A 56,320-nucleotide genomic window follows, 5' to 3' on the forward strand; every position below is an offset into this window, starting at 1 on the left:
GGTATAAGCGCGCCACCAGGCGACACAGCAGGTCAACCGGAGGAGATGACAAACCTACCCAGAGTTGCGAAGGCAAGAGACCCTCGATGACAACACAGGTCAGACCGGCATACCGAAAACCTGGCGTGCCCACAGTTTACGAGAACGATAGGGNGATAAGGACGGTATGTGCGCATGCTCATCAAGGCCAGAAGCCAAGAGTCGCTTCGATAACAGGCCGGATATATGGTAGCAACTTGTCCCTGCCATCGAGATCTAATGCCTTGCAAATGGGGAGGAGACCATATATGGATAAGCGATAGCACATCCATCTTCACGGCTACTTCGACAAATCGATATTCCGGCCGCTTTTCAGAATCTCTGCCGTGCGCACATTGAGATAATCGTAGAAATTCTTCGGGTATTTCACATAGTGCCGCTCTCCCACGTAGCGCAACACTTCCTGAAAATGGTAGGTGAACAGCAGGCCGTCGATACGGCTGATCTCCCGGCCCTGGTCGAACAGCACGATACCGGGCCGGTAGGTCAGCCCCAGTTGCTCGGCAAACGCCTTTGGCGTGGTGTTGTTACCCGTCGGATCGATGATCGGATCAGTGGCGTTGGCATCCAGCCTGACAAAGGTAAAATTCTCCAGAACCTTCAGGATTTCCGGGTTTTTCAAGTGTCCGTCATGCAGGGCATCGCAGGCGTCGCAACTGCTGTCTTCAAACAGCACGGCCAGCGGTTTGTCCGCCACCGATTGCAGGTCGCTGGTCGATTGCAGCATCGGGTGGTCGCGGAAGCGGTATAGCGGCGTGGTCTGCTGCTGCTCGATAAATCGGCTCAGGTTGGTCTGCAGGTAGGCCTTCTGCTGCACATAGTCGAGCGCATGTTTGAAAGCGGGGACCGAGCGGTAGCCGTTCAGGCGCAGCACGGTCTGGTTCTCCTTGTTCAGGAACAGAATGGTGGGGGTGTAACGCACCTTCAGAAGCTTGGCCAGCTCCTTCTCCGAGACGCTGGTACTGGCATCGAAAGCCACTTCCCGGTCGCCCTTGATATTGATCTGGATGACATCGAAATTTTCCCGAATGAACGGGGTGTAGGGGGCGTTGGCGAAGTTCTCGTCGGCCATCTTGGCGCAGTAGGGGCAGTCGTTCAGATGCATGAACAGGATCACATGCTTGCCCGCCGCGGCGGCCTCTTCCGCGTCTTCGGCAATATCCAGAAAACTCTCTTTGAACCAGGCCGGGTGTACGGTTGGAACACCGCCGGTCAGTTTACCCGGTTCGGTGGCCGCGGCCGCCTGCAGGCTGAACTGCGCACAGCAGACGAGTCCGATGATGCCGAGTAGTCGGTTGAGCATAACGCATCCTCCCTGGGATTCTTTTCGGCCGCTATCCGGCTCGTATTATAAAATTCCTGCATAGGGGCGTTCTGTGTGTTGCCCGTGCCGCAGGATATGCCCGCCATTATTAGCCACGGCGTGACGCTTGTCTATTGTGTCGCGAAGAGCAACAGCAGGGTCACCAGGTTGGTGAGAAAAAGCAGTGCCGTCAGGGTTTTCCAGAAACCCAGTGGATGTCGCTCCAATAACGGCTTCTGCCTGAGGGTGATCAGCTCCAGGTTGGGATGGGTCATGTCTTGCAGGAATTCTGAGAGTGCCTCGTAACGTTTTTCCGGCAGTGGATGGGTGGCCTTTCTCAGTGCGCCATCGATCCAGGCGGGGACGGCCGGATTATGCTCCCGGGCGGATTGATAACCCATTTTGCGAGCCGGGAGTGCCTGCTCATGGTCGCCATAGGGCAATGTGCCGGTCAGCATCTCGTAGGCGATGACGCCGAGGGAGAAAATATCGGAGCGGTGACTGCCCGGGGTGCCGTCAAGATACTCGGGGGCCGTGTAGTTGATGGTGCCCAGAGGGATCTGGGAGTTGTTGTTGTGCTGTTCCTGTACCCCGGCAATTCGGGTCGAGCCGAAGTCGATAATCTTCAGAATGCCGTTTTTGTTGATCAGGATGTTGTCCGGTTTCAGGTCCTGGTGAATCATCTCCATACGGTGGAAAGCGCGCAGACCGCTGATGATCTGGGTGAGATATTCGCGTGTCTGCTCCAGATCCATCTGGCCCAGGTCGTCCATACGTTGTCGCAGTGTCTGTCCATCCAGGTATTCGGTGACGTGATACAGAAAACGCCGGCGACCCGGTTTATGCACCTTCAGGACATGGGGGTTGTTGATGCGTCGCCCGATCCACTCCTCGTTAAGGAATCCGTTGAGAAAGTCCGGGTCATCGCTGAAATTGACCGAAGGGGTTTTCAAGGCTACTCGTTCCCCGGTCTCGTCATTGATTGCCAGGTAGACCTCGCTGCGTTTACTGGCATGAATTTCACGCATGATCTGAAAGCCGTCAATGTTCATGCCGGGCAGCAGGTTGGGTGGAAATGGCAGCTCCGCCACCCGTTGATAGATGTCATCGATCTGCTCGTCGGGCAGTGCCATCACCTTGAGCAGCTGGCAGGTAACATTGTCGTTGCTGCCCTGTTCCAGGGCCGTCACGGTAATCGCATTGGCCGCCTGCTGCAGATTGCCCTGATGCTCCCTGAGCAGTTTCTGCAATTGCCGGTCGGTGAGAAAATCGTGCACGCCGTCGGTGGTGAAAAGCAGCAGGTCGTTTACCTGGAGCGCCAGGGAGCGATAGTCGATCTCCAGGTGGCTGTCGATGCCCATGGCACGGGACAACAGGTCCTGGTCCCTGGAGACCCAGACCCGATGATCCTTGGTCTGCTGTTTCAGTTTCTGTTCGCGATAGAGATAGATGCGGCTGTCACCCACATGGAACAGATGGGCGGTAGTGGATTTGATTACCGCCACACTGAGAGTGGTGACCATCCCCTTGGGCGAGTCGTAGCGGCTCTGCCCCTGACCACAGAGCCAGGTGTTGAGTGCACTGAGAATCTTGCTGGCCGAGGTCTTTACACTCCAGGACTCGGGGGTACTGAAGTAGTCATTGAGAAAGCCGGTGACACAGATCTGGCTCGCTTCATGACCGCCCTCGCTGCTGCTCATGCCGTCGGCGATGACCGCCGCCACGCCCTTGCTCAACAGCAGATCATCGGGCGGGATGCGCGCGTCCGCCGCATCGGCGTTTTGCGACTTGGCGCCGGTTTCGGTGCAGCAGGCGTAATCGATTTCGAGACGGCTGGTCATCTGTATTCTGTGTGCGTGAAAGGTCTGTCCGGATCACCCGCCGGGCGTTCATGCGCCCGGGCGGGCATCAGTGCCGATCAACTGACGTCGATCATCTGTACCGTACCGTCCGGCATCACCTCGGCGGTCTGACCCTCCGGCTCATCCAGGAACTGCACGGCGCCCAGCGTGACAATGGCCGCACCGGCAATCACCAGGAAAAACAGCTGCGGCGTGACAAAGGAGAAGACGGTCAGGAACAGCACTGCGCCTACATTACCATAAGCGCCCGCCATGCCGGCTACCTGTCCGGTCATGCGCCGCTTCACCAGCGGTACGATCGCGAACACCGCGCCCTCTCCCGCCTGCACGAAAAATGAGCAAGCCATGGTAGCGAGCACCGCCAGGGCAATGGGCCATTCGGGAGTGATGCTGCTGAGTACAAGGTAGCCGACCGCCAGACCGCCGATCAGAATGGTCAGTGATTTTTTGCGCCCAAACCGGTCGCTGAACAGACCGCCTGTGGGTCGCGCCAGCAGGTTCATGAAGGCATAACCGGAGGCGAGCAGTCCGGCCTGTACCAGGGAGAGGTCGAAGGTCTCCTTGAAGAACAGCGGCAGCATCGACACCACGGCCAGTTCAGAACCGAAGGTGACCAGATAGGCCACGTCCAGGATCGCCACCTGTTTGAACTTGTAGCGGTGTATCTTCGCGACCGGCCGGATAAAGATGTGGCCGTTGATACGCCATACCTGCAGGGTCTGATACCCATAGAGCAGAACCAGTCCGACGTATATGCTGTAGGTGACGGCCTCGTCCAGCATGCCCAGGTTGGTCGGGCCCAGCTTCCAGGTCAGCACCGCCAGGGCGGCGTACATGGGAATATTCATCAGCAGGTAGAAGAAGAAGTCGCCCTTGCTGGTGACCTCCATGGCGCCGGTCTTTTTCGGTTTGAAATAGGTCGATCCCTTGGGGGTGTTGCGCGCCAGCCTGTAATAGATGATCGAGTAGACCAGGGTGATGACACCGGTGGAGGCGATGGCATAACGCCAACCCTCGTCGCCGCCATACAGCAGAGCGATGGTCGGCAGTGAAAGAGCGGCGGCGGCGGAACCGAAGTTACCCCAGCCGCCATAGATGCCTTCGGCCAGTCCGACCTGTCGGGCCGGGAACCACTCGCCGATCATGCGGATACCGATAACAAACCCGGCACCGACAAAACCGAGCAGGAAACGGCTGATGGCCAATGCCTCGAACGAGTCCGCCATGGCAAAAGCAAAGCAGATAAAACTGGATATAAACAGCAGCGCGGAGTAGACGATGCGCGGTCCCAGCTTGTCCACCAGCATACCGATAATAATGCGTGCCGGGATGGTCAGGGCGACGTTCAGGATCAACAGTGCCTTCACCTCCTGCGCGGTCAGTCCCAGGGTCTGCTGGATCGACGCCAGCAATGGGGCGTGATTGAACCAAACCATAAAAGAGAGGAAAAACGCGAACCAGGTGATATGCAGCGTTCGGGTCTTTCCGCTGAATGAAAAGAGACTTAACTTGCTTTCCGACATAGTGATGCTCCAGAGATAGACAACAATGGCCTGTCTTTAGCATTGCTTGTGCCAGTTTTATAACCAACTGATTATTAAAACAAAAAACAAACATCGTTGAGGTTGGTCAAGGATTTCAGCACTCTACGGGTGCAATAAAACAGGGATTTGCCCAATTTCGGGTCAGTATTGTTCTCACCTTTTCGGCCTGCCATATTTCAGTGCACGCGGTCACCCGCAGGCACCATGTTGAATCATTTTCCAGATACACATCTCCCCCGTTGTTACCGGCAAACCGCGACCTTGCCGCCCTGGCAACAAGTTGGCATAGCGGTTGCAAAAGGACGGTATGAATTTGGATATTTGATCGACCCGATCTGTCTGAGAGGCAAAACATGAAAGAGCGATTGGTATTAATAGGCAACGGCATGGCCGGCGTGCGAACCCTGGAGGAGTTGCTGAAGCTGGAGCCGAATAAATATGACATTACGGTATTCGGTTCCGAGCCTCACCCGAACTACAACCGCATCCTGCTCTCACCGGTGCTGGCGGGTGAGAAACAGTTTGATGAAATCGTTCTGAACAGGCGGGAATGGTATCAGCAGCACGACATTGCCTTGCATAGTGGTTCGCCGGTGGTTGAGATCAACCGGGTGCAACGCAAAGTGGTCGCTGCCAACGGGGTAGAGGCCGGGTACGACCGGCTGCTGCTGGCGACCGGTTCCTCGCCGTTCATTATACCCGTCCCCGGTGCCTCCCTGGAGGGCGTGATCAGTTTTCGTGATATCCACGATGTGGAACAGATGCTGGCGGCGTCACGTCAGTACAAAAGGGCCGTGGTGATCGGCGGTGGCCTGCTGGGACTGGAAGCGGCCAACGGCCTGATCAAACAGGGTATGGACGTATCCGTTGTCCATCTCATGGATACCCTGATGGAACGCCAGCTGGATGCGGCGGCCGGTGCCATGCTGAAACGATCTCTCGAAGAGAACGGCATGCACTTTCTGATGGGTGCGCAAACCGAGGCGATTCTGGGTGACAAGCGTGTCGAAGCGGTACGCTTCGCCGACGGTTCGGTGGTGGATGCCGACCTGGTGGTAATGGCCGTGGGTATCCGTCCCAATATCGAGCTGGCCAGGCAGGCCGGTCTCTATTGCGAGCGCGGCGTGGTGGTCAACGACACTATGCAGACCTACGATCCACGCATCTATGCCCTGGGCGAGTGCGTACAGCACCGCGACACCTGCTATGGCCTGGTGGCACCACTGTTTGAGCAGGCCAAGGTGTGCGCCAACCATCTGGCCGAGCTGGGCTATGGTCGTTATGAAGGTTCGGTCACCTCCACCAAACTCAAGGTGACCGGTATCGACCTCTTCTCCGCCGGGGATTTTCACGGTGACGAACAGACTGAAGAGATCGTGTTTCAGGATCAGGCCGGTGGTACGTATAAAAAGCTGGTTATCAAGGACAATCGCATCAGCGGCGCGGTGCTCTACGGCAACACCGTGGACGGTGCCTGGTACTTCCAGTTGATGCGTGAAGGCACCGATATCTCCGACATGCGCGAGAGCCTGCTGTTCGGCGAAGCGGCCCATCTCGGCAGCTCCGGCCACGGCGGCCAGTCCAAGGCCTCGGCCATGGGCGACGAGGCCCAGGTGTGCGACTGTAACGGCGTCTGCAAGGGCGATATCGTCAAGGCGATCACCAGCGAGGGTCTGTTCACCGTGGATGAGGTGAAGGCCCATACCAAGGCCGGGGCCTCGTGCGGTTCCTGTGTCGGTCTGGTGGAACAGATCCTGGCCAACACCCTGGGCGGTGACTACTCGGCGCCGGAGGCCAAACCGCTCTGCGCCTGTACCGACTTTACCCACGACCAGGTGCGTTCCACAATTCGTGAATATGAACTGACCGACAAGCAGGGCGTATTCGACAAGATGGATTGGCGCACCCCGGACGGTTGCCATGTCTGTCGCCCGGCCATCAACTACTACCTGATCTCCGCCTGGCCGGGCAAGGCGCAGGATGATGCCCAGTCCCGTTTCGTCAACGAGCGGGTGCACGGCAATATTCAGAAGGATGGTACCTTCTCGGTGATCCCGCGCATCCTCGGCGGCAAGACCACGCCCGATGAATTGCGCGCCATCGCCGACGCGGCGGATAAATTCAATGTCGGCGAAGTCAATCTGACCGGCGGCCAGCGCATCAACATGCTGGGGGTGAAGAAGGAGGATCTGCCGGCCATGTGGGCGTTCCTCACCGAACGCGGCCTGGTCTCGGGACACGCCTACGGCAAGGCGCTACGCACGGTGAAAACCTGTGTCGGTTCCACCTGGTGCCGTTTCGGTACCCAGGACTCCACCGGGCTCGGTATTCAACTGGAAGAGATGACCTGGGCCTCCTGGATGCCGCACAAATTCAAGATGGCGGTCTCCGGTTGTCCGCGCAACTGTGCCGAGGCGACCATAAAGGATTTCGGCGTGGTCTGTGTTGATTCCGGTTACGAACTGCATATCGGCGGAAACGGCGGGGTCAAGGTGCGCGCCACCGATGTCCTTTGCCGTGTCACAACGGAAGAGGAGGTGATGGAGCACTGCGCCGCCTTTATCCAGCTCTACCGGGAAGAGGCGCGCTACCTGGAGCGCACCGCGCCCTGGATCGAACGCATTGGACTCTCCTATATCAAGAAACGCATCCTGGAAGATGTTGATGGCAGGAAGGCGTTGTATACGCGTTTCCTGGAATCCCAGGACGTAGCCCAGCACGACCCCTGGACCGTGCGCGCCAAGGGAGCGGAAGCCCACGAGTTCACCCCGATAAAACAGATAGGAGAGTGATATGTCAGCAGTCATGAGTGAAAAGTGGGTGGAGATCGGCAAGCTGGATGAAATACCCCGGCTGGGTTCCAGGGTGGTGCGCACCGCAACGGATGAGATCGCCATCTTCCGTGCCGCGGATGACAGCGTGTTCGCACTCTCCAACCGCTGCCCGCACAAACAGGGTCCGCTCTCCGAGGGTATCCTGCACGGTCACCGGGTCACTTGCCCGCTGCACAACTGGGTGATCGAGCTGGAAAACGGCGAGGCCGTCGCCCCTGACGTGGGCTGTGCCAGGAGCTACCCGGTGCGCCTGGAAGGGGAGACGATCATGCTGGCTATCTGACGGTCAGCCGTGGGCGACCCGATTGCGGCCGTCACGCTTGGCCTGGTAGAGGGCCGCGTCCGCCCGCTTGATCACGGGCTCGATCCGCCGGTCATCGGCATTGAGGGTGGTCACGCCAATACTGGCGGTGACCTCGATCGCCTCGCCCTGGTAATCCAGCGGTTCCCGCGCCAGACCGGCGCGAATGCGCTCGGCGGCGGCCAGTGCATCGTCCAGTGTGGTTTCCGGCAGCAGAATACAGAACTCCTCGCCGCCCCAGCGTGCCGGGACATCGACCTCCCGAAGTTGCGCCTTAACAAGCTGTGAGACCCGCATGAGTACAAAGTCGCCGGCGTCGTGGCCATAGCGGTCGTTGACCTTCTTGAAGTGATCCAGATCCAGCAGCAGCACCGCGCTGTCCCGCTGGTAACGGTCCTTGCGCAACAGCTCGTCCCGGAAGTGGCGCTGGAAATAGTGCCGGTTGCCGAGGCCGGTGAGGGCGTCGTGGGTGGCCTGCTCCTGCAACATTAATTCAAGCTGCTTGGTTCCACTGATATCAATCATATAACCGGACCAGATGGCCGGCTGATCACCTTGCGGGGGGTTCTTCTTCGAGGAGACTCTGATCCACTTCTCCTTGCCCGAGGCTAAAACGACCCGGGTATCCATGGAAAAAGTCACTTCCTCCCGGTTGGTCTTCAGATCAAGCTCCCTGAAGCGAGTCAGGTCGTCCGGATGGATCAGGTTCCAGAACCTGTCCATATCCGCCAGAAAATCTTCAGGGGGGATGCCCAGTAGCTCCAGCGAATAGGCGCTGCAGTAGAGGCAGTGGCTGATGCCGTCATGGTTGATAATGTAGTCGTACAGCATCGCCGGGAGACTGCGGGTGAAACGGTCGAAGCGCTCCGCCTTCTCGCGCAGCTCCCTCAACTCCTGCGTGGTGGCATCGCTCTGTGTTTCAGGGGTGTCATCCATCAGCGTTCAAGGTGTATATGGCTGGAGATCATCGGGGTTATTCACATCAATGATGCTCAACAGGAAAAGCAACAGACCGCGCCCCGGAAAACAGCGTGGACGGGATGCCGCCAACAGACCGGCTGAAGCGCCAACCGGCCACTGAATCCTAGCAGATTCGGGTGGCCCGGGATACGCGTGGAGCCGTAAAACACCTTCTGAAAAGCGGAACCCTGATACCCGTCAACCTAACAGCCGCTGGAGTACTATGTGGGGCAATACAATGACACAATGACAAAAACGCAGTATGGGTAGATTGGGGTGAAGCATGAACCCCAACATCTGGGGCACCTGCATGGAAGTCCGTTGGGGTTCCTACGTCACCCCAACCTACGGGCTCTCAAAAAAGTAACAAAACAGAATGCTTGATTGCAATGTTGACCTCAGTTTTGCATCCGCAAAAGATTGCAAATTATGGCAAATCAGATAGAAATTAATAAACTATCCAGTCGAATTCAGCGACTGGTGTCGTAAAACTGCCAGAACAAATCACGGATTGTTTCTTGAAATATTATTTCTATGAATTGGATATATGCAGTAGTAAGCGTTGTGGTTGAACTGGATAGGCGTCGGGTGTTTCACGACACGTGTCGTATTTAGAATTCACCGGCAGATCAAAATCGCGAACTAACATCTTGTAATTACTAGGAATCTAATGGATACTTTGGTTTTTTAATAGGCGGATAGGCGTCGTAGGGATAGACGTCCTGTGTTGCTGAATAATGCTGTTGGGCGTGTAAAGAGTCATGAGTCTAGACGTACTCGTAGTTGCCAAAGCCAATGCGATCCCGAGTGCTGAGCAATGGGCGGCGGCAATTTCGGATGAGGGCTTCAGTGTCGTGTTCCCCAGTGATTTCGACACCCGTGCATCAAGTGGCTTCTTGCCAAGTAACGTGGCTGGGCAAGGCTTTGAGTATTCGTTCGGTGGGTTGTTGCGTGAGGATATTGATTCCTTCGATATCGCACCGCAACATGCGGAAAACATAAGAGCATCAGATTCCTTGGTGGGTTTGCACTACAAAGATGAGCCCAGCTTTGAATTGATCAAAGCCGCATCCGCAGTACTTGCCAAACTCACTGGTGGAATCGTGATCGAAGCGGAATCTGGCGCATCAATGAACGCGAAGGAGGCGTTGGCTTGGGCCCGTGGAGAACTTGAGCCCGTCCCGCTCTGCTCCAGTCATCGTGCGATCCATAAACCGGGTATATCGGGAGTTACTTGGGTCAAAATCGCCTTGGTAATTTCGATTGCATGCGTTTGGATTTTTCGCTGGCTCAGTGAGTGAGTGCGCCCAACAAGTTGTTCCAGCGGACACCGAATACTCCGCTGCTGTTTGCGAATGCCTTCGGCATTTTGCCGCAAACAGCCACTCCGTGTTCGGCGCCGCTGAACTAGGCGTTAGAAGCAAACCAAATGAGATATGGAGCACTCGGGCCAAGGGCTTTAAAGCTTTATCTAAGGAATGGCATCATTTTTGTTGTGTCGGGACTTATATGGTGGGGCAGTTTTGAAGTTATATGTCTGGTGGGACTGAAAGAATATGCTTTCTGGTTGTCGTTTCCATTCTGGCTAGTTGCTGCACTAGCGATACTTGGTATTTACAGCATCGGTCCACTAGGTAAGGGTTTTAAAGAAGCAGTTATAGCTGATGAAAAAGAAGAAAAAGAATTACATAAAGCCAAACAACCGTGGGAGTGAGAATAGCTTCTAACAAGGCGCTGTTGTCGCTCACTGTCGTTCGCTGGGACGTCCTCGCTCACGCTCGGCCGCCCCAAAGCTAAAACGTTATGCATAAATTCCAGGAGGAGGAAGTAAATGGCAACGAATAAGAATCAGCACTTTGTTCCAAGGTGCTATCTTAAGCCATTTACTTTAGATGGAGAAAATAAAGTAATTAACCTATTTAACATTGACAGGGAAAGGCACATTCATTTTGCTCCCGTAAAACATCAATGTTCTCGAGATTATTTCTACGGTGACAACCCACAGTTAGAAAGTGCAATTCAATTTGTAGAAAGATCATATGCATCAACAATAAAAGAACTGCTCGTGGATGGGAAGAAACTGAACGCAAAACACAAGACCATATTAAGGCGTTTTTGGCTCCTTCAACACCTACGCACTGAGGCAGCATGTAAGGGCGCGGCAGAAATGAATAATGAAATGGGAAGTACTTTTCGGGCAGAAATCAAAGATTTCAAGATAAGTATAAAAGACGCAGTAGAAATGGCAATGATGACCTACGCAGATAGCATGGATATTGTTGACGACTTAAAGGTTTGTCTGTTCAAAAATAAAACAAGGACTCCATTTGTAACCTCTGACGATCCAGCAGTATTATCAAATAAATGGCATCTCAGTGACAAAAGGGCGAATTTTATGTCGTTTGGAATGCATTCTGCTGGGGCTCTATTGTTTCTACCTCTAAGTCCAAAGGTTCTGTGTCTGTGCTATGACGGAGATGTTTATTCAATTGGTCATACAAATGGCTGGGTGCCGGTAAAAAACGAAAGAGACATTAAACACTTTAACCAATTACAGTTAGCTAACTGTATGGCCAACATATATTATCAAGATAAGGATCATTCCAGCTCTATCAATAAACTATATGAAGAAACGTTCCATATTCGTCCTGAACGGAGACACCGATTTAATTATGCAGTTTTTGACTACGAAGAAAATGGTTACGAGAGATACAGAGTCGTAGAGAAAGAGGAACTACAAGAAAATGATAATGCTTTGTTTCATTACGAATCTATCCACCCTGAACCAACTAATTGGCCTCAACATATAAAAGTAAGAAGGAATGGGGCGGTTTATACCAATGATACTCGGGTAGGCTATATTCGTTATGAAAAGATCAAGGAGAGAACGTCGGGAGGCTTTCGTCGTGAAAGACCTGGGGTGTAAAATATGTCTAACAAGACGCTCGTTCGGACGCAAACTACGTTGCGCTTCGTTTTCACCGCACAGCTTTAACGTTATACCCCGAGGTGGACCAAATGAGAAAACTCGTTAGTTCAGGTTCCCACTTGGAAGAGCCGATTGGGTTTTCGAGAGCATGTAGAGTCGGAAATGTGATTTCTGTCTCCGGCACGGCACCTATAAAAAATGGTGAAACCGCTTGCATCGGGGACGTTTATGGGCAGACCAAGTATTGCTTGGAATTATCCATTCAGGCTATTCAAGAAGCTGGCGGGAACCCGACTGACATCATCAGAACCCGTATCATGCTTACTGATATATCTCGTTGGGAAGAAGCAGCAAAGGCACATGGAGAGCTATTTTCTACAATAAAACCCGCCTGCACTTTCGTTGAAGTTAGTCGCTTTATAGATCTAACGTGGCTTGTAGAGACGGAAGTTGATTGTGTCTTGGATCAGGTATAACAGGATCAAAGGGGTCACCCTGATCTTGCATTGATCCTTAATCCAGCTGCTGCTGGATGGAGCTGGCACAGTAGTATCCAGCCCTGTCGATTTCCGCCTCCCGCTCCATACAGCTTCGCCAGCCCTGTGCACGCGTTATCTCTATCGGTGTTGCATCGAAGTCGATCCAGTAGAAGTGGCGCTTGGTCGCCGATGATGTGGCGTGCCCGAACTCGCTGAACCGGTAGCGTCCGGCGATGCAGTGGCTCTCCAGGATTTTGACCTGGGCCGTGTTGAAGATCCCTTCCACCACCTTCTGCTTCACTTCGCACTGAGCCTGGCCATCAGTCTCGATAAAGGATGCGCTGACGTTACCTGCGGCATTCTGGGTAAGCAGTATCAGTAGGAAAAACATGTTCATGTCGTCATGTTACGGGATCGGTATCAGTCGGGTACAGTGCATTCTGACCCCATTGATTCCTGTTCATTGTTTCAGGCGATAGCCTGTTTTAAACATCCACCACACAATGCCGGAACAGATCCCCAAAAACAGCAGGATGACGCCCAGGCTGATGCCTACGTTGACGTCCGAGACCTCAAAAAAACTCCAACGAAACCCACTCACCAGATAAAGTACCGGGTTGAACAGGGTGATGGTCTGCCACAGGGGCGGTAACATACTGACCGAGTAGAAGGTTCCACCCAGGAACACCAGCGGCGTAATGATTAACAGGGGGACTATCTGTAATTTTTCGAAGTTGTTCGCCCACAGTCCGATAATAAAGCCCAACAGGCTGAACGAGACACAGGTCAGGATGAGAAACAGGGCCATCCAGATGGGATGATCGATGCGTAAATCAACAAAGAAACTGGCGGTAATCAGGATGATGGTGCCGATAATCAGCGACTTTGTCGCAGCGGCGCCGACATAGCCCAGCAGGATCTCGAAAAATGAGACCGGAGCTGACATGACCTCATAAACGGTACCAGTGAACTTGGGGAAAAAGATACCAAAGGAGGCGTTCGAAACGCTCTGCGTCAGAATTGACAGCATCATCAGACCAGGCACAATAAACAGTCCATAAGTTACGCCGTCAACCGACTGTATGCGTGAACCAATGGCCGATCCGAATACGATAAAATATAACGCTGTCGATAATACCGGTGATGCAATACTCTGGAACAGGGTATGCCAGGTACGCAACATCTCGTATTTATAGATGACTTTTACGGCTTGTAGATTCATGGTTGTGCCTGCACCAGGTTGACAAAAATATCCTGTAACGAGCTTTGCGTTGTATTGAGGTCTTTCATGGAAATCCCGGCTGAATGCATGGCCTGAAGCAGTGCCGTGATACCGGTGCTCTTGCCCTGGGTGTCGTAGGTGAAAATCAGTTCATGCCCATCGTCAGAAAGTTCCAGCGCATAAGAGGCCATTGATTCGGGGATTTCTTTAAGTGGCTCCTTGAGTTCGATAATCATCTGTTTGCGCCCCAGTTCCTGCATCAGGTTGGCTTTGTCATCGACCAGCAACAACTCCCCGTTATTGATGACGCCCACCCGGTCCGCGATCTGTTCAGCCTCTTCAATGTAGTGCGTGGTCAGGATGATGGTGACACCCGAATCACGCAGCCGGTTGACGATACGCCACATATCCTTGCGCAGCTCAACGTCAACCCCGGCGGTCGGTTCATCCAGAAACAGTATTTTCGGTTGATGGGACAGGGCCTTGGCGATCAACACCCGGCGCTTCATGCCACCCGAGAGCGTGCGCAGTTCGCCGTTGCGCTTATCCCACAAGGATAAATCTTTCAGCAGCTGTTCGAGATAGGCGTTATCGGCTTTTTTACCAAACAGGCCGCGACTGAAGCATAAGGTATCCCAGACCTTGTCAAAGGCTGCGAGGGTGAGTTCCTGCGGAACCAGCCCGATCCGCCTGCGGGTCTGTCGATAGTCTTTAATGATGTCAAAACCAGCTACGGAAACCGTGCCGGAAGTGGGTGACACCAAGCCGCATATCACCGAGATCAGTGTGGTTTTGCCGGCACCGTTCGGGCCCAGCAAGGCGAGTATCTCGCCCTCGCGGATATCGAGGTTGACCCGCTTGAGCGCCTGGTAGCCATTCTCATAGGTCTTGCAAAGATTGGAAATGGAAATGATTGTCGTCATGAGTGGATGATAAGCCAAAGGGGTTGGGTGGATGTTATTTTACACAGCCAAACGGCGTGGCATGTACCCCGTGCCCGCGCCGTTTGCAGCCCATAAAACCAATAGCCACCAAACTACTCCTCACTCGGCCACCCACTCACGGCCTTCACCTCAAGAAACTCCTCCAGTCCCCAGACACCGCCCTCGCGGCCATTGCCGGATTGCTTGTAGCCGCCGAAGGGTGAGCCGGCGCCCGGCGAGTGGCCGTTGATCTCCACCATGCCGGAGCGCAGTTGCCGTGCCACCCGCTTGGCCCGGGCGCTATCCTGGGTCTGGATATAGTTGGTCAGGCCGTAGACGGTATCGTTGGCGATGGTGATCGCCTCTTCCTCACTGTCGAAGGGGGTGATGGAGAGCACCGGGCCAAATATCTCTTCCCGGGCGATCTGCATATCCTGGCCGACATCGGCGAACACGGTGGGCCGGACGAAATAACCCCGATCAATGCCCTCCGGGCGACCCGGACCGCCAGCCACCAGGCGGGCGCCTTCATCGGTTCCCTGCTGGATCAACCGTTGGATCTTGTCGTACTGGGCCTGTGAGACCACCGGCCCGATATGCCGTCCCTCGTTTGCGGAGTGATCGACCGCCGTGCCCTCGGCAAGCTGGGCAGCGGTTTCGACCGCCTGTTGGTAGAGCGGCCGCTGTACCAGCATGCGGGTCGGTGCGTTGCAGGACTGGCCGCTGTTATTGAAACAATGGCGCAGCCCGCGCTTTATTGCGTTTTCGTCGGCATCCGCAAAGACCAGATTGGCGCCCTTGCCACCCAGCTCGAGGCTGACGCGCTTGACCGTGTCGGCGGCGCTCTTGGAGATCGCGATGCCTGCCCGGGTTGAACCGGTAAAGGAGATCATGTCCACGTCCGGGTGGGCGGTAAGCTGGCTGCCCACCCCGGCGCCGTCACCATTGACCAGGTTAAAGACGCCGGGCGGGAAGCCGGCCTGATCAATCATCTCGGCGAACAGCATGGCGGAGAGCGGTGAAATCTCGGAAGGCTTGAGCACCAGGGTGCAGCCGGTGGCCAGGGCCGGGATCACCTTGAGGGTGACCTGGTTCATAGGCCAGTTCCAGGGGGTGATCAGGCCACAAACGCCAACCGGTTCCAGCAGAATGCGGTCATTCGGTGCATGGGGGCCGAGTCGCCGCTCGAACTCAAATGTTTTCAGGGCACGGATAAAGTTCTTGATGTGCCAGATTCCGGCACCACACTGTGCTGTTTTTGCCAGGGATATGGGTGCGCCCATTTCGCTGGAGATGGCCTCTGCCATCTCGTTACTGCGTGCCTGGTAGATCTCCGCCAGTTTCTCCAGCAGTGCAAGACGCTGCTCCCGGTCGCTCTGGCTCCAGTCGCCAAAGGCGTTACGGGCGGCGGCAACGGCGGCATCGGTATCGGCCTGTCCGCCCAGTGCTATGGTGGCGCAGGGCTCCTCTGTGCTGGGGTTGATCACCTCCAACTCGACCGGCTTGATGGGGTCAACCCACTGCCCATTGATATAAAATGTACGCTTGTCCAACATGCCTCTTTTCCCTCGCTATTCTGGGGTTACTGCCTGTGCAGTAACTCGATACTACCATTTATAGACCGGTGACCTGTTCAACGGGTGGTAATAAATTTAGCAGTAATCAGCGGGGGACTCTGCAGGGCTGGTGACAATTGGACAAAGTTACCGGATTTCAGGAAAAGGGGAATAGAGACATAAAAGAATTACCCGGTGTTCATTCCTGCTGCCTGTAGGTGAAGTCAGATGCCTTGAGGCTACCGGTTTCTCTCGGGGAACGGGCACGGTAGGATGTGGCAATCACTCTCCGTGGAGCGGAAGGTCCGATAAAAATGTACCCACTGCCTGCGGTGGTGAAGTCCTTTGATGTTTGAGATGAAAACCATAACAATCGTATCAATACTCGTACTGTCATCGTTCTCCAGCTATGCCGATGTCTTGCAAACCCGTCGCGTGGATTCCGTAACAGGCGCGAAAACATGGGAAATTCAAGTTGACGGCGTGTTTTTCTCGCTGACCCAGCTGCTGCCTGACCAGGTCAGGGCATTTTATGTCAACCGGGGGTTTACGTTGGCGCAGATAGAACCCTATGCCTCTTCCTGTGTCTACATGACGGTGTTGCGCAATGACAATGCGCCAGGGGTTATCCACTATGTGAGCGGCAACTGGCCTGTTTCGGTGAACGGCCGGCATTATGAGTTGGTGCCGGTGAATCAATGGGTCGAGCGCCTTTCCGGTTCGGGAGTGAAAAAATCGGCAGTTATCGCCTTTCGCTGGGCACAGTTTCCACCCGAGCAGGAGTATCGGCCGGGAGGCGACTGGAACCAGGGAATGCTCTTCATGGGATTGTCTGCCGGTAGCCTGTTTGATATCACGGCGAAGTGAGATGTAGCGGGTAAAGAGTACCGGGCCAGACTTAAAGAGGTGCAATGTGCGGAATAAAAACCGATTCAATCTGTATGCAGCAGGGGCTGTGTTGTTCATGCTGTTTTCCAACCTGTCCCAGGCTGTCGGGTTACCACCGTTGACGCACAGTCTCACCCCTGGGGAAACAGTACGCGAGGCTCCCGCGTTGCGATTCCGGAATCTGGATGACGAAACTGTTGATCTAAGAGATTTGAGGGGAAAGGTCGTCGTGGTGAATTTCTGGGCAACATGGTGTCCGCCCTGCCGTCGTGAAATGGGATCACTGGAAAAACTGTACTGGGCGGTCAAGGACAAGAACGCGGAGGTGCTCGCTGTCAATATAGGCGAGGATATCGACACGGTATTCTCCTTTCTGGGCACGGTTGAACCATCCCCGAGTTTTCATATGCTATTTGATTACGATGCCGTATCGATGGATACATGGGGCGTTAAAGGCTTGCCGACAACCTACATTATTGGACCCGATGGACGCATTGCCTATAAAGCCGTAGGTGGGCGGGAGTTTGACCACCCCGAAATTTTGCGAAAAGTGATCGATTTGACAATCGATTAAGCAAAGGGATCTCACTGATTTGCGTCAAAGGTTATTTAATATGGACGACATACCGAATGTAATGAGAGGCCTCCAGCTAACGGGACATGGCGGCTTGGATAAACTGGTGCTTCGCGACGATATCCCAGTGCCTGTTCCTGGGCCTCGCGATGTATTGATAAAGATAAGCGCAGCCGGGGTTAACAATACCGATATCAATACCCGAATAGGGTGGTATTCGAAGTCAAACGGAGACAGTGAGGACGCAGGCTGGGCGGGAAATCCCATACAACTACCCCGAATCCAGGGTGCTGATGTTTGCGGCAAAGTTGTTGCCGTTGGAGAGCAAGTTGACACCAGTCTTCTGAATGAAAGAGTGTTGGTTGAGCCATGCATTCTGGAGGCAGGCGGCAAGGTCCTGGATCAACCCTGGTATTTTGGTTCCGAATGCGACGGTGGATTCGCTGAATACACGGTTGTTGCAGCCAGGCATGCCCATAAAATCAACAGCAAGCTCAGTGATATTGAACTCGCATCCTTTCCCTGCTCCTATTCCACCGCTGAAAACCTGCTTACCAGAGCCGAGGTCGGTGCAAAAGATGTCGTATTGGTAACTGGAGCATCAGGCGGTGTGGGTTCTGCTGTTGTTCAACTTGCCAAGGCGAGGAGGGCGCAGGTTATCGGGGTCACCTCACCATCCAAGGCAGACAGGATTATGGATCTTGGGGCTGATCGTACGCTTGCGAGAGATGCCAGTCTTGTTCAAGAGCTGGGAAATGGCACTGTTGATGTGGTGATTGATCTGGTGGCGGGCAAGCAGTGGCCGGATCTGTTGAATGTACTTAGGCCTTTTGGACGCTATGCCGTTTCAGGTGCTATTGCAGGCCCGTTTGTGGAGCTGGATGTCAGAACACTTTACCTGAAGGATTTGAGTTTGTTCGGCTGTACTGTTCTGGATGAGGTGGTTTTTCCAAACCTTATCAAGCGAATTGAGGCCGGTGAAGTCTCACCTGTCGTTGCAAAAACGTTTTCTCTAACCCAGATCCCGGAGGCGCAGCAACTATTCGAAACCAAGCAGCACGTCGGAAAGTTTGTGATCGATATATCCGATGACGGATAAGTGCGGTTCAACGCATCGCGCACTAAAACGACCGTGGTAGCAGGAAAATAGAAAACTGACAGGGACAAGGCAGTATGGTGTTTACCTGGATATCTTGGGACAGCCATACTGTCGCTCGCCCCCTTGCAATATATTGTTGCTCAATCAACCGATGATAGATATCCGATGACATCGCCCATGCGGTTCCATATCCGTAAATACCAGGACAGTGACCTACCAGCACTTGCCAAGATTTACCGTGGTTCAATTCGGCATTTGGGCGCAGAGTGCTATACGAAGGAGCAGGTCGAGGCATGGTCCGGTTTTTCGGAAGACATTCAGGCGTTTGACAATTGGCTTAAGGGCGCCACTACCTTTATAGCCGTTGATAGTGAAAATGCTTGTGTCGGATTTGGCGGCCTTGAAGCGCATGGGCGTATCTCTTCACTGTTCGTGTCGCCGGAATGGATGCGGAAGGGTGTTGGCGCCGGCGTATTGGGACATTTGCTGGAAGAGGCGGGGGCGCGGGCATTCAGCGTGGTCACAACAGAGGCGTCAGAGTTTTCCCGACCTTTGTTTGAACAACATGGGTTTGTTGTTACGGAAATCGAGCAGACGGAATTCAAAGGTGTGAAGTTCGCTCGATACGCCATGCAAGCCCGCCTCAAGCATGGATTCAAGTCGATGTAGAGATTGCGCTGATAAACCGCTCATTGACACCTCACGGAGAGGTGTCTATCTGGTGTGATTACGGGGAAAGGCGCGAGCGTTGCCTGGGTCTGGTTTCTTTTCAGTCTTGCTGGGCACGCTGCGCTTTGCCCATCCTGCTAACCGGAGGCGCGGTGCCGGAATCGGTCGAAACCGGCACCGGTCCGGGTCAGTCAGCGGCGAAGCAGTAGAAGTAGCCGTTACCGCCGGTTTTGGGCAGATCATCCTTACCGCAGCCACGCGTGCCATGGGCCGAGGTCCAGGAGGTATTGCCGCCGCCGTGACGGTCATGGTGCCCCACCTGGGCGCTGCCTTCGCCATTGCTCGTCCAGTTGTTGCAGGTGTGATCTGCATCATCCGGGAAATAGGCGGTGCCGTCATCCTGGCTGCCGGTCAGGATGTCATGCTGATTGGGTTTGTCGTAACGCCCCTTGATCCGGTTGCCGTTTTCATCCAGCGCCGTCTCAAGAGTAATTTTATTGTTGTACAGGTGCAGGTCGGTGAGATTGGCACCGATCAATACGCCGTGGGCGTTATACCAGGGACCGTTGCCTATTCTATCCCGGGCGGAAATACCCCGCTTGTCCGGTTCTTCGGTGCTGAGATAGGCACGCCACTCCCGGTTGCCTGCGCCGGCTGCCGTGGCCAGTTTTTGACAGTGCGCGTCGGCACCGGCGAGTCCGCCCAGGTTGGCGCTGTCACCCAAACCTATACTGGTGACAAAGAAGCCCATGGGGCGAAGTTCCTCCGCAGTCAGCATGAATGAACCGCAAAGGGCACTAGCGCCGAATAGTAGTGCAATGGCTTTGTGTTGCATTGTTGTCTCCTCCGTAAACTATTTTTGACTCCATAAACTCGCTACACAGCTTCAGTGTAGGATATTAAGTGTCCTGTATCGGGATTTTGAGTCTGAATTAAAATGCTGACAACGTAGAGTCTAGACCATCCCGATCCCAAGAAAAGTTTTAAATTCGCCTCGACTCGGGAAGCGGCGTCCCGGGCAAAATTATTCGGTCTAAAATACTGCGCTTATATGCTAAAAAGTCATTTGACCAAGTAAAATACTCAACTATTATTTTGGTGCGCAATTTGTGCATCCGCCCCGACGGGCGAAGGAGGTTTATCATGACTTTACGACTCGGCGACGAAGCCCCTGATTTCGTTGCGGAATCTACCCAGGGAAAGATCAAATTCCATGAATGGATCGGTGACGGTTGGGCAATTCTGTTCTCCCATCCCAAAGACTTCACCCCAGTCTGCACCACGGAACTGGGCTATCTGGCTGGCCTGAAATCGGAGTTTGACAAGCGTAACTGTAAGATCCTCGGTCTGAGCGTGGACCCGGTGGAAGACCACCAACGCTGGGCCAAGGATATCGAGGAGACCCAGGGCCACGCCTTGAACTACCCCTTGATCGGTGATACCGACCTCAAGGTAGCCAAGCTTTATGACATGATTCATCCCAATGCCGGTGACGATGCCCGCTCCCGCACCGCGGTGGATAATGCCACCGTGCGCTCGGTCTTCATTGTCGGCCCGGACAAGAAGATCAAGGTGATGCTCACTTACCCCATGAGCACCGGGCGCAATTTTGATGAGATCCTGCGCACCCTGGACTCTTGCCAGCTAACCGCGGCGTACCAGGTTGCGACGCCGGTGAACTGGCATATGGGTGAAGATGTCATCATTGTCCCGGTGGTATCGGATGCAGACGCCAAACGGAGCTTCCCCGAGGGGTGGAAGGCTCCCAAACCGTACATGCGTATCGTGCATCAATCGCAACTCAAACACTAAGCGTGTTTCCCCTTGGGAACCTCCGATTAAGCCTGGACGAAGTAGCTTGCGAGCCAGAATGATCAGGTTCAAGGCCTGATTCACAGGTAACAGCCGGTCATTGCGCAGATTTATAACGCAGAAGCCGGACATTACGTGCGTAGAATATGAGTTCATGGCTTGATCAGGGTTCCCTTAGCCAAATGTCCGGAGCGACACCACCAGGGGTGGGATTGTCTTGAAATCGGCCGGTGCCGGTCAGCCAAGTGTCATGACTTGATCCACTGACACCTGGGATCGATCCAACGCTCGTGTACCACTGCTTCGATGTCTTCGAGCAGCGTCATGGCTTCGGGATGCTGGTGCAGTGTTCTGACCGGTACCGTTACACCGGTTCCCAGGTGCGACATAATCAGATAGGGCTCTCCTGGTTGTCCGTATTGTGTACAGTCGATGGAGACAAATGACAGGGGCGGAGTGGTGAGTGCTGCCAGCAGAAGTAGTGATTTCATGGCTGCCTCTTTGGCTGATCGGGATCAGTGGACCCTGCGAGGGCAAGGTTGGCAACTTTAGGCGCACCGACCATGGTAGGGTGATGTGCAATGCAAACTTCCCGGCGATCTCAACAGCATCAACTGCTATGCGCGTCATCTGCGCGGGATTGCCTCAGGGCCATCCTGGACTTCAATCGTCAGTTATTTCGGCTTCTTTGTATAACGATAGTTTAAAAACACTGTTCCTGCGAATCAGAGGTAGGTGATTTCGACAGTCATCGCACTGTATTTCATCCGAAGTACCTGGCCATTTATAACAAAATGATAACGTCTGAAGTATTTCGATTGTCAGACTGGTCAATAAGGGTGAAAGTAAATTGACTATCTCGCCAATGCCATCCCCTATCTCAAATGTTGTCTGAGATACTGGTGTCATCAGGTAGGGCTATTGGTCATACAGTTAAACCGAAACGGAGAGTCATCGTGAAACCTAAGTGGGCATATTTTTTATTACCCGGTCTGTTGTTCGGTACATCGAGTGTCCTGGCCGACAAGGCCATCCTGGCGGGCGGATGTTTTTGGTGCATGGAGTCCGATTTTGAAAAACTTCCAGGTGTCACCGATGTGATTTCAGGATTTACCGGAGGAACACTGAAAAACCCCACTTACAATGGTGATCACACCGGTCACTATGAAGCGGTGGAAATTACCTATGATCCGGATAAGGTGAGTTACCAGGAATTGTTGGCTCACTATTGGGTGAATATTGACCCGTTCGATGATCGCGGACAGTTTTGCGACAAGGGACACAGTTATTTAAGTGCCATCTTTGTCGCAAACGACAAGGAACGGAAAATAGCCGAACAGTCAAAACGGGAAGTGGAGGCGCAGTTCCCCGATCAACAAGTGGTTACGCCGATCCTCCCGGCTGCAACGTTTTATCCGATAACGGGCGACGAAAGTTACCATCAGGATTATTACAAAAATAACCCGGTTCGCTATAAATTCTATCGCTGGAACTGTGGTCGTGATCAACGTCTGCAAGCGCTTTGGGGAGACAGGGCAACCCATTGACCCGCCGGGAACGGCTAGTCATTCAGTCAGTCCTCATGTGCAATTCACCCGGTAGGTCGGATTAGCGCTGCGTAATCCGACAACCAATGCTGAAGAGCATCTTCCCGGGTTCACTGTCGAGGATGTTGACAGGACCGCATAGTTTGGCCGGCAAAGCCCTGCTGTTGAAGAAAACTCACCAACGCGAAGCCGTGCTGCTCGATCTTGTCGACGGAGTCGTGTTCTGCCTCATCGATTTCAAGCAGCGTGATGTTCGATTCCGGGCAACCTGCGGCGATTGCCCTGGCGTCTTCCACCGGTACGGTGGTATCCGCTCGGCCATGCACCAGCAGAATGGGGCAGTCGATCCGGCAAACCGTGCTCAGAGGCGCGATATCGCTGAAGCGGTGCCCGATAATCCACTGCACGTAGTTCAGGACCAGACACACAACGAGATCGGGCAGATGAAACCGCTGAAGATAGCGTTTCATCATCCATTCCGGATGCGCGAAAGCCGATATGCTGATCACGGCGGTGATATCCCGCGTTCTCGAGGCGGAGAGCAGGGCGGCGCCAGCGCCAACGGAGTGCCCCAACAGGGCCAATCTTCGCGATTGAACAGGGTGCTTCTGTCTTAGCCAGTCGATGGCGTGGTCAAGGTCCTCGGCGAAGCGCGGCAGGGACGAGAACGTGTCAGCATCGCTGTTGCCGTGGTTTCGCGCATCGATCAACAGCACGTTTATCCCGGCTTGCTGGAAGGGTTGCGCCATGGGTAGCATCAGTTCCGCGTTGCCGCCCCAGCCATGCAGAATAATAATGCTGGTGTCGGCTGCTGAAACCGGCAGCCACCAGGCAAACAGTTGTTTGCCTGACGCTGTCGGGATCCGCACGGCTTCATAGGCCAATCCAAGATCCGCTGGCGTCCCACGCTCACGCATACGTGGCGCCCGAAAACCCAGGTGCAGGGCGGCAAGAAACAGGCTGGCCAGGAGAGCCAGGGTAAGGGTGGTGCCGGTTACATAGGTCATTTGTCGGTCAGTATATCCCGGGAGCTGGATCAATCGCGCCGATGAAGAGGTCCGCCCGATATCCTATCTGTCGCCGGTTAAAAAGCACAGTCGCTTTTCAGGTAAACTCCCGTTCTTTTGTGGGTGTTAAGGGCGTATTGAGTGCGGTGAATAAGTGCTCCCTACCCCCTGATCCCCTGGATCCGGCGGGCACCGGTAGATGCGATCCATGCCGCCCAGCGGCTTCTCCAGCCAAGTGGGTCGGGTGGTCTTCATAAACGGCCTTATCGTCAGGGGCGGATCTGCTATATTACTTGGAGGCGCCCCTGCAACCCGCTTCAACTGTGGAAGCAGGGGCATCTCATGTGGTCGTCTTATAGCTGGGTGCCGGTGCGCTCCCCGCGATACTTGTCTTGCTTGGAGCGGGACTGAAGGACTTCACCGGTCATCGGGTCGACAAACAGCTTGAGCCGCTCGCCGTTGGCACCGACGGCTTTGATTTTGTAGCCATTGCGCTCGCGCTCGATTTCGTAGATATCATTAAAGCCGGCGGCGGTCACCTTGGCGTAGATTGCGGGTATTGCCAACCAGTTGTCAGCCGCTGCGTTTGACATGCTGGCGCTATCGGTTGCTGATACGGCAAAGGCGGTCCCGCCAAAGGTTGCGGCGGTCAGGGCAATGGCTAAAATTGCATGTGATGTTTTCATAATTAAATCTCCAGTTGGGCAGTGTTGAATGGCGATCGGAGTAGCGACCGTGAGCACAGTATGAAATAGCCCTGCTGAATTGATCCTGAAAAAACATGGCCAGATCCCAATGGATTTCGAATACTTGCAAATTCTCGGGCGTGACACTCGTTGTCACGGTATGCGAAATGGACCTTTTGCGAGTGACGGGTAACGGTGCTTTTATCTTTCGCTCTTTATGCCCGCATAAGGATAAACCGGGTGGACAAGGGGGTTAAAAATCAGCGATTACTAAGGTCAGCCACGGTTCGGTCGCGGTCAGGATGGTTTGGTATATCGGTGGTTATGGGTTCGACCTGTTGTTCATAACAGCCACCACTGCCTGTCGTTACCGTCTGCAACGAATAACAATAACAGCGTTGCCATGCCGAATCTGGTTGCACTATTCAACCGATGTTGTGCAAAACCTTGGAGGATAAATCGATGCAGGTTAAAGAGATAATGACCAAGTCGCCACGGACAGTTACGCCTGAAACCGGTCTGCTGGAGGTGGTATCCCTGATGTGTCTCTATCGCTATAGCGGTCTGCCAGTGATGGAGGATGAGAAGATGGTCGGCTTTATTGCCGAGAAGGATGTGTTCCATCGCATGTTCCCTACCCTGGAAGATATGATGACGGACGGACTGGGAGCGGGAGATTATTCCGGCATGATGGACAAGTACAAGGATGTGGTAAATCTCAAGGTGGCCGACCTGATGGCTACCGATGTGATTACCGTGTCACCCAATCACCATATCCTGCAGGCTGCTACCACCATGGTCCGGCACAAGTTTCGCAGAATTCCAGTGGCTGAAGGGGGGGTGCTGCAAGGCATGCTGAGTCTGGGCGATGTACACAAGGCGATTTTCCAGGCCAATATTGCCGGTGCCAGCAAGGCGGTTGTGATTGGAGTCTGATCTGCCGTTCTAACCATTCCGGGTCGGAGTCATTTTTGACTTCGACCCCCTTACGTGGCCACTACACATTGCCCTCCTGAGTTGCTATCGTTCCCGGGTGCTTCCTTGCGGAGACCCGTGGCATGTCCAGGCAGCGTTTTACTTCACTCATCCAACAGGTCCGTGACTGCACTATCTGTGTTGAACATTTGCCGCTGGGTGCAAACCCTGTGTTCCGAGCCGATCCCGGGGCGGTGATTCTGGTTGCCGGACAGGCCCCGGGGCGGCGCGTGCATGAGACCGGTATCCCATTCAATGATCCCAGCGGGGATCGACTCCGCATCTGGATGGGGCTGGATCGAGAACAGTTTTATGATGTAAGCCGTGTGGCCATTCTGCCGATGGGTTTCTGTTATCCCGGTACCGGTAAAAGCGGTGATCTGCCGCCGCGTCCCGAATGTGCCCCCCAGTGGCGGGAACAGCTACTGTCCCGGCTGCCCAATATCCGCCTGGTGTTGGCCATTGGCCAGTATGCCCAGGTCTGGCATCTGGGGAGCAATCGCAAGACCAATCTGACCGAGACGGTGAAAAGCTGGCGGGACTACTGGCCCGACCTGCTGCCGCTGCCCCATCCAAGCCCGCGTAACAATCGCTGGTTGAGTCAGAACCCCTGGTTTGAGGCGGAGGTGGTGCCGGTATTGCAGCGGCGGATCAGGGAGCTGATGGCGGCCGGCTGATCAGTTGCCGTTGTCCATGCGCTCCGCCAGCACACGCTCCACGGTATCCACAATCGCCTGGGTTTGGGGGTCGATCTCGATATTGACCAGTTCCTGTTCCTCCCGGAAACCCAGGTTGGTTCGCTCCAGGGTCTCTGGAATCAGGTTGACGCAGAAGTCGCAACCATCCACTTCGCCGATGGTCAGGCTGATACCGTCAATGCCGATATAGCCCTTGGTAAAGAGATAGCGGCGATACGGTTCCGGTAGCCGGAACCAGATCTGGCGGTTGTTTTCACTGCGGATGATCCGGGTGATGGGGGCCATGCAGAGGATGTGTCCGGACATCGCGTGTCCGCCAATCTCATCACCAAAGCGGGCTGCCCGTTCGAAATTGACCCGGTCGCCCTGTTTCAGCAGTCCCAGGTTGGTAATGCGCAGGGTCTCCTGCATCAGATCGAACGAGACCCGGTCCTCTTCAATGGCGGTAACCGTCAGGCAGCAGCCGTTGTGGGCCACCGAGGCACCGGGTTCCAGGCCGGTGAGCCGCTCCGGCGGCATGCGCAGGGTGTGGGTGCGAAACTGTGGCTTTTCATTGATGGCGACCACTTCGGCGGTCCCCTGGACGATTCCGGTAAACATCTGATGACTCCAACGGTTGATACGGCTCCGATTCTATCACCGGCCGGTCAGGCTGCGCTGGCCTGGTTGTCGCGGAATCCCTCGAAGATATACTCCGCCAGGCAGTTGATGGCGGGCGAGGCGGAGACCTTGGAACGCAACAAGGTAATGGCGGACTCCGGCAGGTCCGGAAACCCCTCGGCGGCGGTCAGTATGCGCATGTTCTCGTTCACGATACTGCCTACCAGTACTGTCACACCCAGACCGCAGCCGACGATCGCCTCGATGCCGGTGATGCTGGGGCTGGAGTAGGCGACCCGGTAGGGGCGGCCACTCTTGTCCAGCGCCTTCATGGCCCAGTGGCGGAAGATACAGCCGGGCTGGAACAGCACCAGCGGCAGCGGCTCCTGTTCGTGGATGAAGTGGTGTTTGGAAGTGGCCCAGACGGTCGACTCGCGTCGCAGCACTTCACCGTCCATGCTGCCCGGCACCGCCGTGACGATTGCCAGGTCAATCTCACCCGCCTTCACTGACTTGGTCAGGTGCTCGCTGCCTTTGCAGATCACTTCGACCTGCACCATCGGGTAGGATTTGGCAAACCGGGCCATAATCCGCGGAATAAAGGCGGCCACATAGTCATCCGGAATCCCGATGCGCACGCTGCCCACCATGTCCGGTTGCTGTAACGTGGAGACCGCCTCTTCATGCAGGCGCAGGATACGCCGGGCGTAATTGAGCAGTACCTCGCCGTCCGGGGTCAATACCATGCCCCGTCCCACCTTCTCGAACAGCGGACGCCCGACCAGTTCATCCAGCTTCTTCATCTGCATGCTGACGGCGGACTGGGAGCGATGCACCACCTCGGCGGCACGGGTAAATCCACCCGCATCGGCGATGGCAACAAAGGTGCGCAGCAATTCATTATCCAGTATCGGTGCCATTTTTAACCCATCATGTCTGTTGATGTATTGCATCAAAACTATTCGTTTGAACAATGTTTAGCACGGGTCCAGACTTTCTGCAACCGGAAACAACCATCCGGTCAATCGGATCAGGAGGCATTATGAGAAATACTATTTCAATGGGTCAGTCCTTTACTTCTGCCATCTCCCGGAACACGGGTATCAGCAAACCACGCAGATTGACCGTAAGCTGGCTGCTACGCCAGCTGACCGATCGCTTTCACCGCTGGCGCATGCTCGCCCGGGAGCGCTATCTGTTGCAGACGTTGAGTGATGAGATGCTGAAGGATATCGGCATCAGCCGACTGGACGCCGAGCAGGAGGCAAGACGGCCGTTCTGGGACGATCAGGGGATCAAACGTTGACCCCGTTTGCTCCGGGGTTGCATTGGAATAATTTCCAGATGTAACTCCGGGGTCGCCAGGGAGTACCCCCACCTGCTTGCTGCCTCGCAATAGCCCTTTTCCCGTTCCACAGGTATTTTGCTCCGCCGGTTATCCAGCTGGTACATTTTCTGCCACAAGGCATTGGCCGTGGCGAAATTAAACTACCCGTATCATGGATATGCTGTCTAAACTAGGGTACAGGCACACACGGTCGCAAAGGCGGGCGGCCTGGGGGTATCCGGTTGGCAAGCGATAAAAGCATCCCTGGAACGATAATGGATCAAGCAGTAAGTATTCTAACCATTGAGGATGAGACCGCGGTTCGGCGCAGCCTGGTGGCTCATCTGGAGGACCTGGAGTACGACTTTATCGAGGCGGCCAACGGGGTTGAGGGGATCGAGGCGTTCAACAGGGCCAAGCCGGACCTGGTCCTCTGTGATCTGCGCTTGCCAGGCATGGACGGCCTGGATGTACTCTCCACCATTGCTGAATCTTCCCCCGACACGCCCATTATCATAGTGTCAGGCGCCAACCAGGTGAGTGACGCCATACAGGCGCTGAAGCGCGGAGCCTGGGATTACATTACCAAGCCGATTGTGGATTTCCAGATTCTGGATACGGCCATCGAACGCGCCCTGAACCGGGCGCGTCTGATCAAGGAGAACCGGGATTATCAGAAACACCTGGAGACCCTGAACCAGGAGCTCTCGATTGCCCTGGGCCAGTTACGTGAAGATGAAGAGGCGGCCCGCGCCCTCCAGTCCAGTCTGCTACCGCCTCCTGAGGTACAGTACGGAGACTACCTGTTCCGTCGCAAGCTCCTCCCTTCGCTGTTGTTGAGTGGTGATTTTGTCGACTATTTTCCGATCGGTAATCACGAAGTGGGTTTCTACATTGCCGATATCTCCGGTCACGGCGCCGCCTCCGCCTTTGTTACGGTGATGTTGAAGACGTTGTTTGAGAAACACCTGGATGCGTACCAGCATGCCCAGGAGGAGGTGATCCGGCAACCGCATGAAATGCTCGATCATCTGAACCGGGCGATCTATCAGTCACCGATTGAAAAATACCTGACCATCTTCTATGGCGTGCTGGATATTCGGGAGCATCGGCTGCGCTTCTGTTCCGGAGGTCAGTTCCCCTATCCGATGCTGTTCACTGGAGAACAGGTCACCACGCTGACCAGTCATGATAAGCCGGTGGGTCTGTTTGAAGATTCAATCTATACCCAGCACCAGATCGATTTTCAGCCCGTGCAGCAGTTTCTGATGATTTCGGACGGCATTCTTGAACTGTTTCCCCGGGACTCGGCACGCAGAAGAACCGAGTGGCTGCAGCAGATGGTGTCCAGGGGGGCGCCGACCATAGAGGAACTGGTGGATCGGTTCGATATTGAACAAATGGACGAGATACCGGACGATATCGCGTTTTTATCTATTGTGCGTGGTGAGCGAAATGAGTAATGGCCAGATACTGCATGGATCGCACAATGGGGTGGAAGTACTCCGATATCGGGGCGATGTGCGGCACACGCTCTGCGTGGCGCTGGATCGGTATCTTCAGCAACTGCTGCAACGACCGGATATTCAGGGATTTGTCGTGGACCTGACCGAGGTTCTGAGCATCGACAGCACCAACCTGGGCATGCTTGCCCGGCTGTCCAGGGCAATGAAAAAGGCCGGGCTGCCCAAGGTAACGTTGATATCAAACCAGCCCGATATCAACGAGCTGCTGGAGGCGGTGGGTTTTGATCAGGAATTCGATATTGTGGAGACACTGGATACGACTCTGGATGCGGTAGCGGAAATTCCTTCGCTTGAGGGCGAAAACCCGACCAGCAGCCGGTTACTGCTGGAGGCACACCGGGCCCTGATGAGTCTGAATGAGGTAAATCGCACCCGATTCAAGGATGTGGTGCTGGCATTCGAAGATGAACTGAAGCAGTAGCGCCAGGGCAACACTGTTGGTGTATGGCCCAAGTATTCACCAATCCATAAATGAGTCTGGAGGCGGGGCGTGCCCGCCGACAGATCGGCGAAACAATTGTCGGCGCCCAAGGGGCGCTCCATGACTCCGGATCAGTTTGTAGTCTGGATGAAGTAAAGCCGACCGGTACAATCCAGTGCAACCGCGGGAAGGGGTTGCCCCTAGGCCATCTCGACATGCAGGTCGAGCCGGCGCCGCTCCGATTTCAGCGAGGGTATATTCCGTCTCGCCCCTTGTGGTCTGGCGGAGCGGTGATAGTACTTGCGGACCGTCACCGCCCTGCCATGCAGCTGATGGCCGTTCAGGGTTCGCAGAGTCTCCATATCGTGATCCAGGGTCTCCAGTTGGGCCAGTCCGTGACACTCAACTATGCCGGTCACTCGATCGGTCATTCTAAGAATGGCAGCACTCTTCAGCCGGGTCTGTTGCCTGACCGGCAAGCCAAACCAACCCTTGTGTCCGAGCTGCCGCTTGAGGAACCGTTGCAGCTCTTTTTGGGTGGTGTTGAGTGGGATCCCCTGGATGATGACCCACATGCCGTGTCGCCCTCTGGTCCGTAAAATGGTTGTGATACCCTCGTCGGCCACAATGATTACGCTGCGTGGCCGTTTGCGGTTTATTGGTGCCGGTAATGGCTGATGATCTGGCCAACAAGCCAGGATCTGTGAGCCGAACCACACCCCGCAGTTTCATTTTTCCACAGTATAGTGTAGATATGCGGGGCTATGGACGTTCAGGCACTTCAGCAATCATCCCCGGCTAACCCAGCGACTCGTTTAATGCGGTTGATCAGTGTTCTGCTGGTCGGCCTGCTCTGTTTTCACTCATCGCCGGTCCTGGCGCTCGGGGTGAACCGCACGGTAGCCGACGTGATAACACACTATGGCGACAAGGTGGAGTCGCGGTTACAACCAAGATTTGCATTTGCCGGAGTTGAGTGGCCACCGCAGCGGGTCTCGCTGGTAGCCTTCAAGGATACCCGGCTGATGGAACTGTGGGCACTGAACGATGGTGTCTGGCAACACATTAAGGACTATCGGGTAAAAGCGATGAGCGGCCGCGTCGGCCCGAAGCTGCAGGAAGGCGATCGGCAGGTACCGGAAGGCGAGTACCGGATTGAACTCTTAAACCCCAATAGTGCCTACCACCTGTCGCTGAAACTGGATTATCCGAACGCCTTTGACCGCCAACAGGCGCAAGAGGACGGCAGAAGCAATCTGGGTGGGGATATCTTTATTCATGGCGGACGGGTGTCGACCGGCTGTCTTGCGGTTGGGGACAGTGCCGCCGAGGAGTTGTTTGTATTGGCGGCAATGATTGGCGAAGCCAATGTATCGGTACTGATCACGCCCAGGGATTACCGCTTCAGGCCGCGTCAGCCGCTGGCTGAAAATGCGCCGGCCTGGGTGGATGATCTGCATGGCCAGATCGCCAACCGGCTGCAGCTGTTCCCCCTGGCTGACAAGCGGTAGATCCAATGCCCTGCTGATTCGACAGGCAGGCATCATCTCATAACAGAGTATTTAACTAGCACCCGATGGCCAAAACTCCCGCAAAACGCGCAAAGTCTTCCGCAAAGCGTAAAACATCCACCCGCACCCGGGGACGTCGGTCGAAGTCAAGGACAGGTCGCAGCAGCGGCCGTGCCCGGCGCTGGATAAGCCGGCTGCTGGCCATCGGTTTTCTCTTCTCCCTGGTGCTGGGGGTCTATCTGCTCTACCTGGATCACACCGTCACGACCAAGTTCGAAGGCAAGCGCTGGGCCGTGCCGGCGAGGGTGTATGGGCGACCGCTGGAGCTCTATCCGGGGGCGCCGGTGACACCGGATCAGCTGGTGGCGGAACTGCGGCGCATGGGCTACCAGCGGGTCAGTTATCCCAAACAGGCAGCCAGTTGGTCGCGTAACGCCGGACGCTTCCTGATCAAGGCCCGTGATTTTCATTTCTGGGACAGTCAGGAGCCGGGCCGCTTCCTGGATATCCGCTTTGCGGGTGAGCGGATTGAAAGCCTGTCCGAAGCAGGTGGCGGGGAGCTGGCCCTGGTGCGGCTGGAAGCGCCGGAGATCGGCAGTATCTATCCGGCGCACAATGAGGATCGGGTGCTGGTACAGCGCGAGGATTTGCCCGAACCGCTGGTGCAGGCGCTGATTGTGATGGAGGATCGCACCTTCTATCAGCATCACGGCGTCGATCCCCGGGCCATCGCCCGGGCCGTCTGGGCCAACCTGCGGGCCGGCGGGGTGGTGCAGGGGGGCAGCACCCTGACCCAGCAGCTGGTAAAGAACTTCTATCTTACCCGGGAGCGAAGCCTCTGGCGCAAGTTGAATGAGGCGGCCATGGCGTTACTGCTGGAGGCCCATTATGGCAAAGAGGAGATCCTTGGTGCCTATGCCAACGAGATCTATCTGGGGCAGGACGGAGGGCGTGCGATCCACGGCTTCGGGCTGGCCAGTCATTTCTATTTCAACCGCAGCCTGCGGGAGCTGGATCTGGCGCAGATGGCGCTGCTGGTGGCCCAGGTGCGCGGTCCCTCCCTCTATGATCCCAGACGCCACCCGCAGCGCGCCAAGGAGCGGCGTGACCTGGTACTCAGGGTGATGCAGGAGCAGGGTGTGATCACCGCCAAGCAGGCCAGGGCAGCGCAACAGCGGCCGCTCGGGGTGCAGCAGAAAGGGCACGGACGGGGTAGTTATCCGGCCTTCATGGATCTGGTGAGGCGGCAACTGCACCGGGATTACCGGGAAGAGGACCTGACTTCCGAGGGGCTGCGCATCTTCACCACGCTCGATCCCTGGGCACAGCAGCAGGCGGAAAGCGCCGTCGCGGAGCGCCTGGGCGCCCTGGAGAAGCAGTATCGTCTGCCTGGCGGAAAACTGGAGAGTGCGGCGGTCCTGGTGGATGGTGAGAGTGGCGAGGTGCGGGCCCTGGTGGGTGGCCGGAGTGCCCGATATGCTGGATTCAATCGTGCCCTGGATGCGGTCAGGCCCATCGGTTCCCTGGTCAAGCCGGTCGTGTATCTGGCGGCCTTGCAGCGCTCCGACCGTTACAATCTGGTGACGCTGTTGGATGACAGTCCGTTGAGTATCGCTGGCCGGGAGGGCGAACGCTGGGTTCCCGAGAACTATGATCACAGTTCTCACGGGCAGGTGCCGCTGCATTTGGCACTGGCCAAATCCTACAACCTGGCGACGGTCAGGCTGGGCATGGATATCGGGCTGGGATCGGTCGCCGATCTGCTGGAACAACTCGGTATAAGTCGGCCAATCACCCCGGTGCCGGCCATGTTGCTTGGCTCGGTCTCGCTCACGCCGCTGGAAGTGGCCCAGCTCTATCAGACGTTTGCCGCCGGGGGCTTTTACTCGCCCCTGCGGGCCATTCGTGGAGTCCAGTCCAACAGTGGCCAGGCGCTGCAGCGCTATCCGTTGACCGTACGTCAGTCGGTGGACGCCGGTCCGGTCTATCTGCTGAACCGCAATCTGCAGGAGGTGGTGCGCAATGGTACCGGGCAGGGGATGGCAAAATATCTTGACAGTTCACTGAGTATTGCTGGCAAGACCGGCACTACGGATGAGCTGCGCGACAGCTGGTTTGCCGGCTTCAGCGGTGACAAGGTGGCCGTGGTCTGGGTCGGGCGAGACGACAATAAACCGGCAGGCTTGACCGGGGCAACGGGCGCATTGCAGGTCTGGGGTGATATGATGCGGCGTATGCATCCGTTGCCGCTTTCACTGTTACGGCCCGATTCGGTGGAGACGGTGTGGATTGATCCGGCGTCCGGCTTCAGGGCCGATGAAGGATGCGCGGATGCAAGGCAATACCCTTTTATCGCCGGTTCGGCGCCCACCGTGACTGCTTCCTGTGCGGGGCAGCCGGGAACCTCGATCCGGCGGCTGTTTCGGAGTTTTTTTGAATGAACTGGAAAAATTTTGGCGCGCTGCTGCTGCCGGGGTTGCTGCTGGCTGGTTGTTACACGGCACCGCAACGACCCGCTGCAGAGATTGGACAGCGTCCGCCCCCGCCGGACAATACCGAGCGTGAAAGTGCGGTGGTAGTGGCACCCGCCAGGGAGCGGGATATACAGATCAGCGCCTATGAACCGGCTCCGGTGCTGCCCCTGGTCCCGTTGCACAGCAAGGCCGTCGGTTCGCTGTTAAAAGCGGCCCAGGAGCAGGAGCGGAACAATGACCTGAACGGGGCGGTCGGTACTATTGAGCGTGCACTGCGTATTGAGCCGCGAAATGGTCATCTCTGGTACCGTCTGGCCGATCTGCGTTACACCCAGGGGCAATACGGGCTCGCGTCCGACCTGGCCAGCAAATCCCTCACCCTGGCGGGCGCGGATGTGGTATTGAAGCGGGATAGCTGGCAGTTGATTGCCAAGGCGAAACGGGCCAGCGGAGATATCACCGGAGCCAAGGTGGCCGAACGCAAGGCGGGGATGCTTAATTGATTCCGCTGCGGCTACAGACGCTTATGGGTGTTTTTCCCAAGGATGCGGCAGTTGAACACGGTTTAGGATACAATTCCGCTGAAAGCCATTGATATCCGGGGAGATTTATCGGCATGAGCCTCTATGCCGCTGACAAGTTGATCGGCCAGGCACGCCAGCTCGCAGCGGAGTATCGGCGGACCATGGGCAAGCCTTTGCCCGGAATAAGCAACGAGATTGCCCTGCACGATGCCATGCGTCTGCTGCGCCTGGCGCCGGTGGATTCCTCCGTGGGCGGCTACGATGCGATCGACCCGGCGCGCGATGGCCTGCGCATTCAGATCAAGAGCCGGACCATATTCGATGAGAGCAAGACCGGTCAGCGGATCGGGCAGATCAAGGCCGATCAGCCCTGGGACTGTGTGGTGCTGGTGCTCATGGACGACGATTATGAACCCTATGAACTCTATGAAGCGGACCGGGAAGAGCTGCTCGAATTCATGGATAAATCCAGCAGCGGACGCGCCAAGCGCGGGGCGCTTTCGGTGGCCCGATTCAAAATCATAGGCCGACTGGTCTGGTCCCGGGATGCGGGCCTGGCCCCCGGGGTGTGGGATAACCAGACCGGTTAATTCGAGCATGTCTGAAATCAGCGAAATCCTGGGGTCCGACGGCCTGCTGGCCGGTTGTGTGGAGGGGTTTGCCTATCGGCCCCAGCAGGAGGCGATGGCCGAGGCAGTGATGTCCGCCATGACCCGGGGCGAGGTGCTGATCAGCGAGGCCGGCACCGGCACCGGCAAGACCTACGCCTACCTGGTGCCGGCCCTGCTGTCTGGCCAGAAGGTGATCATCTCCACCGGCACCAAGAATCTGCAGGATCAGCTGTTTCACCGCGACCTGCCCCGGGTCAGACAGGCCCTGGCGGTGCCGGCGGACGTGGCCCTGCTGAAGGGGCGCGCCAACTATCTCTGCACCCATCGTATGGAGATGACCCTGCTGGAGGGGCGTCTCAACAGTCGCGACATGGTGGATCAGCTGATGCAGGTGCAGCGCTGGTCGGGGCGCACCCGTAGCGGCGATATCGCCGAACTCACCGACATCCCCGAAGATGCCCGCATCTGGCCCCTGGTTACTTCCACCACGGAAAACTGCCTGGGCGCGGAGTGCAGTGATTACAGCGCCTGTCACCTGGTGGAGGCGCGGCGGCGCGCCCAGGAGGCGGATCTGGTGGTGATCAATCATCATCTGTTGTGCGCCGATTTCGCCCTCAAGGAGGGAGGTTTTGGCGAGCTGCTGCCGGGGGCGGACTGCTTTATCGTGGATGAGGCGCACCAGTTGCCGGAGGTGGCGGGCAACTTCTTCGGCTCCGGGATCAGCGGCCGGCAGTTGCTGGATCTTTGTCGTGATATCGACACCGAGTACCAGCGCGAGGCGGGGGATATCAAGGCGGTGCCGGAACAGTCGGCACGGCTGGCCAAGGTGACACGGGATCTGCGATTGCTGTTCGGTCTGGATCTGCGCCGTGGCCCCTGGTCGGAGATTGCCGGTAACCAAGCGATCATGCGCGTCCTGGAACAGCTGGATCAGATGCTGGCGAAAATGATCGAGCTGCTGCAACTGGTAGAGGGGCGTGGCAAGGGGCTGGACAGCTGCCTGACGCGCTGCAAAGCGATCCGCCAATCCCTCAACGAGCTGACCCGGGAGGACGAGGCGCAGGGGGAATATATCCGCTGGTTCGAGACCTATCGCCAGAGCTTCCGGTTGAACCGTACCCCGTTGGATATCTCCGCCCTGTTCCAAGCGCGGATGGCCAGTCACCCCGGTAGCTGGGTTTTCACCTCGGCAACCCTGGCGGTAGGGGGGCGTTTTGATCACTTTCAGCGACAATTGGGATTGGAGGATGCGCGCACCGCTTGCTGGGACAGTCCATTCGACTATCCGCACCAGGCACTCTGGTATGTCCCGAAAGGGATGCCCCAGCCGCGTGAACCGGACTACACCCAGGCGGTACTGGAGGTGGCGGTACCGGTGATTCGGGCGAGCGAGGGTCGTGCCTTCATCCTGTTCACCAGTCATCGGGCACTGCGTGAGGCGGCCGAGAGTCTGGAGAGCCGTCTGGACTATCCGCTGCTGGTGCAGGGCACGATGCCGAAGGGTGAACTGCTGGCCCGCTTCCGCCAACTGGGCAATGCGGTCTTGCTGGGGACCGCCAGCTTCTGGGAAGGAGTGGATGTGCGGGGCGAGGCGCTCTCCTGTGTCATTATCGACAAGCTGCCGTTCGCCTCGCCGGGCGATCCGGTGCTGCAGGCGCGCATCGATGCCCTGCGCAAGCAGGGCGGCAATCCGTTCATGGAGTTCCAGGTGCCCCAGGCGGCAATTGCCCTGAAGCAGGGCGCGGGTCGGCTGATCCGTGACGAGACCGATCGGGGCGTGCTGGTGATTTGTGATCCACGGCTGCTGAAAAAAGGCTATGGCCACCTGTTCCTGGAGAGCATGCCGCCCATGGCGCGTACCCGGGAACTGGAGGATGTGGTGCGCTTCTTTCAGGGCGGGCCGGATACGGATAATAAAAAATCAGCCGCGAATGAATAAAACCAAGCAAGGAGCGCCTCCCGGGCGCCGCGCCTTTGCCGGGTGATGTGCCGTCGCACAGACTCCGGTTGATAGAAAGGTTCTCATTCCCACGCTCCGCTTGGGAATGCATACTCTGCGTGGTGCGAGGCGCTGGCGGGTCTGGTGTTACTCCCCGAAACCGTACTGATGGATCATCTTGCGGATCGGCTCAAGGATCTCTTCCGATGGATCGACCAACTGGAAGCCGGTATCAAAGAAGGCGCTGTTGATGTCATTGTTGCTCCAGCGGCTGACGGCGGAAAAACGGATCCTCTCCGGGTTCCCTTCCATATCCTGCCAGCGTATCTCCAGCTCGAACGATTTGCCGGTTTCGATCTGTTTCTCGCTGATCAGCATCAGGCCGTCGGTGTTGATGTCCACGATATGCCCGAGCAGCTTGTCGGTGGCGGTGTCCCATACCCGCAGGTAATAGATCAGATGGCGCCGCAGAATCGCCCGACGCTCATCGGCGACACTGTTACCTTGCGGTGCGGTTTCATATTTTTTTCCAAAGTACATGGCGGACTCCATACTCAGGCCGGAACAATAGCCCCGATTGTAGCCAGAAAATGGCTGGAACGCTGTTAAAAGTGATCATTTTTCAATACCAGCTGGGATACAATCGGCCACCATGAAGATACTTGCCATAGAAACCGCTACCGAGGCCTGTTCTGCCGCTCTGCTGATCGACGGGAAAATCATCGAGCGCTATCAGGTACAGCCGCGCATGCACAGTCAGCTGATACTGCCGATGATGAATGAACTGCTGGCCGAAGCGGGTGTGGCTCTCACTGCCCTGGATGCGATTGCCTTTGGTCGGGGACCTGGTGCATTCACCGGAGTGCGCATTGCGGTCGGCGTGGCCCAGGGTGCGGCCTTCGCTGCCGATCTTCCGGTGGTTCCGGTTTCCACCCTGGCCGCCCTGGCACAGCGCGGCTTCCGGGAATCGGGCGGGCGACGCCTGCTGCCGGCCTATGATGCGCGTATGCAAGAGGTCTACTGGGCCGCCTATGAGGTGGATGCGCAGGGCCTTGTTTCGATCCGGGTGGCCGACGAGGTGTCCGCGCCTGACCAAGTGACATTGCCGGATGGAGAGGGTTGGCAGGGTGTCGGGGCCGGCTGGGGCAGTTACTACTCCCTGCTGGCTCAGCGGCTGGGTGCCTCGGTCGAGGCGGTGGATGCCGCTCTCCTCTGCAGCGCCCATGACGTGGCCCTGCTCGGGGCGGCCGGTTTTACCAGGGGTGATGCAGTAGCTGCGGAACTGGCGGCGCCGGTCTATCTGCGCGACAAGGTGGCTTCCAGACCGGGCGAGCGGACCTCCTGAAGAAGGGTGGCGCATGTTTATAGGGCGGGGCGAGCCTGCCAGGAGATTATACTAAAGATTTCGGCGCCCGCAGGGCACCCTGTTCCTGTTGAACCCAGGCAGTTTATCGTTTACTCCCCGGTATGGAGCGTGGTCCGGTTTCTGCCACTCTCTTTCGACTGGTAGAGCGCCTTGTCCGCCTGCTCCAGCCAGGCGGTGTGGTGATTGAGTTCTTTGTTGAGCTCCGCCACCCCCAGACTGATGCAAAAGCGAATTTCCTGGCCTTCGTAAGTGACCCGCGTTGCTTCCACGGCCTTGCGCAGGCGTTCGGCGAACACTATGCCCCCCTGACTGTCGGTGTCCAGCAGGATGACACAGAACTCTTCACCACCATAGCGGCCGGCAATGTCCATCTCCCGCTTGGTCTCCTGCAGCAGCCCAGAAGTGATTCTGATTACCTCGTCACCAGCCTGATGGCCATAGGTGTCATTGACCTTCTTGAAGTGGTCGATATCGAACATCACCAGGGTGGAGGCTTGCTTGCTCCGGGGGAAACGCTTGAACTCGGTCTGCAGGTGGTTTTCCCAGGCTCGGCGGTTGAGTAATCCGGTCAGCCCATCGGTGCGACCCAGCCGGTCCAGCTCTTCATTGGCTGACTGCAGTGCCGCCTCATCCAGGGCGGCGTCGGTAGCGTCATAGAGCATGAGGCAGACATGCTCCACCTCACCCGATATGCCGGTCAACGGGAAGATGGTCATGTTCTGATGCATGGTATCGGAACGGCCGGTGATCGGGTTGTAGCTGTTGAATCGGATGATGTAGGGGCGCTGCTGCCAGGAAGAGAATGCCCGGTTGTTGAGCAGAAATACCGTGTCCAGTTTTTTCTGCAGCCACTGAACTGGCAGTTCCGGAAACTCCTCGAACAGGTTTTTGTCGGTCAGGGTAACGGGATTGATACCACTATGGTTCCACATAAAGTGGTTCCAGATCTTGATCCGGTAGTTGCGGTCCAGCACCACCAGGCCCACATCCACATTGTGAATAATTCCCAACAGCAGATGCATCTCTGAAATACCATCATCAAGCGCGCTCATAATCAGATAACCTCTTCGCCTGAACGCATCTTCAGCGCATCTATGGATTCCGGCGTAATCAGCACCAGTTGATTGCATCGAATCTGGTTGTCCCCGATTACATAGTTGACCTCTATGGTCAGTATCTGCTCGTGTCCCCGTCGGTTGGCAAGGATCATGGCGCTGTCCTGGTTGTGGATGGTGATGCGCGGATGACCCTGGCTGAAACAGACATCAAGCTGTTCGGCAAATCCCTTCAGGAAGGCACCGACCAGCACATTGGCGATGTCCATGTAAAGCTCCATCTCGGTGGAGGCTTCCAGATGGTCGAGATCAAAATTCAGCAGTTTGGCAACATGGCGAATATCGGTGTCATGGAACAGCAGCAGATTCTCGCCGGATATTCCGCCGCCGATGAATCCCTGGGTGATACAGGAGAAGCTGTCCCCGTGGGCGGTGGCGTTCAGGGTCATCTCCAGCTCGCCATGCTCCATCAGGCTGACATGGGGAATGGTCAGCTCGACCTTTTCATTAATGACCCGTACCAGCAGATCCGCGGCCCGGCCCATGGCGACGTTGGTGATCTCCTGTACCCATTCATTGAAGGTGACCTGAACATTGGCCGGTAGTCTGTTTTCAGTCAGTATCCCCAATACGCCGAACTGATCGAGCACGCGGGTCAGCTCGGCGGCATCGACCGGCTTTTTTATGAAGGCCACTGCGCCGAGTGCCATGACCTGTTTATGGCTCTCCGGCTGGATATCCCCGGATATGACGATGGGCAGGGTGGGCAGATCGTTTTCCCGGATATACTTCAACACCTCGAAGCCATCCATCACCGGCATGGTCAGGTCGAGCAGCAGAATGTCTCCCTTCCCGGCTTCAATTGCCGCAACTGCTTCCCGGCCGTTTTCACAAAATGTCAGATCCACATCCCACCCCGAGGGCAGGGCGCGCATGACCTGTTTTCTGGCAAAACTTGAATCGTCACAGATGATGACGGGTATTGACATAGTCGGACCGGGTTATAGTTGTTGTAGGCTTCCGGCCCCGAGTATAACAACAAAACCCTGGGCCAAGGAAAGCGCTGCATAATGATCTCGCTATCATCATGCGTATGTGTTGCTCTATGTCACATGTCGATCAGTGAATCGGTTACTCGGGCTTGTTGATCGATGGGAGCACCGGGACCAGCTCGGGCCCGCCGCCCTGGAAGTAGTAGTCATACTTGCTGTGCAGCTGGGAGGTCAGGCTCCATGCTTCGGTGAAGGTGAGTCCGCTGTTTTCCGGGAAGATCACCTTGATATAGAGTCCGCTGGTTTGCTCTTCCTTCAGCCTGCTGAGCAGTGTCTCCAACTGCTCGTGGGAGACGGCCTTGTAGCCGGGATCTTCCTGTGTCTGGTATTCCACCAGAATCTGCTTACCCGGCTTGGTGTAGCGCACCTCCACCAGATAGCGTCCGGCGGGCGAGCGGGCGGGGCGGATCAGTTTGTCGTATTTGACCTTCAGCTGTTCGAAGTCGGATTGCAGGTTCAGCAGTTGCCGGTCACTCTCCCGCCCGGCGACCCGGGCGGCCAGCAATTCACTCGACTGGTTGCTGTAACGCTGTTGCAGTTGCGCAAGCTGCTCTTTCACCGTGGCATAGTTGCTCTCAAGCGTATTCAACGCTGAGTGGGCGGATGCGATCTCCTCCTGGAAGCGGTTGAGCTGCTGTTGCGCCGAGAGCAGGGTCTGTTGAAGATCCTCCAGACTCTGCTGCTGCTGCTGGATGAGTGAATCCCGTTTTTTCAACTGCTGGGTAAGAGTGAAATTCTCCGCGTTGAGTTGGTCGCGGAGCAGTTGCAGCGACTCTTTTTCCGCCTGCAACTGGACAATATCGCGGTGCTGGGTGTCGATAGTGCCGGCCTGCTCGGTGCGCTGTTCTTCCAGCTGCATCAGGCGCATGCGCAGCATCGAGAGGTCGTTTTCCGCGGTGAACAGTTTCAGCGCCAGGCTCTCTTTCTCTTCCCCGGTGGCCTTGGCAAGCTCCACGGCGGCACGTTCCGCCTCCATGGTGGCGCGCAGCTGGTTGACCAGCTCGATATTGCGCAACAATAGCACCACCATCGCGATGACGAAGATCATCACGATGACGGTCATGATGTCGGTGAAGGATGGCCAGAAGCTCTCCTGGTTCTGACCGTCCTGGCGGTTCAGCCGCAGGTCGACAAAGCTGTTGTCCGGGTTCATACGTCCTCGTGCAACCGGAAACCGTCTCTGAGCAGCTTTTTGATATCCTCCATCTCCCGGGTAATGGGCTGGATTCTCTCCTCATAGACCTGGTTGAATGCATTGCTGATGGATTGTTCAAGCGCCTCGATATTGCCTTGGGAGTGCTGCATCTCCTGGGCCAGATTCTGGAAGGAGGATTGCGAGGATTCCATCTTGCTGATCAGGCTCTGCAGAGAGCGGATCAGCCCGCTGAACTCAAACAGCACGCTCTCGGTCTGGATCTGGAACCGGGGCATCAGGTGAGCGGCGGTAATCTGTTCCACGGCGCTCACCAGGTTGGTCTGCACATCGGTCAGCTTCATGTAGAAATAACCGAAGAAGATATAGCAGACAATGGCGGTAATGGTGGTGGAGAGGGCGGTGGACATGCCGTGGATGATCAGCCCCATGCCATTGACGTTGACTGCGGAGGCGAGCAGGTCCGAGGCGCCGATCAGGGCGATCGAGAGTGACACGATGGTGCCGAATACGCCGGTCAGGATCAGCGTGTTGTTGATGAATTTCGGCAGGCTGTTGCGCGTGCTTTCCGAGGCCACCAGGGTGGTGGCCAGGGCATTGTGGTTGATCGGCGTGTTGGCCTTGTGCATCGTCTCCAGTGTCCGGTAGCGGCGCGCGATAATGCGCTGTTCGGCCACCTCGTAGAGCGGATCCACCTTGTCACGCAGATTGGACATGAACTGGACCAGCGCCCGCTCTTCCAAACCGTAGCTGATCAGTATGCCGATGATTCTGAATAGCCCGAGGATAAACAGGGCCACGATGGTGCCGTTGATGATCAGGCCGGTGGGAGTGAGCTGGTCGCGGAAGTAGATGTCGTTGATGAAATCGAGCTTCCAGTAGAGCAGTCCGGCGCCGATGGCGCCCAGGATGATCATGCGAAACAGGATATTGCGACTGAAATGGCGGCGTATCTGTATGCTTTCCAAGAGTGTTCCCCCCAGCGATGATCACCAGCTTATCATATCTGGTTGGCGAGGCTAGAATGATCCTTTACTTATACTCACATAGAGCCACTGCATAACAGGAGGTAACACCATGCCGGATATGGCGGGCGCACGTCGGGATCTGCTGACGATTTTTCAGGCAGCACTGACTCGCGTGGAGGGGCGCGCCTGTGTCCGGGAATCGCTGCGCGGGGATCAGGGGACGGTGTCGCTCATAGCACTCGGTAAGGCGGCCCAGTCCATGACGCAGGGGGCACTGGATGTGCTGGGAGACCGGGTTCTGGATGGCCTGGTAATCTCCAAGGCGGGTCACATGGATGAGTCGCTGTTGAGGGCCAGAGGACTTGGCTGTCTGGAAGGTGGGCATCCGGTGCCGGATGAGCGCAGTCTGCGGGCGGGTCGTGAGCTGGTTGAGTTTATCCGGACGCGACCAAAAGATCGCCGCCTGCTGTTCCTGATTTCGGGCGGCACCTCGGGGCTGGTGGAACTGCTGCGTGATGGCATCGATCTGGCGAGCCTGCAGCGGGTCAACCAGTGGTTGCTGGGGAGTGGTCTGTCGATTGACGCCATGAACCGGGTGCGCAAATCACTCTCGCGGATCAAGGGCGGTGGTCTGATTCCGCTGCTGCAGGGACGACCGGCCCAGGTACTGCTGATCTCTGATGTGCCGGGGGATGAGCCTGGCGTGATCGGTTCGGGCCTGCTGGTGGCGGATGAGCATCCTGCGTGCGGCCTGGATGACTTGGCGCTACCGGACTGGCTGCGTGCGCTGGTGCCGCCCGTGCCGCCTCCTGTCCCGACGAAGGCGGACAATATCCGGGTCAGCATCGTGGCATCTCTGGCGGATGCCCGCGAGGCGGCCGCCGACAAGGCCCGGGAGCTTGGTTACGCGGTGACCCTGAGCCGGGCCCATCTGGGGGGGGATGTCAATGTGGTCGGCCGACGGTTGGCGTACGAACTGCGGGATGCCTGGTCGGGACTTTATGTCTGGGGTGGTGAACCGACCATCCACCTGCCGGAGCATCCCGGACAGGGCGGGCGTAATCAACACCTGGCGCTGGTGGTGGCCTGCCAGATAGCCGGACGAAGGGATGTCTGTTTCCTGGCGGCGGGTACCGATGGGGGAGACGGCCCAGGAGAGGATGCCGGTGCCATTGTTGACGGCGGCAGTGTGGGTCGTGGTTGTCGGGTACTGGGGGTCGATCCCGAGGTCTGTCTGACACAAGCTGATTCGGGCCGCTTTCTCGAGGCCAGCGGCGACCTGATCCAGACCGGTCCCACCGGGACCAATGTGATGGATCTGATGATCGGGCTGAAGTACTGAGGCGCCCAGGTTAGCGCAATCCCTTGTTTAGAGCTTGCGGGTCGAAGCCATCGGGATGACGCGACTCTTACCTTGATCCGGCCAGCGGGATGGCGTGCTATGATCGTCGTCCACCCGAGGAGTCACCATGTTCGAAACCGCTACCCTGTTGCTGTTTGTCACCTCTTCCTTGCTGCTGGCCCTGGCGCCCGGTCCGGACAACCTGTTTGTACTGACCATCTCCATTGCCCGGGGGCCCGCGGCGGGAGTGATCACCACCCTCGGTCTCTGCAGTGGACTGTTTGTACATACCGGCGCGGTGGCGCTTGGGGTGGCGGTGTTCATCCAGGAGTCGGCGCTGGCGTTTTCGCTGCTCAAGATCGGCGGTGCGCTGTATCTTGCCTGGCTTGCCTGGCAGGTGTTCCGGGCGCCGGCCGAGACATTCACCTCGCGCACCAGCAGTGAAAGCTACCGCCGACTCTACCTGCGTGGCGTATTGATGAACATCATGAACCCCAAGGTGTCGCTGTTTTTTCTGGCCTTCCTGCCCCAGTTCGTCAGCCCGGCACAGGGCAGTGTCACCCTGCAGATCGCCATCCTGGGCCTGTTGTTCATGCTCAGCGCCCTGCTGGTGTTTGGATTGATCAGTCTGGCCGCAGGAAGAATCGGTGCCTTTCTGCGCAAAGGCAAGGGCGCCCTGATTCTCAACCGGTTGAGTGGCGTGGTGTTTGCCGGTCTGGCGGTGAAGTTGCTGCTGTCGGAGCGGTGAGACAGCGAAATAAATACACTCTAGGAAAGCAGTAATACATGGAGTGAGGCGCACACTGATCAGCCTGCCTCTCTCTGTTGACCGTCTCCGCTATCGTTGCAATCACTCATGTCTGTAAATCATAAAACCAGATAGAGTTTCGCCCGGCTTCCTTGGCCTGATACATCGCCTTGTCTGCCCATTTGAGGATGTCGTCCTGGCTGGCTTCGTGATTGATAAACATGGACACCCCAATACTGGCGGTGCAGCGATGCTCGATTACATCATCTGATTGTCCTTCGTGCCTGATGGGCAACCGATAGGGTTCAGATAATGCACTGCGGATTTTTTCTGCCACGATCCTGGCCTGTGAAATTGATGTGGCTTTATCCGGGGTCAAGTCGCGTAATATCACCACAAACTCATCGCCGCCGAAGCGCGCCACGGTGTCCGTCTCGCGCACGCAACCCGTCAGTCGATCCCCTGCTTCACTTAACAGCAAATCGCCCACCGCATGTCCATGGGTATCATTCAGTGGCTTGAAGTTATCCAGATCAAGGAATATCAACGCACCATAGCAACCACTGCGACTGCTGGCAGCCATGGCTTGTGCCAAACGGTCGTTAAGCAGGCGGCGATTCGGCAGATTTGTAAGCGTGTCGTAGAACGCCAATTGTTTCACCTGGTCCTGCATCTGTTTACGCTCGGTGATTTCCCGGGTAATGCCGTGGTATCCGGTAATCGCACCCTGCGCGTCGCGTTCGGGTTTAGACAACACTTCTCCCCATATCACTCTGCCATCCTTGCAGCGATGCTGTGCTTCGAAAATTACAAAGCCGGTCTGCTCTCCGTTCTTTTCAGCAATCATCCTCTTCCGCATCATCTCGGTGACGACGGCCGCACCCTCTTCGGTGAACATTTCCAGCGCATGGCTACCGAGTACTTCATCGGCCCGGTAACCCCGCAGTCTTTCATCGGCTGGGCTGATATAGGTGAAGCGGAGGTCCCCATCTGTCTTCCAGACCACATCGGCGGTATCCTCCGTCAACAGACGATAGAGGGCCTCGCTGGTATGGATCTTCTCTGCCGCGGCACTGCGCTCAATGGCTATACTGGCCAGATGGGCGGATTGCTCCATGATGGAAAGATCATATTCCGAGGGGCTGCGTGGTTGACGATGATAAATGGCAAGTGTGCCCAGCACTTGACCCGATGACGAGTGGATGGGTTGTGACCAGCACGCGCTTAATCCGGCGCTGGCCGCAAGTTCCTTGTAGTCTGCCCAAAAGGGATGGGTGGCTATGTCATTAACAATGACACGCTTTCCGGTAAAGGCCGCTGTACCACTCGAACAGACTCCCATGCCAATTTCAGTGCCACTGAGGGCGGTGCTATAGAAATCAGGCAGGCTGGGCGCCGCGCCGATTTCGAGATGTCTGCCTTCGCTATCCAGCAACAGGACACTACAAAGCATTGCCGGATTGAGTTGTTCCATACCTCGTGCGATGGTGTCGAGTATGGCGGGAAGTGGTTGACCACTGGCCAGCATTTCCAATGTATGGCTGCGAAATTGTTCGTACAATCCAGCCTGCTTGCGCTCGGTGATGTCGGTGTAGGTGGTGATGAAGCCGGCCACTTTGCCATCTATCTGCATCGTGCGCCCTTCCACATCGATGGTTTGCCCCTGTGGCCGGGTTCGCTCCATACGATGAGCCTCAAAACGCAAGGCAAGATCCACCACTTCCTGAACCTTTTTTTCCGGGTCAACCGCACCGTAATCGCCGCGCTTGGCGTTATAACGAATCACATCTTCCAGGCGCACACCGGTACGCATGAGCTCCTGTGGGAGCTCAAGCACATCGAGAAAGCGCTCATTCCACAGCACCAGGTTAAGCTGCTCATCCATCACGGTGACCCCCTGTGGCAGGCTGTTCAACACCGTGTCCAGATAGGTAGCGGTGCGTTTTGCCTCTTGTTCGGCACGCTTCCTTTCCGTGATATCCGTATAGATGGTGACGAAGCCGCGGCCATCGGGCAGGGGGGTGCCGCGAATCTCGAGCACCGTGCCGTCTGGCCGGGTTCGCTCGTAGACATGCGGCTCCATGTTGCGCGCACGTTCCAATACCTGTTGCGCCAGTATTTCATGATCACCGGGGCCATAGTCCCCACGACGTGCGTTGAAAATCGCCAACTCGTACATCGTCGGCATTCCGTTCTTAAATAATTCGGGGGGGAAATTGAGCAACTGTTTTAGTTGCTCATTGCAGGCAATCATCTGCAGATCAGGGTCGAACAGGGTGATTCCGCTTGGCAGGAAGTCAATAATGGTCTGCAGGACGTCGGTGTTTTCCGGTTTTACGTCATCAACAAGTGTTTCGGACATGCCTTCCCCTCAGCCAAACAGCCTGTTGCTATTCCTGATGATGCAGGGTTTGTTTCCGACCAGCAGTACAGCGCTATGCTAACTCGCCCATCTGGAGGTGGGCGCCTAATATCTCTATTTCGGCTCGAAATCCGTATTCTTTAGGGGTTTTGAATTGGAACGGATTTGGAGCGGCTGCTGGCAGCCAGTGCGGTTCCGCTGGAGGATGCTTCAGGGTATTGCGTATCCGAAACCGAGAATAATATCGATCGCCTCGGGGCTCTTGATAAAGGTCATGAACTCTCTGGCCACCGGATTCTCCTCCAGCAACACGGCCTGTTGCTCAATGGGGGTATATTCCGTTGGCGGAATCTCCCACAGCGATCCTTCAAGGGGATGGCCGGGCCGTTTTACCTGGGAGTAGGCGACGATGCCCAGTTCGGCACTGCCGCTTCTGACAAACTGGAAGGTCTGACCGATATTCTCACCACGGACCATGCGGTCCTGCAGTCCCTCCCAGAGTCCCCGTGCCTGCAGGAACTGCTGGGCGGCCTTGCCATAGGGGGCCAGTCTTGGATTGGCGATGGCCAGGTGGCGAAACGGTTTGTGTTGCAGAATTTTACCCAGCGCATCCACATATCCCGCTTTTGGACTCCACAGCACGATATGTCCCACGGCATAGGTGAAGCGGCTGCCGGGCAGGGCGACCCCCTCTTTTTCCAGTAATTCGGGTCGGCGGGCATCGGCGGCAAAAAAAGCGGCAAAAGGAGCGCCGTTCTTGATCTGGGCATAATGTTTTCCGGTAGCCCCGAATATCAGATTAATCCGGTGTCCGCTTTGCGTCTCATAGCGGCTGGCAATCTCTTTTATCGGCTCGGCGAAGTTGCTGGCGACTGCAATATTGACCTCATCGGCCGTGGCGGGATTTATGATCAGCAGTGCCAGGGAGGTGACGGCCAACAGGTGTTTCCATGTTGTTTTTTTCATTTGTCCGTTACTCTCGGGTATGGATTACTCGTTATATTGTGATGGATATAACGACAGGAAAAATTTTCACATGCCCAGTTTTTCCGAACCTCCGGCCAGATATGCTTTGAAATCACCGTAGGCGGCCCAGAATGTATTGATGGCGCGTTCGCCGGTTTCGGTCAGTACAGCACCGCCTCCGCCACGTCCCCCCGTGGTTTTGGTGACCACCGGCTTCCGGCTTTGCCGATTCATCGAATCGACCAGTTTCCAGGCGCGCAGGTAGGACATCTCCAGGGCGCGGGCAGCGGCACTGATGGAGCCGTGTTCGCGTATCTTTTCCAGCAATACGACACGACCATAGCCGAGAAACGTACCTTCCGGTCCTTCAATCCAGAGGCGTCCGCGTAGTCGGTAGTGATTGCTCATGGTTTGTCTGTCGATTGTAATCGGGAACTGCATCGTAATATTTCACAGAATATAACGCAATCAGCTTAAACCAGGAGGGTGGTGCGGGTGACAGCAGCGAAAAACAAACGGACCAAGTCTTGACGCCCCGTATAGCTCCCACTATGTTTATTCAGACGATTTATAGATAAATCGTTTATATAACGAATTCATAATGGCTGGGGTGGCCGTGATTTGAATACTGTTGCAGCCATGGCTGGTGCCGGTAATCCACCCGGTGATGTTTGTTGGCAGCGTTTTCGCCCATCGACAGCTGGCTGCCCCGCATGATGATCCGGGCAGACATTTTTTTATTTGGAATGTTTTCTCGATGAGTGACGTAGTGAAACAATACGAGGGTGTGGTCTCCAGCAAGTGGCAGTTCTGGATTGACCGGGGCGGTACCTTTACCGACGTGGTGGCACAACGTCCCGACGGTACGCTGGTGACCCATAAGCTGCTGTCGGAAAACCCGGCCCAGTACCCGGACGCGGCGATTCAGGGCATCCGGGACCTGCTCGGTGTGGCCCGGGATGAGCCGCTGCCGGCCGCGCAGATCGACGCGGTCAAGATGGGCACCACGGTGGCCACCAACGCGCTGCTGGAGCGCCGGGGTGAACCGACCCTGCTGCTGGTGACTCGCGGCTTCCGGGATGCCCTGCGCATCGGCTACCAGACCCGGCCCGATCTGTTCACCCTGGATATCGAGCTGCCGGAGATGCTCTACAGCGAGGTGCTGGAGGTGGACGAGCGGATCGGGGCACAGGGTGAGGTGGTTCGTCCGCTGGATGGGGTGTCGACCCGAGCGGGACTGCAGGCCGCCTATGATCGGGGACTGCGCAGCCTGGCGGTGCTGTTTATGCACAGCTATCGCTATCCGGAGCATGAACAGCGGGTGGCCGAAATCGCCCGGCAGATCGGCTTCAGCCAGATCTCCATCAGTTCTCAGGTGAGCCCCTTGATGAAGCTGGTGAGCCGGGGTGATACCACGGTGGTGGACGCCTACCTGTCACCCATTCTGCGCCGTTATGTGGAGCAGGTCGCGGGTGAGCTGAGCGGCATGCAGGAGGCCGGTGGCCGCCTGCTGTTCATGCAGTCGAACGGCGGACTTACCGACGCCTACCGGTTTCAGGGCAAGGATGCGGTTCTTTCCGGCCCGGCCGGTGGTGTGGTGGGTATGGTGCGTACCGCCGAGGCGGTCGGCTTCGACAGGCTGATCGGCTTTGACATGGGGGGTACCTCCACCGATGTCAGCCACTATGCCGGTGAGTATGAGCGTGCCTTCGAGACCCAGGTGGCCGGGGTACGGTTGCGCGCGCCGATGATGCTGATTCATACCGTGGCCGCCGGCGGTGGCTCCATGCTGCAGTTCGACGGCGCCCGCTTCCGGGTCGGGCCGGAGTCGGCGGGGGCCAATCCGGGGCCGGCCTGTTACCGCAATGGCGGGCCGCTGACCGTGACCGACTGCAACGTCATGCTGGGCAAGCTGCAACCGGATTACTTTCCCAGGGTGTTCGGTCCACGGGCCGATCAACCGCTGGACCGGGCGGTGGTGCAGGAGCGCTTCCGGCAGCTTGCCGGGGAGATCAACCGGGCCACCGGTGAGCAGCGCACACCGGAGCAGGTGGCAGAGGGTTTTCTCGCCATCGCCGTGGTCAACATGGCCAACGCGATCAAGCGCATCTCGGTACAGCGTGGTTATCACGTGTCGGAATACACCCTCTGCTGTTTCGGTGGGGCCGGCGGCCAGCACGCCTGCCTGGTGGCCGACTCCCTGGGCATGAAACGGGTCTATCTGCATCCCCATGCCGGTGTGCTCTCCGCCTTCGGTATGGGGCTGGCCGATCGTCGGCTGATGCGTGACCAGGCGGTGGAAGCGCGTCTGCAGGAGTCGCTGATGCCGGAGCTGGTGGCCGGACTGGAGCGGTTGCAGGGTGAGGGCGTGACGGAGATGCGGGCACAGGGGGTGCAGGCCGGGGCAATCCGCTGTGAACGCAAGATGCACCTGCGCTATCTGGGCTCGGATACCGCCCTGCTGGTCGCCTTCTCCAGCCTGGCAGGGATCCAGAGCAGTTTTGAACAGACCCATCAACAGCGCTTCGGCTTCATTTCGCCGGAGAAACCGCTGGTGGTGGAGGCGATTCAGGTGGAGGTGATCGGTGCCGCTGAACAGCCTGCGCTGGTCAGCGAAAGTCCTGCGGGTCAGGGGGAGTTGAAGGCGTTGTCGGTCCAACCCACTGTGATGAACGGTGCGACGGTTGATACGGCCTTTTATGACCGCGATACGTTGCCCGTCGATCGGCCGGTTCAAGGCCCGGCAGTAGTGATCGAACGGACCGGCACCATCGTGGTGGAGCCGGGCTGGCAGGCGATCCTGACCCGGGAGAACAATATCCTGCTGGAGCGCTACCAGCCGCTGCCGACACGGGTGGCGATTGGTACCCAGGTCGATCCGGTAATGCTGGAGATCTTCAACAACCTGTTCATGTCCATTGCCGAGCAGATGGGCATGGTGCTGGAGAACACCGCCGCCTCCGTCAATATCAAGGAGCGGCTCGATTTCTCCTGTGCGGTGTTCAATCAGCAGGGCGACCTGATCGCCAACGCCCCGCACATGCCGGTGCATCTCGGCTCCATGAGCGAGAGTATCAAGACGGTGATTCGCGAGCGGGTCGGCAGCATGCAGCCGGGTGATGCCTATCTGTTGAACGACCCCTACAATGGCGGCACGCACCTGCCGGATGTCACCCTGATCAAGCCGGTGTTTGATCCGGACGGCAAGACGGTGATCTTCTACGTCGCCTCGCGCGGGCATCACGCCGACATCGGCGGCACCACCCCCGGCTCCATGCCGCCGGACTCCACCTCGGTGGCCGAGGAGGGGATACTGATCGACAACATCAAGCTGGTAGACCGGGGGCGCTTCTGTGAACAGGAGATTCGGGCGCTGCTGGCCAGCGGTCCCTGGCCGGCCAGAAATATCGACACCAACGTGGCGGATTTCCAGGCCCAACTCGCTGCCTGCGAGAAGGGTGTGCAGGAGCTGATGCGCATGGTGGAGCACTTTGGCCTAAAGGTGGTGCACGCCTACATGCGGCATGTGCAGGACAATGCCGAGGAGTCGGTGCGGCGGGTGCTGGATGTGCTGAGTGACGGTGAATTCTGTTACGAGATGGATGATGGCCACCGGGTCTGCGTCAAGATCACCCTGCAGCGGGAGGCGCGCCGCGCCACCATCGACTTCACCGGTACCAGTGGCCAGCATCCCGGCAACTACAATGCCCCGGCGGCGGTCTGCCGGGCGGCAGTACTCTATGTGTTCCGCTGTCTGGTGGGCGACATGATTCCGCTCAATGAGGGCTGCCTCAAACCGCTGAACGTGATCATCCCGGAAGGCTCCATGATCAATCCGGACCATCCGGCCGCCGTGGTGGCCGGTAATGTCGAAACCTCCCAGGTGATTGTGGATACCCTGCTGGGGGCGCTCGGCGTGGCGGCCGCCTCCCAGGGGACCATGAACAACTTCACTTGGGGTAACCGGCAGTACCAGTATTACGAGACCATTTGCGGCGGGGCCGGGGCGACCCGGCAACAGGACGGTACCTCGGCGGTGCACACCCACATGACCAATTCGCGGTTGACCGACCCGGAGGTGCTGGAGTGGCGCTTCCCGGTGCGCCTGGAATCCTTTGCCCTGCGCACCGGCTCCGGTGGAGCAGGACGGCACAAGGGGGGCGATGGCACCATCCGTCAGCTCCGTTTTCTGCAACCGATGACTGCCAATATCCTGGCCGGCCATCGCCGGGTGCCGCCCTACGGCATGGCCGGTGGTTCGCCGGGATGGGTGGGTCGCAACTACATCGAGCGTGTCGATGGTCGGGTCACCGAACTGGGACACCAGGGTCAGGCGGAGATGGCGGCGGGAGATCTGTTTATTATTGAAACCCCCGGTGGTGGGGGCTATGGTGAGCCAACCTGACAAAGCAGGCATCGAACTATGGAATTGACTGATTATTTGACCTTTCTGCTGATCGCGCTGGTTGCAACCGCATCACCCGGGCCGGCGGTACTGTTGGCCGTCACCAATGCGGTCACTCTGGGCATGCGGCGTACCCTGGTTGCCATTATGGGCAACGTAACGGGGATTGTGCTGCTGGCAGCGTTGTCGTCCATAGGGCTCGGGGCGCTGATTCACACCTCTGAGACGGTGTTTCAGCTGGTGAAGTGGATCGGAGGGCTCTATCTGATTTATCTGGGAATCCGTCTCTGGCGCAGTGGCTTGGGGCGGCTTCCGGTGGAGGGCGTGTGTGTTGCTTCCCGGTCGCCGGTGAGACTCTTTTTCCAGGCCTTCATGGTGGCGGTCAGTAATCCCAAGGCGATCGCTTTCTGCACGGCGCTGTTTCCCCAGTTTGTCGAACCCACAACGGCCATGTTGCCGCAGTTCACCCTGTTGGCCGGTACGTTCGGACTGCTCTCGTTCACTTTCCTGTGCGGCTATGCCCTGATGGCCAGCCGCTCCAGCGGCTGGCTGCAAAACGCCGACTGGAGTGTGCGTTTCAATCGCATCACCGGTGGGTTGTTCGTCGGCCTCGGTTCATTGCTGATCGCCGGAGAGCGCTGATCAGGGTGCTGTTCCCCGTTTGGGACATAACATTATCCAGGTAGCTCAAGATGTCTGAAAAAAAGAAGCAGCCGATCGTCTCCTCATCTCACCTGGTCTCGGAAAAGAGCATCGAGCTGAGCGAGCTGGAGTACGGCCTGATTATCGCCAATAACGCGTTCAATCGCTGGATCGAGCGCTGTATGACCGCCAGTGGCATGCCCGATCTCAATCCCACCGATATCCTCATTCTGCACAACGTCAATCATCGTGCGCGGGCCAAGAAGGTGGCGGATATCTGCTTCAATCTGAATATCGAGGATACCCACACCGCCACCTACTCCCTGCGCAAACTGGCCAAGCTGGGGCTGGTGCAGACCGAAAAACAGGGCAAGGAGAACTTCTTTTCCACCAGTGAACGGGGCGAGGCGCTCTGCCTGCGTTACCGGGAGATCCGCGAGGACTGTCTGGTGGATGCATTGGGTTTCCTGGAGACCGGTAACCAGGAGATCGGTGAACTGGCCAAGCTGCTGCGGTCTCTGTCGGGGCTGTATGACCAGGCGGCACGGGCCGCCGCCTCGCTCTAGCCCCCCCGCACCCGGGAGCGGAGTTAATTTCGTAGGTTGGGATGAGTGGAGCGAATCCCAACAGCCGGTATTGTGCGCTGCCATCTGTTGGGGTTCGCAGGCGCACCCCAACCCACACAAGCGACAGGCCATGTGGCAGCCTCCCGGTTATCTGTATAGACGGTTTCTAGTCGATACCGGATTCTGGTAAACCTGCTTTCGTTCAATGGGGATGGATTTGGAGCGGAATTGCCCTAGAGCAAATTAACTATCCGCTTTCCAGTATAAACTGGTCAGTATGTTTCCAGTGAGAGTCGATTGTACGGATTGCCATGTCATGGGATTGACCACGAACCTTGTTGATGTCGAATATTGCCGGCGGGCGTCGTATTGTCTGTCTGCAACCCTTCGGATTCTTTGGGTTGATTTTTTAACTGTCTGAAATGGCAATATTATTTTTTTGTTGTATAGAGCCGTCCCACTGTTTGAAATGGGGCGGACTGGAAGCGGAAGCGACAGTGGTTATTGGTAAGTAACGAGCCGTTAATGGCCGGTAGCCTGTCTGGCCTGTATTTTGCTCTGCTCCTGTTGATCTGAAGTCTTGAGGGCCTGACTGAACCCATGGCTAATGCGGTTGGTAATATAGAGGGGCGGCTGAATATCGGCCTGCACCTGTCCGACGGGACGGTGACAGGCGTTGATATCCGCTCTTCCCGTCCCTTGCAGACCCCGCGGATCTTTGAAGGAAAATCCGTAGAGGAGCTGTTGCAAACGCTGCCGCTGCTTTACAGCATCTGTGGCACAGCCCAGGCGCACGCCGCCGTCACGGCCTGTGGGCAGGCGTTGGGTTTGCCGGTGGATGCACGTCAGCAGTCGGCCAGAGAGAAGTTGGTCTGGTTGGAAACCGCCAAGGAACATCTGTGGCGGGTGCTGCTGGATTGGCCCGGCTTTATCGGATTGCCGCCAGCTGCCGCTGGCGTGGGTGAGATGCTGCAGCTGATCAAGCGATTTCGTGTTGCCAGCTATCCCAATGAGCGCCCCTTTATGCCGGGTGTCATGCCAGTCACTGATGGTGTCCGGGAGATGGACAGTGTCATTGATGAATTTGCACAGCTGTTGCAGGATCAGGTGTTTGGCATGCCGCCCGCTGAATGGCTCGGGCTAGAGGGCTGTCCCGCGCTTTTGCGCTGGGCCGCTGATAGCCGACTGCCGGCGGGTCGGATGCTGCAATTTGTGCGGGATAACCGTTGGGACTCACTGGGTTCCGCTAATATCGGGGTGCTCCCACCCGTGGAGCAGGCATTTCTGGCCCGACAACTGGAACGGCCGGATGCCGGGCGGTTTATTGCCTGTCCGCGCCTGGATGGCCAATGTTATGAAACATCGCCGTTCACCCGGGTGACTGATCATCCGCTGGTGGCGGCCGTAGTGGCGGAATATGGGGCCGGTCTGTTGGCCCGCTATTGTGCGAGACTGGTGGAACTGGCCGGGATACCGGGTCGACTGCGCGAAGCGGCCGGCAAAACTACCGGGAACGCTGTCGAGTCAGGTCTGCCGCCAGGCCAGGGCATTTCGCAGGTTGAGGCGGCGCGCGGTCGCCTGGTCCATTGGGTGGCGCTGGAGGCGGGGCGGATCGCCCGCTACCAGATCCTCGCCCCGACGGAGTGGAACTTTCATCCGGACGGTGTGCTGGTGCAAGGGTTGAAGGGCTTGCAGGTGAATTCTGCCGATCAGCTGCGCCGGCAGTCCGCCCTGTTGATCAATGCGATTGATCCCTGTGTGGGTTATGAACTGCGGATTGGTCAGGCGTGAACACCCTACAGCCTGTCGGCGTTTGGCAAGTAATTTTGGTGTGAATTTTAAGCATTTTTATATTCGCGTTTATTTGCGTTCATTCGCGGCTAAAAAATGGCTTTATGAAGAGAGCAACGGGCGTTATTGAATGCACGAAATGTCGATATGTGAAGGGTGAGATGGACCGAATGTCCGGTGGACATTCGCAGCGATCGAGCGACCGGCCATGGAAGGCCGGGCCGGAACCAGGCTACAGGGATGTATAGGAGCAACAGGCATTGATGTATGCACGAAATGTCGATATGTGAAGGTATCCTGCAGGTCATGGAGGAGCAGGCCACGGCCCAGCAGTTCAGCCGGGTGAAATCGGTTTGGCTGGAGATCGGCCCGTTGGCGGGTGTGGAACTGGAGGCACTGCGCTTCGGCTTCGATGTAGTGACCCGCAACAGCCTGGCCGATGGAGCAGTCCTGGAGATTATCGAGATGCCGGGCACCGCCTGGTGCCTGGAGTGTTCGAAGAGCGTGCCGATCCGGCAACGCTTTGATGCCTGCCCCGATTGCGGCAGTTTTCAATTACAGATTACCGGCGGCGACGAGCTGCGAATCAAAGAACTGGAGGTGGAGTGATGTGTACCGTATGCGGCTGCGGCGAAGGTGAGACACGAATCGAAGGCGAGGAGATGGGCCATGATCACGACCACGCTCATGGGCACCACCACCATCACCATGGTGATCACGACCACGCTCATGGGCTCCACCACCACCATCACCATGGTGATCACGACCATGACCACGGACATACCCACGATCATGGCCATCATCAGCATACTCATGGGCATCACCACGACTATGGTCAGGGCCCGGCCCACGCCCATGCGCCCGGCATGAGCCAGTCGCGCATGGTGCAGATCGAGCAGGATATCCTGGGCAAGAACAACCAGTACGCCGCCGCCAACCGGCAGCTGTTCCAGGAGCGGCAGATCCTGGCGCTGAACCTGGTCTCCAGCCCCGGTTCCGGCAAGACCAGCCTGCTGACCCGCAGTATCGACGACCTGAAAGGGGAGCTGCCGATTACGGTGATC

Annotated in this window: 54 protein-coding genes (1 of these 54 cut by a window edge); 31 read left to right on the forward strand and 23 right to left on the reverse strand. The window is 56.9% G+C overall.

Going from position 1 to position 56,320, the window contains the following annotated elements; all coding sequences use genetic code 11:
* Positions 1 to 319 precede the first annotated feature (319 nt).
* The 3 genes from A3GO_RS0117075 to A3GO_RS0117085 form a co-directional block, all read right to left on the reverse strand.
* Positions 320 to 1,342 carry a thioredoxin family protein gene (locus tag A3GO_RS0117075; RefSeq protein WP_029134434.1) on the reverse strand — a complete coding sequence of 341 codons (1,023 nt, stop codon included), beginning with the start codon at positions 1,340 to 1,342 and terminating at the stop codon, positions 320 to 322.
* Positions 1,343 to 1,473: 131 nt separating this feature from the next.
* The gene (locus A3GO_RS0117080; protein ID WP_037375784.1) at positions 1,474 to 3,183 is read right to left on the reverse strand and encodes a bifunctional protein-serine/threonine kinase/phosphatase; all 1,710 of its coding nucleotides are present in this window, start codon (positions 3,181 to 3,183) and stop codon (positions 1,474 to 1,476) included.
* Positions 3,184 to 3,260: 77 nt separating this feature from the next.
* The gene (locus tag A3GO_RS0117085; RefSeq protein ID WP_029134436.1) at positions 3,261 to 4,727 is read right to left on the reverse strand and encodes a NarK family nitrate/nitrite MFS transporter; all 1,467 of its coding nucleotides are present in this window, start codon (positions 4,725 to 4,727) and stop codon (positions 3,261 to 3,263) included.
* Between the two features lie 374 nt (positions 4,728 to 5,101).
* Here A3GO_RS0117085 and nirB point away from each other — a divergent pair, with 374 nt between their 5' ends.
* Complete coding sequence (gene nirB / locus A3GO_RS0117090) at positions 5,102 to 7,540, forward strand: nitrite reductase large subunit NirB (protein WP_029134437.1); 2,439 nt, start codon at positions 5,102 to 5,104, stop codon at positions 7,538 to 7,540.
* Between the two features lies 1 nt (position 7,541).
* Entirely contained in the window at positions 7,542 to 7,865 is a 324-nt protein-coding gene (gene nirD / locus A3GO_RS0117095; protein ID WP_245621769.1) for a nitrite reductase small subunit NirD, read from the forward strand.
* Between the two features lie 3 nt (positions 7,866 to 7,868).
* Here the strand turns inward: nirD and A3GO_RS24300 are convergent, their stop codons facing one another.
* The gene (locus A3GO_RS24300) at positions 7,869 to 8,819 is read right to left on the reverse strand and encodes a sensor domain-containing diguanylate cyclase (RefSeq protein ID WP_051302523.1); all 951 of its coding nucleotides are present in this window, start codon (positions 8,817 to 8,819) and stop codon (positions 7,869 to 7,871) included.
* Between the two features lie 785 nt (positions 8,820 to 9,604).
* Here A3GO_RS24300 and A3GO_RS0117105 point away from each other — a divergent pair.
* From A3GO_RS0117105 to A3GO_RS25850, 4 genes are all read left to right on the forward strand, one after another.
* The gene (locus tag A3GO_RS0117105) at positions 9,605 to 10,144 is read left to right on the forward strand and encodes a hypothetical protein (protein WP_029134439.1); all 540 of its coding nucleotides are present in this window, start codon (positions 9,605 to 9,607) and stop codon (positions 10,142 to 10,144) included.
* 128 nt (positions 10,145 to 10,272) lie between these two features.
* On the forward strand, positions 10,273 to 10,557 hold the full coding sequence (locus A3GO_RS0117110; protein WP_029134440.1) for a hypothetical protein: 285 nt from the start codon (positions 10,273 to 10,275) through the stop codon (positions 10,555 to 10,557).
* A 117-nt stretch (positions 10,558 to 10,674) separates the two neighbouring features.
* Positions 10,675 to 11,769 (forward strand): DUF4238 domain-containing protein, encoded by a 1,095-nt coding sequence (locus tag A3GO_RS0117115; RefSeq protein ID WP_029134441.1) that lies wholly within the window; start codon positions 10,675 to 10,677, stop codon positions 11,767 to 11,769.
* A 92-nt stretch (positions 11,770 to 11,861) separates the two neighbouring features.
* A complete protein-coding gene (locus A3GO_RS25850) occupies positions 11,862 to 12,248 on the forward strand; it encodes a RidA family protein (protein WP_029134442.1) in 387 nt (128 codons plus the stop codon).
* Positions 12,249 to 12,285: 37 nt separating this feature from the next.
* Here the strand turns inward: A3GO_RS25850 and A3GO_RS0117125 are convergent, their stop codons facing one another.
* The 4 genes from A3GO_RS0117125 to A3GO_RS0117140 all read right to left on the reverse strand — a co-directional run bounded on the left by A3GO_RS0117125 (position 12,286) and on the right by A3GO_RS0117140 (position 15,952).
* Entirely contained in the window at positions 12,286 to 12,648 is a 363-nt protein-coding gene (locus A3GO_RS0117125) for a hypothetical protein (protein ID WP_029134443.1), read from the reverse strand.
* Positions 12,649 to 12,711: 63 nt separating this feature from the next.
* A complete protein-coding gene (locus A3GO_RS0117130) occupies positions 12,712 to 13,473 on the reverse strand; it encodes an ABC transporter permease (protein ID WP_029134444.1) in 762 nt (253 codons plus the stop codon).
* Positions 13,470 to 14,396, reverse strand: a complete 927-nt coding sequence (locus tag A3GO_RS0117135; protein WP_029134445.1) for an ABC transporter ATP-binding protein — start codon at positions 14,394 to 14,396, stop codon at positions 13,470 to 13,472. Before A3GO_RS0117135 ends, A3GO_RS0117130 begins: the two co-directional genes overlap by 4 nt.
* A 113-nt stretch (positions 14,397 to 14,509) precedes the next feature.
* Positions 14,510 to 15,952: an aldehyde dehydrogenase family protein gene (locus A3GO_RS0117140; protein WP_029134446.1), complete on the reverse strand. Its 1,443-nt coding sequence runs from the start codon at positions 15,950 to 15,952 to the stop codon at positions 14,510 to 14,512.
* Between the two features lie 357 nt (positions 15,953 to 16,309).
* Here A3GO_RS0117140 and A3GO_RS24305 point away from each other — a divergent pair, with 357 nt between their 5' ends.
* The 4 genes from A3GO_RS24305 (at position 16,310) to A3GO_RS0117160 (ending at position 19,182) form a co-directional block, all read left to right on the forward strand.
* A complete protein-coding gene (locus A3GO_RS24305; protein WP_157606854.1) occupies positions 16,310 to 16,819 on the forward strand; it encodes a hypothetical protein in 510 nt (169 codons plus the stop codon).
* Between the two features lie 46 nt (positions 16,820 to 16,865).
* Complete coding sequence (locus A3GO_RS24310) at positions 16,866 to 17,414, forward strand: TlpA family protein disulfide reductase (protein ID WP_245621770.1); 549 nt, start codon at positions 16,866 to 16,868, stop codon at positions 17,412 to 17,414.
* 94 nt (positions 17,415 to 17,508) lie between these two features.
* Positions 17,509 to 18,513, forward strand: coding sequence for an alcohol dehydrogenase family protein (locus A3GO_RS0117155; RefSeq protein WP_335340057.1), 1,005 nt, complete (start codon positions 17,509 to 17,511; stop codon positions 18,511 to 18,513).
* Positions 18,514 to 18,678: 165 nt separating this feature from the next.
* On the forward strand, positions 18,679 to 19,182 hold the full coding sequence (locus A3GO_RS0117160; protein WP_084610193.1) for a GNAT family N-acetyltransferase: 504 nt from the start codon (positions 18,679 to 18,681) through the stop codon (positions 19,180 to 19,182).
* A gap of 187 nt (positions 19,183 to 19,369) precedes the next feature.
* Here the strand turns inward: A3GO_RS0117160 and A3GO_RS0117165 are convergent, their stop codons facing one another.
* On the reverse strand, positions 19,370 to 20,017 hold the full coding sequence (locus A3GO_RS0117165; protein ID WP_037375789.1) for a hypothetical protein: 648 nt from the start codon (positions 20,015 to 20,017) through the stop codon (positions 19,370 to 19,372).
* Positions 20,018 to 20,325: 308 nt separating this feature from the next.
* Here A3GO_RS0117165 and A3GO_RS0117170 point away from each other — a divergent pair, with 308 nt between their 5' ends.
* A complete protein-coding gene (locus A3GO_RS0117170; RefSeq protein WP_029134451.1) occupies positions 20,326 to 20,994 on the forward strand; it encodes a peroxiredoxin in 669 nt (222 codons plus the stop codon).
* Between the two features lie 248 nt (positions 20,995 to 21,242).
* Here the strand turns inward: A3GO_RS0117170 and A3GO_RS0117175 are convergent, their stop codons facing one another.
* Positions 21,243 to 21,485 (reverse strand): hypothetical protein, encoded by a 243-nt coding sequence (locus tag A3GO_RS0117175; protein ID WP_029134452.1) that lies wholly within the window; start codon positions 21,483 to 21,485, stop codon positions 21,243 to 21,245.
* Positions 21,486 to 21,950: 465 nt separating this feature from the next.
* On the opposite strand from A3GO_RS0117175, the gene msrA reads away from it, so the two are divergent.
* A complete protein-coding gene (msrA, locus tag A3GO_RS0117180; RefSeq protein WP_029134453.1) occupies positions 21,951 to 22,541 on the forward strand; it encodes a peptide-methionine (S)-S-oxide reductase MsrA in 591 nt (196 codons plus the stop codon).
* Between the two features lie 110 nt (positions 22,542 to 22,651).
* On the opposite strand, the gene A3GO_RS0117185 is transcribed toward msrA, so the two are convergent.
* Positions 22,652 to 23,548 (reverse strand): alpha/beta hydrolase, encoded by an 897-nt coding sequence (locus tag A3GO_RS0117185; RefSeq protein WP_029134454.1) that lies wholly within the window; start codon positions 23,546 to 23,548, stop codon positions 22,652 to 22,654.
* Positions 23,549 to 23,901: 353 nt separating this feature from the next.
* On the reverse strand, positions 23,902 to 24,234 hold the full coding sequence (locus tag A3GO_RS24315; RefSeq protein WP_051302526.1) for a PepSY domain-containing protein: 333 nt from the start codon (positions 24,232 to 24,234) through the stop codon (positions 23,902 to 23,904).
* 480 nt (positions 24,235 to 24,714) lie between these two features.
* On the opposite strand from A3GO_RS24315, the gene A3GO_RS0117195 reads away from it, so the two are divergent.
* Together A3GO_RS0117195 and A3GO_RS0117200 are read left to right on the forward strand one after the other, a co-directional pair.
* Entirely contained in the window at positions 24,715 to 25,170 is a 456-nt protein-coding gene (locus A3GO_RS0117195; protein WP_245621771.1) for a CBS domain-containing protein, read from the forward strand.
* A 122-nt stretch (positions 25,171 to 25,292) separates the two neighbouring features.
* Entirely contained in the window at positions 25,293 to 25,886 is a 594-nt protein-coding gene (locus tag A3GO_RS0117200) for a uracil-DNA glycosylase family protein (RefSeq protein ID WP_029134456.1), read from the forward strand.
* Here the strand turns inward: A3GO_RS0117200 and A3GO_RS0117205 are convergent, their stop codons facing one another.
* Positions 25,887 to 26,507: a riboflavin synthase gene (locus A3GO_RS0117205; RefSeq protein WP_029134457.1), complete on the reverse strand. Its 621-nt coding sequence runs from the start codon at positions 26,505 to 26,507 to the stop codon at positions 25,887 to 25,889.
* A gap of 47 nt (positions 26,508 to 26,554) precedes the next feature.
* Positions 26,555 to 27,427: a LysR substrate-binding domain-containing protein gene (locus A3GO_RS0117210; protein ID WP_037375814.1), complete on the reverse strand. Its 873-nt coding sequence runs from the start codon at positions 27,425 to 27,427 to the stop codon at positions 26,555 to 26,557.
* A gap of 122 nt (positions 27,428 to 27,549) precedes the next feature.
* Between A3GO_RS0117210 and A3GO_RS0117215 the strand changes: the two genes are divergently transcribed.
* From A3GO_RS0117215 to A3GO_RS0117225, 3 genes are all read left to right on the forward strand, one after another.
* A complete protein-coding gene (locus A3GO_RS0117215; protein WP_245621772.1) occupies positions 27,550 to 27,813 on the forward strand; it encodes a DUF1127 domain-containing protein in 264 nt (87 codons plus the stop codon).
* A 296-nt stretch (positions 27,814 to 28,109) separates the two neighbouring features.
* Positions 28,110 to 29,297, forward strand: coding sequence for a SpoIIE family protein phosphatase (locus A3GO_RS0117220; protein ID WP_029134460.1), 1,188 nt, complete (start codon positions 28,110 to 28,112; stop codon positions 29,295 to 29,297).
* Positions 29,290 to 29,781, forward strand: coding sequence for an STAS domain-containing protein (locus tag A3GO_RS0117225; RefSeq protein WP_029134461.1), 492 nt, complete (start codon positions 29,290 to 29,292; stop codon positions 29,779 to 29,781). Before A3GO_RS0117220 ends, A3GO_RS0117225 begins: the two co-directional genes overlap by 8 nt.
* Before the next feature lie 200 nt (positions 29,782 to 29,981).
* Here A3GO_RS0117225 and A3GO_RS0117230 read toward each other — a convergent pair whose 3' ends face one another.
* Positions 29,982 to 30,356, reverse strand: coding sequence for an RNA recognition motif domain-containing protein (locus A3GO_RS0117230; RefSeq protein WP_029134462.1), 375 nt, complete (start codon positions 30,354 to 30,356; stop codon positions 29,982 to 29,984).
* A 243-nt stretch (positions 30,357 to 30,599) separates the two neighbouring features.
* Between A3GO_RS0117230 and A3GO_RS24320 the strand changes: the two genes are divergently transcribed.
* The 5 genes from A3GO_RS24320 to A3GO_RS0117255 all read left to right on the forward strand — a co-directional run bounded on the left by A3GO_RS24320 (position 30,600) and on the right by A3GO_RS0117255 (position 36,840).
* Positions 30,600 to 31,292: a L,D-transpeptidase family protein gene (locus A3GO_RS24320; protein ID WP_051302532.1), complete on the forward strand. Its 693-nt coding sequence runs from the start codon at positions 30,600 to 30,602 to the stop codon at positions 31,290 to 31,292.
* Positions 31,293 to 31,357: 65 nt separating this feature from the next.
* Entirely contained in the window at positions 31,358 to 33,733 is a 2,376-nt protein-coding gene (gene mrcB / locus A3GO_RS24325) for a penicillin-binding protein 1B (protein WP_051302534.1), read from the forward strand.
* Entirely contained in the window at positions 33,730 to 34,269 is a 540-nt protein-coding gene (locus tag A3GO_RS25470) for a tetratricopeptide repeat protein (protein ID WP_051302536.1), read from the forward strand. The genes mrcB and A3GO_RS25470 overlap by 4 nt, the downstream gene beginning before the upstream one ends.
* 113 nt (positions 34,270 to 34,382) lie before the next feature.
* Complete coding sequence (locus A3GO_RS0117250; protein WP_029134463.1) at positions 34,383 to 34,880, forward strand: hypothetical protein; 498 nt, start codon at positions 34,383 to 34,385, stop codon at positions 34,878 to 34,880.
* A gap of 7 nt (positions 34,881 to 34,887) precedes the next feature.
* Positions 34,888 to 36,840 (forward strand): ATP-dependent DNA helicase, encoded by a 1,953-nt coding sequence (locus A3GO_RS0117255; RefSeq protein ID WP_029134464.1) that lies wholly within the window; start codon positions 34,888 to 34,890, stop codon positions 36,838 to 36,840.
* Positions 36,841 to 36,987: 147 nt separating this feature from the next.
* Here the strand turns inward: A3GO_RS0117255 and A3GO_RS24335 are convergent, their stop codons facing one another.
* Positions 36,988 to 37,380, reverse strand: coding sequence for a PilZ domain-containing protein (locus tag A3GO_RS24335; RefSeq protein ID WP_037375793.1), 393 nt, complete (start codon positions 37,378 to 37,380; stop codon positions 36,988 to 36,990).
* A 112-nt stretch (positions 37,381 to 37,492) separates the two neighbouring features.
* Here A3GO_RS24335 and tsaB point away from each other — a divergent pair, with 112 nt between their 5' ends.
* Positions 37,493 to 38,185 (forward strand): tRNA (adenosine(37)-N6)-threonylcarbamoyltransferase complex dimerization subunit type 1 TsaB, encoded by a 693-nt coding sequence (gene tsaB / locus A3GO_RS0117265; protein ID WP_029134465.1) that lies wholly within the window; start codon positions 37,493 to 37,495, stop codon positions 38,183 to 38,185.
* 110 nt (positions 38,186 to 38,295) lie between these two features.
* On the opposite strand, the gene A3GO_RS0117270 is transcribed toward tsaB, so the two are convergent.
* From A3GO_RS0117270 to A3GO_RS0117285, 4 genes are all read right to left on the reverse strand, one after another.
* The gene (locus tag A3GO_RS0117270; protein ID WP_029134466.1) at positions 38,296 to 39,258 is read right to left on the reverse strand and encodes a sensor domain-containing diguanylate cyclase; all 963 of its coding nucleotides are present in this window, start codon (positions 39,256 to 39,258) and stop codon (positions 38,296 to 38,298) included.
* Positions 39,259 to 39,260: 2 nt separating this feature from the next.
* Positions 39,261 to 40,250, reverse strand: a complete 990-nt coding sequence (locus A3GO_RS0117275) for a response regulator (protein WP_029134467.1) — start codon at positions 40,248 to 40,250, stop codon at positions 39,261 to 39,263.
* A 142-nt stretch (positions 40,251 to 40,392) separates the two neighbouring features.
* A complete protein-coding gene (locus A3GO_RS24340; RefSeq protein ID WP_051302538.1) occupies positions 40,393 to 41,466 on the reverse strand; it encodes a hypothetical protein in 1,074 nt (357 codons plus the stop codon).
* Positions 41,463 to 42,434, reverse strand: coding sequence for a hypothetical protein (locus A3GO_RS0117285; RefSeq protein ID WP_029134468.1), 972 nt, complete (start codon positions 42,432 to 42,434; stop codon positions 41,463 to 41,465). The genes A3GO_RS24340 and A3GO_RS0117285 overlap by 4 nt, the downstream gene beginning before the upstream one ends.
* 109 nt (positions 42,435 to 42,543) lie before the next feature.
* Here A3GO_RS0117285 and A3GO_RS0117290 point away from each other — a divergent pair, with 109 nt between their 5' ends.
* Both A3GO_RS0117290 and A3GO_RS0117295 read left to right on the forward strand, forming a co-directional pair.
* Positions 42,544 to 43,776, forward strand: coding sequence for a glycerate kinase type-2 family protein (locus A3GO_RS0117290; RefSeq protein WP_029134469.1), 1,233 nt, complete (start codon positions 42,544 to 42,546; stop codon positions 43,774 to 43,776).
* A 127-nt stretch (positions 43,777 to 43,903) separates the two neighbouring features.
* Positions 43,904 to 44,524: a LysE family translocator gene (locus A3GO_RS0117295; RefSeq protein ID WP_029134470.1), complete on the forward strand. Its 621-nt coding sequence runs from the start codon at positions 43,904 to 43,906 to the stop codon at positions 44,522 to 44,524.
* Between the two features lie 106 nt (positions 44,525 to 44,630).
* Here the strand turns inward: A3GO_RS0117295 and A3GO_RS24345 are convergent, their stop codons facing one another.
* The 3 genes from A3GO_RS24345 to A3GO_RS0117310 form a co-directional block, all read right to left on the reverse strand.
* On the reverse strand, positions 44,631 to 46,886 hold the full coding sequence (locus A3GO_RS24345) for a PAS-domain containing protein (RefSeq protein ID WP_029134471.1): 2,256 nt from the start codon (positions 46,884 to 46,886) through the stop codon (positions 44,631 to 44,633).
* 210 nt (positions 46,887 to 47,096) lie between these two features.
* Positions 47,097 to 47,852, reverse strand: a complete 756-nt coding sequence (gene modA, locus A3GO_RS0117305) for a molybdate ABC transporter substrate-binding protein (RefSeq protein ID WP_037375797.1) — start codon at positions 47,850 to 47,852, stop codon at positions 47,097 to 47,099.
* Positions 47,853 to 47,918: 66 nt separating this feature from the next.
* On the reverse strand, positions 47,919 to 48,260 hold the full coding sequence (locus A3GO_RS0117310; protein ID WP_029134473.1) for a winged helix-turn-helix domain-containing protein: 342 nt from the start codon (positions 48,258 to 48,260) through the stop codon (positions 47,919 to 47,921).
* A gap of 349 nt (positions 48,261 to 48,609) precedes the next feature.
* Here A3GO_RS0117310 and A3GO_RS0117315 point away from each other — a divergent pair, with 349 nt between their 5' ends.
* The 6 genes from A3GO_RS0117315 to hypB all read left to right on the forward strand — a co-directional run.
* Positions 48,610 to 52,257, forward strand: a complete 3,648-nt coding sequence (locus A3GO_RS0117315) for a hydantoinase B/oxoprolinase family protein (RefSeq protein ID WP_051302541.1) — start codon at positions 48,610 to 48,612, stop codon at positions 52,255 to 52,257.
* 18 nt (positions 52,258 to 52,275) lie between these two features.
* On the forward strand, positions 52,276 to 52,899 hold the full coding sequence (locus A3GO_RS0117320; RefSeq protein ID WP_029134475.1) for a LysE family translocator: 624 nt from the start codon (positions 52,276 to 52,278) through the stop codon (positions 52,897 to 52,899).
* Positions 52,900 to 52,949: 50 nt separating this feature from the next.
* A complete protein-coding gene (locus A3GO_RS0117325; RefSeq protein ID WP_029134476.1) occupies positions 52,950 to 53,465 on the forward strand; it encodes a winged helix DNA-binding protein in 516 nt (171 codons plus the stop codon).
* Between the two features lie 600 nt (positions 53,466 to 54,065).
* Complete coding sequence (locus A3GO_RS0117330; RefSeq protein WP_029134477.1) at positions 54,066 to 55,256, forward strand: nickel-dependent hydrogenase large subunit; 1,191 nt, start codon at positions 54,066 to 54,068, stop codon at positions 55,254 to 55,256.
* A gap of 276 nt (positions 55,257 to 55,532) precedes the next feature.
* Complete coding sequence (gene hypA / locus A3GO_RS0117335) at positions 55,533 to 55,865, forward strand: hydrogenase maturation nickel metallochaperone HypA (protein WP_037375833.1); 333 nt, start codon at positions 55,533 to 55,535, stop codon at positions 55,863 to 55,865.
* A gap of 53 nt (positions 55,866 to 55,918) precedes the next feature.
* On the forward strand, positions 55,919 to 56,320 hold the 5' end (the start) of the coding sequence (hypB, locus tag A3GO_RS24350) for a hydrogenase nickel incorporation protein HypB (RefSeq protein ID WP_335340058.1). It continues 459 nt past the right edge of the window; 402 of the gene's 861 nt are visible here — the first part of the coding sequence; its start codon is at positions 55,919 to 55,921; its stop codon lies off the right edge, out of view.

Origin of the sequence: Sedimenticola selenatireducens DSM 17993 (genome assembly GCF_000428045.1) — a bacterium.
Classification (GTDB): Bacteria; Pseudomonadota; Gammaproteobacteria; order Chromatiales; family Chromatiaceae; genus Sedimenticola; species Sedimenticola selenatireducens.

Excerpts from the sequence above, each read along its gene's own strand:
- A3GO_RS0117170 (WP_029134451.1), top strand. The coding sequence starts at position 20,326 with ATGACTTTACGACTCGGCGACGAAGCCCCTGATTTCGTTGCGGAATCT.
- A3GO_RS0117210 (WP_037375814.1), bottom strand. The coding sequence starts at position 27,427 with ATGGCACCGATACTGGATAATGAATTGCTGCGCACCTTTGTTGCCATC.
- A3GO_RS25850 (WP_029134442.1), top strand. The coding sequence starts at position 11,862 with ATGAGAAAACTCGTTAGTTCAGGTTCCCACTTGGAAGAGCCGATTGGG.
- A3GO_RS0117175 (WP_029134452.1), bottom strand. The coding sequence starts at position 21,485 with ATGAAATCACTACTTCTGCTGGCAGCACTCACCACTCCGCCCCTGTCA.
- tsaB (WP_029134465.1), top strand. The coding sequence starts at position 37,493 with ATGAAGATACTTGCCATAGAAACCGCTACCGAGGCCTGTTCTGCCGCT.
- A3GO_RS0117220 (WP_029134460.1), top strand. The coding sequence starts at position 28,110 with ATGGATCAAGCAGTAAGTATTCTAACCATTGAGGATGAGACCGCGGTT.
- A3GO_RS0117230 (WP_029134462.1), bottom strand. The coding sequence starts at position 30,356 with ATGTGGGTCATCATCCAGGGGATCCCACTCAACACCACCCAAAAAGAG.
- A3GO_RS0117130 (WP_029134444.1), bottom strand. The coding sequence starts at position 13,473 with ATGAATCTACAAGCCGTAAAAGTCATCTATAAATACGAGATGTTGCGT.
- A3GO_RS24345 (WP_029134471.1), bottom strand. The coding sequence starts at position 46,886 with ATGTCCGAAACACTTGTTGATGACGTAAAACCGGAAAACACCGACGTC.
- A3GO_RS0117075 (WP_029134434.1), bottom strand. The coding sequence starts at position 1,342 with ATGCTCAACCGACTACTCGGCATCATCGGACTCGTCTGCTGTGCGCAG.
- A3GO_RS0117105 (WP_029134439.1), top strand. The coding sequence starts at position 9,605 with ATGAGTCTAGACGTACTCGTAGTTGCCAAAGCCAATGCGATCCCGAGT.
- A3GO_RS24340 (WP_051302538.1), bottom strand. The coding sequence starts at position 41,466 with ATGAACCCGGACAACAGCTTTGTCGACCTGCGGCTGAACCGCCAGGAC.
- A3GO_RS0117225 (WP_029134461.1), top strand. The coding sequence starts at position 29,290 with ATGAGTAATGGCCAGATACTGCATGGATCGCACAATGGGGTGGAAGTA.
- A3GO_RS25470 (WP_051302536.1), top strand. The coding sequence starts at position 33,730 with ATGAACTGGAAAAATTTTGGCGCGCTGCTGCTGCCGGGGTTGCTGCTG.
- A3GO_RS0117185 (WP_029134454.1), bottom strand. The coding sequence starts at position 23,548 with ATGACCTATGTAACCGGCACCACCCTTACCCTGGCTCTCCTGGCCAGC.
- A3GO_RS24335 (WP_037375793.1), bottom strand. The coding sequence starts at position 37,380 with ATGTACTTTGGAAAAAAATATGAAACCGCACCGCAAGGTAACAGTGTC.
- A3GO_RS24300 (WP_051302523.1), bottom strand. The coding sequence starts at position 8,819 with ATGGATGACACCCCTGAAACACAGAGCGATGCCACCACGCAGGAGTTG.
- A3GO_RS0117165 (WP_037375789.1), bottom strand. The coding sequence starts at position 20,017 with ATGCAACACAAAGCCATTGCACTACTATTCGGCGCTAGTGCCCTTTGC.
- nirD (WP_245621769.1), top strand. The coding sequence starts at position 7,542 with ATGTCAGCAGTCATGAGTGAAAAGTGGGTGGAGATCGGCAAGCTGGAT.
- A3GO_RS0117270 (WP_029134466.1), bottom strand. The coding sequence starts at position 39,258 with ATGAGCGCGCTTGATGATGGTATTTCAGAGATGCATCTGCTGTTGGGA.
- A3GO_RS0117325 (WP_029134476.1), top strand. The coding sequence starts at position 52,950 with ATGTCTGAAAAAAAGAAGCAGCCGATCGTCTCCTCATCTCACCTGGTC.
- A3GO_RS0117205 (WP_029134457.1), bottom strand. The coding sequence starts at position 26,507 with ATGTTTACCGGAATCGTCCAGGGGACCGCCGAAGTGGTCGCCATCAAT.
- A3GO_RS0117295 (WP_029134470.1), top strand. The coding sequence starts at position 43,904 with ATGTTCGAAACCGCTACCCTGTTGCTGTTTGTCACCTCTTCCTTGCTG.
- A3GO_RS24305 (WP_157606854.1), top strand. The coding sequence starts at position 16,310 with ATGAAAACCATAACAATCGTATCAATACTCGTACTGTCATCGTTCTCC.
- A3GO_RS0117125 (WP_029134443.1), bottom strand. The coding sequence starts at position 12,648 with ATGAACATGTTTTTCCTACTGATACTGCTTACCCAGAATGCCGCAGGT.
- A3GO_RS0117275 (WP_029134467.1), bottom strand. The coding sequence starts at position 40,250 with ATGTCAATACCCGTCATCATCTGTGACGATTCAAGTTTTGCCAGAAAA.
- A3GO_RS0117200 (WP_029134456.1), top strand. The coding sequence starts at position 25,293 with ATGTCCAGGCAGCGTTTTACTTCACTCATCCAACAGGTCCGTGACTGC.
- A3GO_RS0117195 (WP_245621771.1), top strand. The coding sequence starts at position 24,715 with ATGACCAAGTCGCCACGGACAGTTACGCCTGAAACCGGTCTGCTGGAG.
- A3GO_RS0117115 (WP_029134441.1), top strand. The coding sequence starts at position 10,675 with ATGGCAACGAATAAGAATCAGCACTTTGTTCCAAGGTGCTATCTTAAG.
- A3GO_RS0117140 (WP_029134446.1), bottom strand. The coding sequence starts at position 15,952 with ATGTTGGACAAGCGTACATTTTATATCAATGGGCAGTGGGTTGACCCC.
- A3GO_RS0117315 (WP_051302541.1), top strand. The coding sequence starts at position 48,610 with ATGAGTGACGTAGTGAAACAATACGAGGGTGTGGTCTCCAGCAAGTGG.
- A3GO_RS0117330 (WP_029134477.1), top strand. The coding sequence starts at position 54,066 with ATGGCTAATGCGGTTGGTAATATAGAGGGGCGGCTGAATATCGGCCTG.
- A3GO_RS0117080 (WP_037375784.1), bottom strand. The coding sequence starts at position 3,183 with ATGACCAGCCGTCTCGAAATCGATTACGCCTGCTGCACCGAAACCGGC.
- A3GO_RS24320 (WP_051302532.1), top strand. The coding sequence starts at position 30,600 with ATGCGGTTGATCAGTGTTCTGCTGGTCGGCCTGCTCTGTTTTCACTCA.
- A3GO_RS0117085 (WP_029134436.1), bottom strand. The coding sequence starts at position 4,727 with ATGTCGGAAAGCAAGTTAAGTCTCTTTTCATTCAGCGGAAAGACCCGA.
- mrcB (WP_051302534.1), top strand. The coding sequence starts at position 31,358 with ATGGCCAAAACTCCCGCAAAACGCGCAAAGTCTTCCGCAAAGCGTAAA.
- A3GO_RS0117290 (WP_029134469.1), top strand. The coding sequence starts at position 42,544 with ATGCCGGATATGGCGGGCGCACGTCGGGATCTGCTGACGATTTTTCAG.
- A3GO_RS0117255 (WP_029134464.1), top strand. The coding sequence starts at position 34,888 with ATGTCTGAAATCAGCGAAATCCTGGGGTCCGACGGCCTGCTGGCCGGT.
- hypA (WP_037375833.1), top strand. The coding sequence starts at position 55,533 with ATGTCGATATGTGAAGGTATCCTGCAGGTCATGGAGGAGCAGGCCACG.
- A3GO_RS24315 (WP_051302526.1), bottom strand. The coding sequence starts at position 24,234 with ATGAAAACATCACATGCAATTTTAGCCATTGCCCTGACCGCCGCAACC.
- A3GO_RS0117310 (WP_029134473.1), bottom strand. The coding sequence starts at position 48,260 with ATGAGCAATCACTACCGACTACGCGGACGCCTCTGGATTGAAGGACCG.
- A3GO_RS0117250 (WP_029134463.1), top strand. The coding sequence starts at position 34,383 with ATGAGCCTCTATGCCGCTGACAAGTTGATCGGCCAGGCACGCCAGCTC.
- A3GO_RS0117215 (WP_245621772.1), top strand. The coding sequence starts at position 27,550 with ATGAGAAATACTATTTCAATGGGTCAGTCCTTTACTTCTGCCATCTCC.
- A3GO_RS0117320 (WP_029134475.1), top strand. The coding sequence starts at position 52,276 with ATGGAATTGACTGATTATTTGACCTTTCTGCTGATCGCGCTGGTTGCA.
- A3GO_RS0117110 (WP_029134440.1), top strand. The coding sequence starts at position 10,273 with ATGAGATATGGAGCACTCGGGCCAAGGGCTTTAAAGCTTTATCTAAGG.
- A3GO_RS0117160 (WP_084610193.1), top strand. The coding sequence starts at position 18,679 with ATGACATCGCCCATGCGGTTCCATATCCGTAAATACCAGGACAGTGAC.
- nirB (WP_029134437.1), top strand. The coding sequence starts at position 5,102 with ATGAAAGAGCGATTGGTATTAATAGGCAACGGCATGGCCGGCGTGCGA.
- A3GO_RS0117135 (WP_029134445.1), bottom strand. The coding sequence starts at position 14,396 with ATGACGACAATCATTTCCATTTCCAATCTTTGCAAGACCTATGAGAAT.
- modA (WP_037375797.1), bottom strand. The coding sequence starts at position 47,852 with ATGAAAAAAACAACATGGAAACACCTGTTGGCCGTCACCTCCCTGGCA.